The organism is Citrobacter sp. CtB7.12 (assembly GCF_001297795.1).
Classification (GTDB): Bacteria; Pseudomonadota; Gammaproteobacteria; order Enterobacterales; family Enterobacteriaceae; genus Citrobacter_A; species Citrobacter_A amalonaticus.
In genome coordinates this window covers 57,672-100,456 of the sequence record NZ_LIFT01000013.1, presented here as the reverse complement: position 1 = coordinate 100,456, position 42,785 = coordinate 57,672, and the positions used below count along the sequence as shown (strand labels likewise).

Below are 42,785 nucleotides of genomic sequence, written 5' to 3'. Positions count from 1 at the left end.
TTTTCATCAGACAATCTGTGTGGGCACTACAAAGGCAGGTTCTTTAAGGTAAGGAGGTGATCCAACCGCAGGTTCCCCTACGGTTACCTTGTTACGACTTCACCCCAGTCATGAATCACAAAGTGGTAAGCGCCCTCCCGAAGGTTAAGCTACCTACTTCTTTTGCAACCCACTCCCATGGTGTGACGGGCGGTGTGTACAAGGCCCGGGAACGTATTCACCGTGGCATTCTGATCCACGATTACTAGCGATTCCGACTTCATGGAGTCGAGTTGCAGACTCCAATCCGGACTACGACATACTTTATGAGGTCCGCTTGCTCTCGCGAGGTCGCTTCTCTTTGTATATGCCATTGTAGCACGTGTGTAGCCCTGGTCGTAAGGGCCATGATGACTTGACGTCATCCCCACCTTCCTCCAGTTTATCACTGGCAGTCTCCTTTGAGTTCCCGGCCGGACCGCTGGCAACAAAGGATAAGGGTTGCGCTCGTTGCGGGACTTAACCCAACATTTCACAACACGAGCTGACGACAGCCATGCAGCACCTGTCTCACAGTTCCCGAAGGCACCAAGGCATCTCTGCCAAGTTCTGTGGATGTCAAGACCAGGTAAGGTTCTTCGCGTTGCATCGAATTAAACCACATGCTCCACCGCTTGTGCGGGCCCCCGTCAATTCATTTGAGTTTTAACCTTGCGGCCGTACTCCCCAGGCGGTCTATTTAACGCGTTAGCTCCGGAAGCCACGCCTCAAGGGCACAACCTCCAAATAGACATCGTTTACGGCGTGGACTACCAGGGTATCTAATCCTGTTTGCTCCCCACGCTTTCGCACCTGAGCGTCAGTCTTCGTCCAGGGGGCCGCCTTCGCCACCGGTATTCCTCCAGATCTCTACGCATTTCACCGCTACACCTGGAATTCTACCCCCCTCTACGAGACTCAAGCCTGCCAGTTTCGAATGCAGTTCCCAGGTTGAGCCCGGGGATTTCACATCCGACTTGACAGACCGCCTGCGTGCGCTTTACGCCCAGTAATTCCGATTAACGCTTGCACCCTCCGTATTACCGCGGCTGCTGGCACGGAGTTAGCCGGTGCTTCTTCTGCGGGTAACGTCAATGGCTAAGGTTATTAACCTTAACCCCTTCCTCCCCGCTGAAAGTACTTTACAACCCGAAGGCCTTCTTCATACACGCGGCATGGCTGCATCAGGCTTGCGCCCATTGTGCAATATTCCCCACTGCTGCCTCCCGTAGGAGTCTGGACCGTGTCTCAGTTCCAGTGTGGCTGGTCATCCTCTCAGACCAGCTAGGGATCGTCGCCTTGGTGAGCCGTTACCTCACCAACAAGCTAATCCCATCTGGGCACATCCGATGGCAAGAGGCCCGAAGGTCCCCCTCTTTGGTCTTGCGACATTATGCGGTATTAGCTACCGTTTCCAGTAGTTATCCCCCTCCATCGGGCAGTTTCCCAGACATTACTCACCCGTCCGCCACTCGTCAGCAAAGCAGCAAGCTGCTTCCTGTTACCGTTCGACTTGCATGTGTTAGGCCTGCCGCCAGCGTTCAATCTGAGCCATGATCAAACTCTTCAATTTAAGTTTGATGCTCTTAGAATTAAACGTCGTAATGAATTACGTGTTCACTCTTTGAGACTTGGTATTCATTTTTCGTCTTGCGACGTTAAGAATCCATGTCACTCTGAGTGCCCACACAGATTGTCTGATAAATTGTTAAAGAGCAGTGCCGCTTCGCTTTTTCTCAGCGGCGCGGGGTGTGCATAATACGCTTTCCCGCTTCAGAGTCAAGCATTTATTTCGCTTTTCTCTGTCGGTGTTCATCACTGGTTTTCACCGGAGAACCCTGCTGACCCGGCGGCTTGTGTGCCGTTGTTCCGTGTCAGTGGTGGCGCATTATAGGGAGTTATTTCGGGCTGACAAGGGGAAATTTAAAATAATTTTCCGAGTGCGTAATATTTACCCAAAACAGCGTTAAACCGTCAGTTTTTCGAGCGATTCAAAGCCATAGCGCTGCAAAACGGGCAATAATTGCTCAGTTTCTGGCGTCATCGCCATGCAATAGGCAATGTTGGCATCTGCTGATTTCGCATCCGGCGCTTCATGTTCCAGTAGCCAGGCGGTACGTCGTGCAATGGCCGCCCCGGAATCGACCAGTCGCGTTCCTTCAGGCAGAACCTGTAAGAGTTCTTCCTGCAACAGGGGAAAGTGGGTGCAGCCAAGTACCACGGTATCAGGCGGCTCCGGCATCCGCAGCCATGGGCGCAGGATCCGTTGTAGTTCTTCCTGCGGCACGGGCTCGCCGTGCAACTTCGCTTCCGCCAGTTCCACCAGCTCTGCGGACCCCAGCATGGCTATCTGGCACTCATTGGCAAAGCGCGCGATCAGTTCATGCGTATAAGGGCGCTTCACCGTCCCGCGCGTTGCCAGAAGGCCGACAATCCCGTTCGCCGTCAGACGCGCCGCCGGTTTGATCGCCGGTACCACGCCCACAACCGGGAAAGCGAACTTCTCACGCAAGGCAGGAAGAGAGACCGTGCTGGCCGTGTTACAGGCGATAACGGCCAGAGAAAGAGGATAACGCTGCTGTACCGCCGTCACGATCTCAACAACGCGCTCAACGATAAACGCCTCACTCTTCTCCCCATAAGGAAAAGCCACGTTATCGAAAGCATAGATATAGTGGAGATCCGGCAGGAGATGCCGAATCTCATCATAGACCGATAACCCACCGACACCGGAATCAAATACCAGCACGGTGGGGCGTGGATCAGAAGGTGTAGCTGCCAGACAAGGTGTATTCCCGTCCTGCAGTTTGGTAGCCATAAACTGTCTCGTAATCTTTATCGAACAGGTTGGCTATTTTACCACGAACTGTGAGATGTGAGGTGACTGGATATGAAAGTCCGAGGTCCCACACGCTCAGCCCGCCCATTTTCACCTTCCGGGAATTGTCGTAGTCGTAATCGTAACGCTCGCCAATATACTGATAGGTCACATCCCAGCCCAGATCGTAGACCTGCCCGCTGAGCTCGTACTTCACCTGCTGTTTAGCGCGACGATAAAGCGGCTGATCGGTTTCATCATCACGCGGATCAACATACTGCAACGTTAAGCGATGATCGACCGGCCCGGTCGTCAGGTTCCCGGTCCATTCCAGGCCTTTGATGGTCGCGGATTTGACGTTGAAGTAGGTATTGTTGTTGTAGTCGATCAGGTTCTGAATTTTGTAGCGATAGGTCGACAGACGCCAGTCAAGCGGGCCGGTCAGCCCTTCTAATCCGGCTTCCCACTGCTTCGACTCTTCCGGCTTCAGGTTTGGGTTAGAGGCGATCCCAAAACGCTCCGCACCAAACTGTTGCCCCAGTGAAGGCGCAAGGAAGCCCGTGCCATAGGAAAGCGTCACTTTATAGTCATCAACAAACTGCCATCCCGCCGCTGTTTGCCAGGTACCATGCCAGCCGAACTGGTCGTCATGGTCTTCACGGCCCGACGCTTCCAGCGTCACGCTATCAATCTGCTGTTGCCCGGTGAGATAGAGGCCCGTGTTATCACGCTTATAGTTGTCTGTCCCATACTCGCCGAAGGACATCAGCTTTTCTTGTTTCCAGTCGACACCAGCACTGACAGCGCCGTGCCCGACAATAACGTTGTTGCCCCACTGGACGTAGCGCTGTTCCATATCATCAAGGCTATAACCTGTGGCATAGCGCCCATTTAGGCTGCTGTAGTTATAGTCCTTAATTCGCTGGTAGTTAGCGACCAGTTGTGACGAGTAGATTCCAGAATTGAAGCGCAGCCCCGTATCCCACGACTGAGTGTAATTCTGGTGCTCGTCGTTTCCGCCGTCATATCCCCAGTTCCCCTGGTCGTAATCGGCATTACTGGCATAGCCGTAGCCACGAAAGTAACCATCGAATTGATCGTTAAATTTGTGCTCAACGCCACCCCAGAAGAGTTTATTGCGATAACCATCGCGATCGCTGTCGCCGCTATAGCTGGAACGCGGCTGAACGTCGAAGCCTTTGGTGGTCTGATAAGCCCCGGCCGCGGTTACCACGGTATCGCCAAAACGCTGACGATACGTACCGTCATATTGCTGATAACCTTTTGACCCCACGCCAGCATTAATCTGCGAACGTTCCTCACCCGTCATAGTGATGATGTTCACTACGCCGCCAATCGCGCCAGAGCCATAAATCGCTGAGCGCGGGCCACGGATATACTCAATGCGCTGCACCAGCGACACCGGGATCTGGTCAATATCGGAATTATTCGTAATGCCCGGACGGGCGACCGGAATACCATCGACTAACACCAGAACGTGTTTCGCTTCGGTACCCCGCACAAACAGAGAAGAGCTTTGCCCCATGCCGCCATTCTGGGCGACATCCACGCCTGGCAGGCGGCGCATGACATCCAGAACGGTTCGGGACTGCCAGCGTTCGATATCCTCGCGGGTGACAATATCGGTCGGGGCCAGAACGGTATTAACAGGTTGTTGAAAACGGTTTGCTGTCACGACAAGCGTGTCAGGGGTGGCATCCTGTGCCCAACCCGAAAAGGCCGTGACGGAGAGCGCCGTCAGCAGCGATGTTTTTTTAATCATTGTAAAGCATCCACAATATAAGAAGGATGCCGCAGGTCCCACCGATAGTACGCGATGATGAAAACCAGTTGCGACGTTAGCCGGCAGGTCTTCGGGCTTGGAAGGTTATCCACGGATATAAGAGATGAAGACTTCCCACCCAACAGGCAGTGTCTGCTTACGCTCTCATCTCACCTTTCCTTACCGCTGCGCGTCAGCTCCAGATTTACACTGGATTCCCTATTAACTCACAGGACCGGCACACGGATGCTACAGTTTGTAACATCTTACTGTCCAGCGTGTTTGTTAAATATGAGAGATCATCAATGACTGGACATCTGTTGAGCAATCCCTACAATCCCCGCGTACTTTTATTTTTCAGGATACATCATGACCCCCGAACACCTTCCGACAGAACAGTATGACGCGCAGCTCGCCGAAAAAGTGGTGCGCTTGCAGAGTATGATGGCGCCCTTTTCTGACCTTGTCCCGGAAGTGTTTCGTTCGCCGGTCAGTCACTACCGTATGCGTGCTGAATTCCGCATCTGGCACGATGGCGATGACCTCTATCACATCATTTTTGACCAACAGAGCAAAAGCCGAATCCGCGTCGACAGCTTCCCTGCGGCGAGTGAACTGATTAACCAGTTGATGACCGCGATGATCGCAGGCGTGCGCGACAACCGCGTGTTGCGCCATAAACTGTTCCAGATTGATTACCTCACCACCATGAGTAATCAGGCAGTGGTTTCGCTGCTGTATCATAAAAAGCTGGACGACGAATGGCGTGAAGCCGCCGAAGCGCTCCGCGACGCCCTGCGTGCGCAGAACCTGAACGTGCATCTGATTGGCCGCGCGACAAAAACCAAAATCGAGCTGGATCAGGACTACATTGATGAACGTTTGCCAGTTGCGGGCAAAGAAATGATCTATCGCCAGGTTGAGAACAGCTTTACGCAGCCAAATGCGGCCATGAACATTCAGATGCTGGAGTGGGCGCTGGATGTCACTAAAGGCTCGAAAGGCGACCTGCTTGAACTGTACTGCGGTAACGGCAACTTTTCTTTAGCGCTGGCACGCAATTTTGACCGTGTGCTGGCCACCGAAATCGCCAAACCGTCTGTTGCCGCCGCGCAATACAACATTGCGGCGAATCAGATTGATAACGTGCAGATTATCCGCATGGCGGCGGAAGAGTTTACGCAGGCAATGAACGGCGTGCGCGAATTTAACCGCTTGCAGGGTATCGATCTGAAAAGCTATCAGTGCGAAACGATTTTTGTCGATCCGCCCCGCAGCGGCCTGGACAGCGAAACGGAGAAAATGGTACAGGCATATCCGCGCATTCTGTACATCTCCTGTAATCCGGAGACGCTGTGCAAGAACCTGGAAACGTTAAGCCAGACGCATGACGTATCACGTCTGGCGCTGTTTGATCAGTTTCCGTATACGCACCATATGGAGTGTGGGGTGTTGTTGACGGCGAAGTGAGTGTCATAACCGGATGATGACGCAAAGCGTCTCATCCGGCCTCTCCTCTTTATTCCGACACTTCCTGCTTGCGATTACGCATTTTCACGCCGATCCAGAAGACCAGAATGACCGACAGCACCGCCGGGAAGAAGTTGGAACCGATATCCGGATATTCCGCGCGCACCACGGTGCTGTAAAGCAGAACGCCGAGAATAAAGCAGGCGGCAGCCAGACCCGGTAAACCCACAGGCATGGTGCGATTCAAATAACGTTGATGCAGACAGTACACCGTCAGCACCAACGAGATAATCGGAAATACAGAAAACGGCACGATGGAGCTAAACAGCGCCGCGAATGTGCCATTGATTGACAAGCCAGCGACCAGCGCCAGCAGCAGCGTACCTTTATCCTGAACTGACTGTTTCATTACTCTTCCTTCACGTTACCCGGAATGAGGGGCATCTTCTCTTGTTCACGGCGATACCAGTAATACGCACCTTTCGAAATCATGCGCAGTTGCAGTACCAGTCGCTCTTCTAACTGCCGACGCTGTTCCGCGCCCACGTCCAGCGCTTCGGCGCCTGCACTGAAGACAATCGTCACCATCGCTTCGGCTTGCGCTTCAGTAAACGCACGCGGCATATGGTTTTCGATTTCCAGATAGTCCGCAAGTTCCGCGATGAAGTGCTGAATTTCTCGCGCAACGGCAGCACGGAACGCCGCTGAGGTGCCAGAACGTTCACGCAATAATAAACGGAAGGCGTTGGGGTTGTTACCGATGAACTCCATAAATGTGGAGACCGAGGTGCGGATCACACTCCCGCCCTTGGCGATACGCTGACGAGCCTGGCGCATCAACTGACGCAACATCAGACCGCTTTCATCAACCATGGTCAGGCCGAGCTCATCAACATCACGGAAATGACGATAAAAGGAGGTTGGCGCAATGCCCGCTTCACGTGCGACTTCACGCAAACTGAGACTGGCGAAGCTACGCTCCGCGCTCAGTTGACTAAATGCGGCTTCTACCAGCGAACGCCGGGTTTTTTCTTTTTGCTGCGCTCTAACGCCCATCACGATGTCTGAATCCTTCCGTATGCCTTGTCCGGCACTATACCAGAGTTCAAAGTTAATCTGTTTGTTCAGCTTTGTGAATGATTGTTTACGCGCAGTTTGTGCTTCGGCTTCGCAAAAAAGCACAACGATAATTGGGTTATCCCGGCAATGATGTTACTATTCTGTTGCTTTTATGTATAAGAACAGGTAAGCCTTACCATGCCACATTCCTACGATTACGATGCCATAGTTATAGGTTCCGGCCCCGGCGGCGAAGGCGCTGCAATGGGTCTGGTTAAGCAAGGAGCTCGTGTTGCGGTTATCGAGCGTTATCACAACGTTGGCGGCGGTTGCACCCACTGGGGCACCATCCCGTCAAAAGCGCTCCGCCACGCAGTCAGTCGTATTATCGAATTCAATCAGAACCCCCTTTATAGCGATCATTCCCGCCTGCTTCGTTCCTCATTCGCCGATATTCTCAACCATGCCGACAACGTGATTAATCAGCAAACACGGATGCGGCAGGGTTTTTATGAGCGTAACCACTGCGAGATCTTGCAGGGTAACGCCCATTTTGTTGACGAACACACGCTGGCGCTGGAATGTCATGACGGTACGGTTGAAACCCTGACAGCAGAGAAATTTGTCATTGCCTGCGGATCGCGCCCTTATCATCCGGCAGACGTGGATTTCTCGCACCCGCGCATTTATGACAGCGATTCGATCCTCAGTCTGCACCACGAACCGCGCCATGTGATTATTTATGGTGCCGGAGTGATTGGCTGCGAATATGCGTCGATCTTCCGCGGAATGGAGGTCAAAGTTGATCTCATCAACACCCGCGACCGTCTGCTGGCGTTCCTCGATCAAGAGATGTCCGACTCCCTCTCTTACCACTTCTGGAACAGCGGCGTCGTCATTCGCCACAATGAAGAGTATGAGAAAATCGAAGGCTGCGACGATGGCGTGATCATGCACCTGAAGTCCGGTAAGAAACTGAAGGCCGACTGCCTGTTGTATGCCAATGGTCGTACCGGCAACACCGATTCTCTGGCGTTACAGAATATCGGTCTGGAAACCGACAGCCGTGGTCAGCTCAAGGTTAACAGCATGTACCAAACCGCGCTGCCGCACGTTTACGCGGTGGGTGATGTGATCGGTTACCCGAGCCTGGCGTCCGCAGCATACGACCAGGGACGCATTGCCGCCCAGGCGCTGGTGAAAGGGGAAGCGAACGCGCACCTGATCGAAGATATCCCGACCGGCATTTACACCATCCCGGAGATCAGTTCCGTGGGCAAAACCGAACAGCAACTGACGGCGATGAAAGTGCCTTACGAAGTGGGCCGCGCTCAGTTTAAACACCTGGCGCGCGCGCAAATCGTCGGCATGAACGTAGGCACGCTGAAGATTTTGTTCCATCGGGAAACGAAAGAGATTCTGGGGATTCACTGCTTTGGTGAACGCGCAGCCGAGATTATTCACATCGGTCAGGCGGTTATGGAGCAGAAAGGTGGTGGTAACACGATTGAGTACTTCGTTAACACCACCTTTAACTACCCGACGATGGCGGAAGCCTATCGGGTAGCGGCGCTAAATGGTTTAAACCGCCTTTTTTAACGCCTTGTCGAAATGGCCATCCATCGCACCGCGGATGGCCTCTGCCAGTTGCTCATAGCGACTACGCAGCGGTGATCCTGGACGATACACCAGCCCCACCGTACGACGCGGCTCAGGCTTAATGCAGGGCAGATATACCACGCCATCACGTTTGCGTTCTTGCGGAACCGCCAGCGCAGGCAGCAGGGTAATACCGCTTCCTGCCGCTACCATGTTACGCAGCGTTTCCAGACTGGTCGCACGGAAGTGGGTGTCTTCGTCAGCACCGGCTTCAAAGCAGAATCCCATCGCCTGATCGCGCAGACAGTGACCGTCCTCCAGCATCAGCAGTTTTTCGCCTGCCAGATCGGACATCGGCACGCATTCGCGATTCGCCCACGGGTGATCTTCGTAGATCGCCAGCAGCATCGGCTCGTCGAACAACGGCACTTCGATAAAGGCCTCGCTCTCTTTCACCAGCGCCAGGATCACGCAGTCAAGCTTGCCGCTATCCAGTTGCGCCAGCAGCTGATGGGTCTGCGCTTCATGCAGATACATTTCCAGCTTCGGGAAAGTCTGGTGCAGCATCGGGATAATATGCGGCAGCAGGTAAGGACCGACAGTGGGAATCAAACCAATGTGCAGCGGACCTGACATGGTTTCGCCCTGTTGGCTTGCCATCTCCTTGAGCACTTTGACCTCACGCAGCACGGTACGTGCCTGATCCACCAGCAGTAACCCCGCCTGGGTGAACAGCACTTTACGACTCGTACGCTCCAGCAGCATCACGCCCAGCTCATCTTCCAGCTTGCGGATTTGTCCGCTCAGCGTTGGCTGACTAACGTGACAGGAGTCCGCCGCGCGCCGGAAGTGGCGATGTTCGGCTAATGCCACCAGGTATTCAAGATCACGAATATTCATTATTCATCCTCCATCGCCACGATAGTTCATGGCGATAGGTAGCATAGCAACGAACGATTATCCCTATCAAGCTTTCTGTCTGATAATCCATCACAGAAACGGAGCAGTCTCGTTTAACCCTTGAAGCCACTGCCCGTTCAGAGAGTCTCTCTCTACCCAAATAACGAAAGCCAACGTGAACTTTTGCGGACCCCGTGGTCCGCATTTTTTTTGCGTAAAAAAGCCAGGCATCGTGCCTGGCCGGAATGAAGTTAATCAGCGTTATATTGCACTCAATGCATCCGCAACGCGTTTGAATTGCGCAAACCGGCTACGCAGTATGTTGTGCTTTACGACATTCGGCTCAAGTCTGATCACCGACGGCAGAGTGGCGTTAATCGCCTGTGCGAATCCTGCATAATCCCCCACGCCAACGGCCGCACACATCGCCGCCGCCCGGCACCCGGACTGCTCGACATCGACAATTTCAAGCGGCAGATTGCTGGCATCGCAAAACATCTGCATCCAGATGCGCGAGTGCGTTGGCCCGCCGGTAAAACGAATCGCCTGGGTTGCGCCGTTGAGTTGCAGCATCCGGTCCTGATGCAGTAAATGCGAGAACACAATGCCCTGATAGATGGCGTAAACCATGTCTGACGCCTCGTGATGCCCTGCCAGCCCGAAAAAGCCGCCGCTTAATGAGTCGCAATAGTTTGAGCCGTACAGCCACGGGAAAAACAGAATGCTGTCTGGCTTCTGATACCCCTGCTCCACCCACCGGTTAAGCGTATCGTGATCGTTTGCCAACGCCGGGAAAAAATGGTTGATAAACCAGGTCAGATTACTGGCGGAAGTGGGGCTGCCTTCATGCGCAAAATACTGCCCAGGAACACTGAATTTACCCCACACATAGGGATAATCCGCCGGAATAATGCGATCGAATACCCGGGTAGCGATAGACCAGGTGCCCGCTACCGCACTGAGGTGCGAGCTGTCATGCACACCGGAGGTGATGGCTGCGCCAACCACGTCAAAGACCCCGCCGAACACGGGTGTACCTGCCTTCAACCCGCATAACGTAGCGGCATCGGCGGTCACATAGCCAGCGAGATCGGCAGAACCTATCACCCCCGGCGTGCAGTGCACCATCTCCTCAATGCCAAACAGGGCGAACAGCGCGGGATCGAACTCATTACGCTGCTGATTAAACAACTGGCTCCCGGAGATATTGGTCTCTTCACAGGCAAGGTTATCCGTCAGGCAGTAACGAATATAGTCGTGCGCCATCAGGATGTGGCCCGTCCGCGCGTAGTTCTCCGGCTCATGCTGTTTCAGCCAGGCCAGCAGCGCTGCCGGATGAGAAGGCCATAGCTGTTGCAAACTGAGCGGGTACGCCTGGCGATCGACACCCTGCGCCTTCCAGCTTGCCACCTGCGGTTGCGCCCGTGAATCTGAAGAGACGATGCCATTACGGACGGGTTTTCCCGATTTATCGACCAGGTAAAGTCCTTTACCGTGTGCAGAAAAGCCAATCCCGCGGATCTGTTCCGCCGCAATATGGCTCTCGGCCAGTGCGCGCTGAATCACGAGACATGTGGTGGCCCAGAGCGCGTTCATATCGCGCTCACAACACCCCGCCTGTGAGCTCAGCAGCGGCAAGGTTTGGGCCGCAACGATGACTTCTCTACCTTCGGCGGTATAAATCCCCGCTTTGGTGACTGTGCCGCCCAAATCAATGCCGATAAAGTAATGGCTCATCGTTATCTCCTTAACCTGCCATGAGTGGCCGTTCGTCATACCACCCGGCTGCCTGCATCTTGCTCTCTATCCACTGGCGCGCATGGATAATTTCCAACAACGGCTCGGCGGACTTTTCCGTCCACATCTCAATCAGGAAGGTTCCCCGATAGTTAAGGCGGCGTAGCGTTTTGAACAGCTTGATAAAGTCCACACACCCTTCGCCAAAGGGCACATCGCGGAATTGACCGGGCGAATCCGGCGTCACCGGGAATGTGTCTTTGAGATGGATCGCGGCAATACGGTCGATGCCTTTCGCCAGTTCGCTCTCCAGTTCGTTACCCCAGGCAGTTAAGTTGCCGACGTCCGGGTAAACGGTGAACCACGGCGAGTTAATTTTTTCATCCAGCACTTTCCATTTGCTGATGGAATTGATGAAAGGCGTATCCATGATTTCCACGGCACACATCACCTGCGCAGCTGCAGCCTGCTCCGCGGCCCAGGCCATCGCATCTTCGAACCAGGCGATAGTCTCTTCATTCTGTGGCTCATAATAAACGTCATAACCGGCAAGCTGGATGGTCCGTATCCCTAGATCCTGCGCCAGTCGCAGTGCTTTTTGCATGATGGCACGCGCCTGCTGGCGAGTCTGGCTATCGTGGCTGCCGAACGGGAAACGGCGATGGGCGGATAAGCACATCGTTGGAATGCGCACCCCGGTTTTCTGGATCGCGCTGATGATTTCCATACGCTCTGCCAGTGACCAGTCGAGACGTGCCAGCCGCTCTTCGCTCTCATCCACCGACATTTCGACAAAATCAAAACCGCAGGATTTTGCCAGTGCCAGTTTTTCTACCCAACTGGTGTTTCCGGGTAGCGCCTTTTCATAAATACCTAACGGGTGGCTACGCATTATCTTCCCTCACGAGTGGCCAGTTGTTGTAACGCTTTTCGGCTGTGATTCATGGCGCGCTGTGCCTGCCATTTTTGCTTAAAGAATTTAAACGCCAGCGCTGCTATCAGCGTGATACCCCAGACCGCCAGATTGAAATGCAGGCTGAGGCCTAACAGGCTCAGGCCGGTGGCGATCACCTGCAGCACCAGCAAGGCGCAAAAGACGTGGCTGACTTTGCCTGAGCCGCCGAAGGGATCGGTGCCGCCCAGCACAATCGCCAGTACCGTCAGCAGCAGATAAGAATCGCCATAGCCCATACGGGCGGAGTTAAAACGGGCCAGCATAATCAACCCGGCCAGCACACACAGCAGACTGGAAATCGCATAAATCGCCATTAACACACGGTGGGTGCGAATGCCGCTAAACCAGGTCGCATTGATGTTGCTGCCGCACATATAGATGATTTTCCCGGTACGGGTTTTGCCGAGGAATAGCGCCAGGCCCAGGGTAGCGACGATAAAAATCACCATCGGCACCGGAATGCCAAAGATCACTTCCGACCCGATACTGCGCACCACCGGTGGCATACCGCTTAGCGCCGCGCCTTTAGTCAGGTAAACGCCGATGCCGCTGATAATGGTCATGCTGCCCAGCGTCACCAGAATCGGGTGCGCGCCAACGCGGGAAATAATGGTCCCGGTGAGTGCGCCGATCACCATGGCGATCGCCATCGCACCCAGCAGCGCCAGAAACAGCCACCACAGTTGCATACCGGTGGACGCGTCAGCCGGCACATACTGGATCAGCAGCCAGGCCATAAACAGGCTGGTCAGATTCGCGGTACCGATAATCGCCAGATTCAGACCGCCGCTCAGCATCGGGACAAACATCGCGAAGGTCAGTAGCCCCAGTTCCGGTAGCTGAAAGGCGATACTCAGAAAAGTGTTGTCGGTAAAAAAATGCCCTGGCATCGCCAGACTGAACGCCGCCACGGCGAAGAAACAGATCGCCAGCAACCCTGAGCTGGTGCTATCAAGCGGTAAAAATGCCTGCTTTTTCATTTCAAGCCCCCTGTCAGACGAATCCAACGTCCGTTTCTTTACGTTTTTTGTAATGGGTGACGCAGATAGCCGAGACAATCACCACGCCGATGACGATATTCACGAAGTAGCTGGAGACGCCGATCAGGTTAAGACCGTTTTTGAGGATGCCGATCAGAAAGACCCCCATTAGCGTGCCGATCACCGAACCGCGCCCGCCGGACAAACTGGCTCCGCCCAGCACGGCGGCAGCCAACACATCGAGTTCGCCGCCCACCAGCGCGTTAGGCACCACTTCACTCATGCGGTAGGCCTGTAGCATTCCGCCAATGGCGGCGGCGGCGCCAAGATACCCGTAGGCAAACAGATAAATCAGCGATACCCGGATACCGATACGTCGTGCCGACTCGGTACTGCCGCCCACCGCATACAGCTGGCGGCCAATATGGGTTTTATTCATCAGCATCCAGGTGAAACAGGCCATCGCCAACATCACCACCAGCGGCAGTCCGACCTGGTAGGTTTCTCCTTCAAAACCAAAACTAAACAGCGATCGCTGGGTGATCCACCAGTCCGGCAGGTCATAGATGCTGTGGCCGTTGGTCAGCCACATCAGCATGCCGAACAACAGCGACTGCATACTGATGGTGATGATGATGGAAACCACATTGAGGTAATAAATCAGGATCGCGTTGATCAGGCCAAATATCACACCCAGCGCGATAGCAAACCCCAGGCACAGCAGCGGGCTGGTCATGGTGCCGCTGAGCAACAGGGACGCCACCACGTACTGAACCACCGACGCCACGGCGGCGAAGGAAATATCAATCCCCCCGGTAACCAGCACCACAAACAAGCCGAGGGCGAATATCCCCGTCACCGCGTAGCTTTCGGTGAGATCGAGCAGGTTCTGGATTGACAGGAACTCATTACTCATCAGCGAAAAAAACGCCAGCATCAGGACGATGACCCAGCCCAGCCAGCCTTCCACCGACCGTGGAAACCGGAGCGACAATACATTAGCCATTAATCACCTCCGCCAGCTGCTGCTCGGTATAGTCCGCAGGCAACAGCTCGTTAATAATTTTCCCGCGCTGCATATGGAAAATACGATCGCAGTTGTAATACGCCTCTGGCGCTTCATCGGTAATCAGCAGCACGGAAATACCGACGCCGGAAAGGCGGTGGATAAGCTGATAAATACTGTCTTTCGCGCCAATATCGACGCCGACGGTCGGCGCATCGAGGATCAAGACTTTGGGGCGGGTTAAAATCCATTTTGCCAACACCACTTTTTGTTGGTTGCCGCCGGACAGCGTCGAGAGCGGGTTATCGGGATTGGCGACTTTAATATCCAGATCCTGGATCCACTCCTGAACGAGGGTAGCCTGCCGTTTTTCGTCAATAACATGCCACGGCGTTTTTAACCGGTTAAGGATCGAAAGCACCATATTGTCGCTGACCGACTGCGGGAGCACCGCGCCCAGCGTCAGGCGGTCTTCAGAGACATAGGCAATGCCCAGTTTCACGGCCTGCGTATTGTCTTTGATGATGACTTTTTTCCCTTCCAGATAAATCTCTCCGCTATCCGGATGGGTAATGCCAAAAAGACTTAACGCCAGCTCTGTTCGCCCTGAGCCTAACAATCCGCACAGTCCCAGCACTTCACCCTGGTGAAGCTTCAGTGAAATATCCTCGAACTGCCCTTTCCGACTGAGCTTATTCAGTTCCAGCACCACTTTTCCTTCCACGCTGTTCGGCAGCTTTTTCTGATGGACAATCGTTCTGCCGGTCATCAGTTCGGTAATACGCGACGGGGTTAGTAAATTCGCCGCCCAGGTGCCAATGATTTCGCCATCGCGGATCACAGTAATACGGTCGGAAATCTCTTTCACTTCATCCAGACGATGGCTGACAAACACCACGGTGATATTTTTATCGCGCAGATAATTGACCGTGCGCAGTAGTTGGTTAACTTCAGTACGCGTCAGCGACGCCGTAGGCTCATCCATAATCACCAGCCGGGCATCGGCCACCAGCGCGCGGCAAATCGCCACCTGCTGGCGCTGGGCAATCGGTAAATGCTGAACCTGCGCGTCCGGATCGAGGGAGAAATGTAATTCGTGGATAATTTTTAGCGCCAGCGCTTTCAGACGGGCTTTGCGGTGCCAGCCAAAATAGCCCTTGAGATTTTCTTCAAAGGCGATATTTTCCGCGACCGTGAGGTTCGGGAATAACGACAGATCCTGATAAATAACCTGAATGCCTAACTCACGGGCTTTATCCGGCGAGAGTCTGGACCAGGATTTATCATCAATAATAATTTCGCTACCGGCATCCGGGATATACACACCGCACAAGGTTTTTATCAGCGTGCTTTTACCACAGCCGTTCGCTCCGGCCAGACAGTGGACTTCGCCTTTATTTAACGTGAGATCAATATTCTTTAATGCCCGATGACCGCCAAAACTTTTGCTTAGCGACTTAAACGTCACCAACGGTTCACCGGCATTTCGTTCTGCAATATGCGGCATCATGCTGTTCCTGAAAACGACCAAAGGATTTCCGGGCCGGTTGGCGGCCCGGTGATGCGACCAGAAATTACAAACCTAACTTCACTAAACGCCGGGTATTTTCAACATCAAGCTTTTCGGGGTTATCGCTCAGGATGGTGTTGTTCTGGACTTTGATTTCGCCCATATCGCCGATTTTGACGCCGTCTTTAATCGGTTCGCCGTTCATCATCGCCGTGGCGACCTGAACGAAAACTTTACCGGCGATCATCGGGTTAGAAATGTAGCCGCCGTCAATCGCGCCTTTCTCCAGCAATTTAATGCCCTGACCCGGAGTGAAGGTGCCGAACACGCAAATCGCATCGTTTTTCTTACGCTTATCAATCGCGCGGCCTGCGCCAATCGGGCCCTGAGAACCGAACGACATAATGCCTTTGAGATCTTTGTATTTGGACATCAGGTCATTCGCAGTGCGCATGGAATCGTCCACCGATTCCGCCACGCCAAAGCGATCTTCCACCAGGGTCATTTTCGGGTAGTGTTCTTTTTGATAAGCAATCGCGGCATTGGCCCAGTCATTCACCAGCGGTACCGTCAGGCTGCCGACAAACATGGCGTATTTGCCTTCTTCACCCATGCACTTCGCCATATCTTTCATATGATTGGCGCCCATGGTTTGGGTGTTCAGCAGCTCAAAATCCCAGTCAGCATTAGCCTGATCCGGTGATTCATGGGTAATCACTTTGATACCGGCTTCCTGGGCACGTTTAAGTACCGGCTCCAGCACTTTCGCGTCGTTCGGCACCACGCCAATCACATCGACTTTCTTAGCGATTAAATCTTCAATGGCCCGCACCTGCTCGGCCGGGTCTGCCGTCGTTGGGCCAACCTGCCAGGCATTAACGCCGAGCACCTTGCCCTCTTCTTTAATCCCTTGTTCCATCACGTTGAACCAGGGAATCCCGCCGACTTTCACAACCACGCCCATGGTAAAAGGCTTGTTGGCTTTTTGCGGCGCAGTGGATTGTTCAGCCCACGCGGCGGTTGATGACAATGCAACAGTAATCAGGCAGGGTAAGAGTAATTTTTTCATCGTAATTTCCTTAAGAAATAGCTTCAGACGCCAGGAATACCCAATAAAAATTGGCCTGACTTTTTATTTATTTCGACTTTCCTCTGGCATTGGCAGAATAACCAGACAGGTGTCATGATTATTCAGATAACGGCTAACACATACTACTTATCGACTTCCACCACATTTAGCTGTGGGTATTGCGCACGATAACGTTGATCAATACAGCTATTAGTTACCATAATATCGATTTCATCCAGCATACATATTTTACTGAAGGCGTATTGTTCAAATTTACTGGAATCCACCAGAAGGATCTTTTGCCCGGAAACCTGTAACATAACCTGCTTTAATCTGGCATTTATTTCACTGCCATCACGTATGCCATTTTCCAGATTTACTCCCTGACAGGAAAAGAAAAAACTATTAATTTGAAAATTTCGAATAGCACTCTCGGCAACGGGTCCATGGAAATCATCGTGGCGTTCAGAATACTCACCACCAATACCGATAATGCGCACTTTATCCCGACAGGCCAGCGCCTGGATAATGCGTAGCGAATTGGTCACCACGGTAATATCAATGTCCGGAATTTGCCGGGCCAGAAACCAGCAGGTACTGCTGTTGTCCATCAGAATGCAATCGCCGGAATGAATAAACTGTAACGCTGCCTTGGCGATTTTAGTTTTGATATCAGGATGTTCCTCGGTACGCTTGCGAAATGATTCGGCGCGGTCCACGCTGCTCGCCTGCCATGCCGTCCCCTCTATCGCCGCTGCCGTCGCCTCTGGCGCATCCAGAGAAACCGCGCCGCCAAAGCTGCGGGTCAATCGTTTGTTACGTTCTAATACTCTCAGATCCCGGCGAATGGTTTCCGGTGATACCTGACATAATTGCGACAGCTCCGTTACCCGCACCGCCCCTTGTTTTTGCACATGGGCACAAATCATTTTGTAACGTTCTGCCTGCAGCATAATAGGGATCCGCTAAGTATCATTTTACATGGTCTTATAATTAACGTTTCCACCCGGAATTAAAGTGATTAATTTCAAGAAATATTCCATTGAAAAAGCCCGCGAACAATTGAACGATACTCATCACAATAAACAATGAAATAACAGCAATCAGTCAACATGTAAGGTGATAAAACTCACAAAATACGCTTGTTTTGCACGCCTGCCGTAACCTGAAAACACTCAAACAAACATAAATGGTCATCTTAGGATTGACCAAATATGCCCGAATGTGACCGAGTATGACTTTTTCTTGCCATGACGCGCCTGACTACGTTTTACATCCTATTTATTCGGCGTAATTTAAATAAAAACGCGGCACATATTTTATGTTATCCATCGTTAAGTCATTAATGCTGTTAAATAACATGCTTCCTATATTCTGGAGTCAACAATGAATACGTTAAAACAACACGTTCTCGAGGCGAATTTATCCCTGCCTGCGCATAAACTGGTAACGTTTACCTGGGGTAACGTCAGCGGCATCGATCGTGAAAAAGGTATTATGGTCATCAAACCTTCCGGAGTGGAATATAACCATATGGGTCTGGAAGATATGGTGGTGGTGGATGTACAAAGCGGCAACGTTATTGAGGGAAATAAAAAGCCATCATCAGATACCGACACGCATTTAGCGCTCTATCGTGCTTTCCCGACGATTGGCGGCATCGTACATACGCATTCCCGACACGCCACTATCTGGTCGCAAGCCGGAAAAGACTTAATGGCTTTAGGCACCACGCATGCGGATTATTTTTACGGAACCATTCCTTGCACGCGCCCGATGCATGACGACGAAATTAATGGCCGCTATGAATATGAAACTGGCAGCGTGATTATCGAAACCTTTGCGCAGCGCGGGCTCTCACCGGAACAGATCCCGGCGGTACTGGTCAACAGCCATGGGCCTTTCGCCTGGGGTTCTGATCCTGCTAACGCCGTGCATAACGCCGTGGTACTGGAAGAAATCGCTTATATGAATTTGTTTACTCAGCAGTTACAGCCTCAAATTCCCGCCATGCAACCCACGCTGCTGGATAAACATTTCCTAAGAAAACACGGCGCGAATGCTTATTACGGACAGTAATCTTCGCGTGATGGCATAAAAAAGCCTGGCATCTCGCCAGGCCAGATAAGCCAGAATACCCGTTATGCCAGACGCGCCTTCGCGTAGCTGATCGCTTGTGCGATCTGCTGCGGAGACACCCCGCCCTTCGCGGCACGTTTGTCCAGACACGACTGCAGAGAGAGGATCGGGTATACGTCATCGCCGATGACGCTACTGAATTTCTGCAGATCGGCGAGCGGCAGGTCTTCCAGCGGTTTCCCCTGACGAATCGCCTCAACAACCGTTTCACCGACGATGTGGTGCGCTTCACGGAACGGCACGCCTTTCGCGACCAGATAATCCGCCAGTTCGGTAGCATTAGCGTACCCCTGCTGCGCCGCTTCCTGGCAACGCGGACGTTTCACCTGAATGCCGTCCAGCACCAGCGCAGCCATATGCAGGCAGTCCAGCCAGGTGTCGAGCGCGTCGAACAAGCCTTCTTTGTCTTCCTGCATATCTTTGTTGTAGGCCAGTGGAAGTCCTTTCAGCGTCATCATCATGCCCGTCAATGCGCCCTGCACACGGCCACATTTACCGCGAATCAACTCCAGCGCGTCCGGGTTTTTCTTCTGCGGCATCAATGAAGAACCGGAGGTCACGCGATCGGAAAGCTCAACAAAGCCCGCTTCACCGGTGTTAAAGAAAATCAGATCTTCGGCAAAACGCGACAGGTGCACCATACCGATAGAGGCGTCGGACAGCAGTTCCAGCACGTGGTCACGATCCGATACGCTGTCCAGGCTGTTACGCGTGGCCGATGCAAATCCCAGCCAGCCCGCCAGCTGTTCACGATCGATTTCATAGGCGGTCCCGGCCAGCGCGCCACAGCCTAATGGGCTAACGTCCAGACGCTTTAACGCGTCCTGCAGACGGCTTTCATCACGCGCCAGCATTTCGACATACGCCAGGCACCAGTGCGCAAACGTCACCGGCTGCGCACGTTGCAGGTGGGTATACCCCGGCATCACCGCATCCTGGTTATTTTCCGCCGTCTCGACCAGTGCGCTCTGCAACTGACGATTGGCGGTAAGCAGTTCGGTCACCGTCACTTTGCACCACAGTTTCAAATCGGTAGCAACCTGATCATTACGGCTACGCCCGGTATGCAGCTTTTTACCTAACTGACCGACTTTGTCGATCAGTTTGCCTTCCACCCAGCTGTGAATATCTTCGGCATCACTTTCGAGGATCTGTTGCGGATTAGCGCGAACCTCTTCCAGCAGTACGTTCAACGCCTCTTCGAGCAGAAGTTGTTCGTCAGCGGTCAACACGCCAACGGTAACCAACGCTTTGGACCAGGCCACAGAGCCAACAATATCCTGCTCCGCCAGGCGGTAATCAAAGCGCAACGAATCGTTGAACTGTTTGAACCGCTGATCTGCTGCCTGAGTAAAACGCCCACCCCAAAGTGCCATAACGAATTTCCTTAATTTGATATTTTTGCCCGGTGGCGCTGCGCTTACCGGGCCTACAAAACCCATGCAGGCCGGATAAGGCGAAGCCGCCATCCGGCACATTAATAGTTAAGCCAGAATACGTGTACCGATCGGCGTACCGTTGAACAGCGCAGGGAGTTGCTCGGCATGACGCCAGGAGGCGATATCCACCGGACGACCCAGCGTGCGTGCAGCATCCAGCGCGGCATTGACCTTCACAATCATGCCATCGGTAATAATACCCTGGTCGATCAGCTGTTCCGCTTTCGCGGCGGTCATTTCAGCAATGCGCTGACCTTTACCGTCGAGAATACCACTCACGTCGGAAAGCAGGATCAGATCCGCGCCCAGCGTCGCCGCCAGCGCTGTCGCCGCCTGGTCCGCGTTCACGTTCATCAACTGCCCTTCTTCCGTCACCCCAATCGAGCTGACGACTGGCAGAAAACCATTTTCCAGCAGCGTGTTAATCAGCGTAGGTGAACCCGGCTGCGCCAGTCCAACATGGCCAAGCTCTTCGTCGAGCTGGGTCACTTTTACGCTATCGCCATCGCCAAGATACAGGCCTACGGAGGCGATGTGGTGTTTCTTCGCCCAGGCCAGCAGCGTTTTGTTCGCCGTTCCCGCCAGCGCACCGGTGATGATGTCGATCTGGTCAGCAGGCGTCACACGCAGGCCGTTTTTCTTTTTCACCGGCAGGTTGAGCCCTTTCATCAACTCATCAACGACACAACCGCCGCCATGGACAATGACCAGCGGACGCTGATGCGACTCGCGATAGTTCACCAGCGCAGTAAAAAGACGCTCCAGCGCCTCTTCGCTATCCAGTAATACGCCACCCAGCTTGATAATTAATGGACTCATCATTGCACCCTTAAATAAGAGACTGCGTTTCAGCAAAGCCGAAACGGATATTGGCACACTGCACTGCCTGTGCGGCGGCGCCTTTCAACAAATTATCTTCGGTTGCCACCACGATCACATGTTCACCCTGCACGGCAAAACCGATATCGCAGAACGGCAGCCCAACGACATTCTTCAGCGCCGGAACGCCTTTGTCATACAGACGCACCAGCGGTTTATCCGCATACGCCTGCTGTAATACCTGCGCGACCTGCGCAGCGGTCACGCCCGGCTGCAGTCGACAAGTGATCGTTTCCAGGATCCCGCGCGGGAAATTGCCCAGATGCGGGGTGAAAATCACGTCCGTTCCCAGATGGGTGGCGATCTCCGGCTGATGACGATGGGTAAACACGCCATACGGTTGCAGGCTCACTTCGCAGAAGCTGTTAGACAATGCCGCTTTACGTCCCGCTCCGCTCACCCCGCTGGTCGCGTTGATCACCGGCCATTGCGTCAAATCCAGCAGTCCGGCATCAATCAGGGGTTTCAAAGAAAGTTGCGCCGCCGTGGGATAACACCCCGGCACCGCAATCAGATTCGCCTCTTTCAGTTTGTCGGCGCTCCACTCCGCCAGACCGTAGACCGCCTGCTCAAGCAGGTTGGGATACTGATGGGTGAAGCCATAGTATTTTTCATAGAAGCCGGCATCGTTCACGCGGAAGGCACCGGAAAGGTCGAAGACCACGCAACCGGCAGCCAGAAATTGCGGCGCCAGGTCATGGCTGACTTCGTGGGCGGTGGCTAAAAACACCACATCCACACCATCGGTAAACTCGCTGATATCGGACATCGGCTGCAACGGCAGATCGACGATGCCTTTAAGCTGTGGATGCAAATCAGAAATTAACTTTCCCGCATCATTGCTTTGCGCTGAGACGGTCAAAGCGGTTATGGTCATATGAGGGTGGCGATTCACGTAGCTTACAAGCTCTGCGCCCGCATAACCGCTAGCGCCTACAATCAGCGTATTCAACATCAGGTTCCTTTATGCTCAACGTTAATGTATTTTTATGCACATTTATTGCATGAATATTGATACTATCACGACCTAAGGTGTGTCAACAATGAAAATGAACTTACCGCCATTTATCGAGATCTACCGCGCGCTGATTGCCACGCCGTCCATCAGCGCTACCGAAGAAGCACTGGATCAGAGCAATGAGTCTTTAATCAATCTGCTGGCGGGTTGGTTCAGCGATCTCGGTTTCAACGTTGAGATTCAACCGGTCCCGGGAACCCGCAATAAATTCAATCTGCTGGCCAGCACCGGACAAGGAGCAGGCGGCTTACTGCTCACGGGTCATACCGACACCGTACCGTTTGACGATGGGCGCTGGACGCGCGATCCCTTCACCCTTACCGAGCATGACAATAAGCTCTACGGTCTGGGTACCGCAGATATGAAGGGCTTCTTCGCATTTATTCTCGACGCGCTTCGCGACGTTGATGTGACACAACTGAAAAAACCGCTCTACATCCTGGCGACGGCAGATGAAGAGACCAGTATGGCGGGGGCGCGTTACTTCTCGGAAAACGCGTCGATTCGTCCTGATTGCGCGATCATCGGTGAGCCCACGTCGCTACAGCCGATTCGCGCTCACAAAGGTCATATCTCGACGGCGGTACGGGTGATGGGCCAGTCCGGTCACTCCAGCGATCCGGCACGCGGCGTGAACGCCATCGAACTGATGCACGACGCGATTGGTCGCATTATGCAACTGCGCGATACTCTGAAAGCGCGTTATCACTACGACGCGTTCACCGTACCATATCCCACCCTGAACCTGGGTAGTCTGCACGGTGGCGATGCGTCGAACCGAATTTGTGCCTGCTGTGAATTGCATATGGATATCCGCCCGCTGCCGGGCATGACGCTGGGCGATCTGGATGGTTTGCTGACGGAAGCCCTGGCACCAGTGAGCGAACGCTGGCCGGGTCGTCTGACCGTTGCCGAACTCCATCCGCCGATCCCTGGTTACGAGTGTCCGCCGGACCATCAGCTTGTCGAGGTAGTGGAGAAACTGCTGGGCGAAAAAACCGATGTCGTGAACTACTGCACCGAAGCGCCGTTTATTCAGACCCTGTGCCCAACGCTGGTGTTGGGACCGGGTTCAATCAATCAGGCGCACCAGCCTGACGAATATCTCGAGACGCGTTTTATTAAGCCCACCCGTGAGTTAATCACCCAGGTCGTGCACCACTTCTGCTGGCACTGATCGAACTACCCGCTTTCCCGGCCTACCTCCGATGGTAGGCCGGATATGCGCAGCGCCATCCGGCAATGCATTTTCACATTCCGATAAGCATTTCTTATCTGGCTGGATGTGAATTAAATTTCGTAAATTACCCGCATTTATTCGTTTGCTGAACCGATTTCGCCGCAATTGACGCCACGGGTTTTACGTGGCTTTATAAAAGACGACTACTAAACAAAGTCCGAAAGATTTCGTGTCACAGCAAGGCGGCAAACAAGCCCATTCCAGGGCGCTTACATAAGTAAGTGACCTGGGTGGACGAGCGCAGCCAACGCCGCTGTGGCGTGAAAGATACAGGACTCATAGATTAAAGATGGGGTGTCTGGGTAAATATGAACGAACAATATTCCGCGTTGCGTAGTAATGTCAGTATGCTCGGCAAAGTGCTGGGAGAAACCATCAAGGATGCGCTGGGAGAGAACATTCTTGATCGCGTAGAAACAATCCGAAAGCTGTCTAAATCCTCACGCGCTGGCAATGAAGCAAATCGCCAGGAGTTGCTCACCACGTTACAGAATTTGTCGAATGACGAGTTGCTGCCGGTCGCACGCGCGTTTAGCCAGTTCCTGAACCTGGCCAACACCGCCGAGCAATATCACAGCAGTTCGCCAAAAGGCGAAGGCGCCAGCAACCCGGAAGTGATTGCCCGCACCCTGCGTAAACTGAAAAACCAGCCAGAGCTGAACGACGCCATCATCAAAAAAGCGGTAGAGTCGTTGTCTCTTGAGCTGGTGCTGACCGCACATCCGACGGAAATTACCCGTCGCACACTGATCCACAAAATGGGCGAAATCAACGCCTGTCTGAAGCAGCTCGATAACAAAGATATCGTTGAATACGAACGCCACCAGCTGATGCGCCGTCTGCGTCAGTTGATTGCACAGTCCTGGCACACCGATGAAATTCGTAAGCTGCGCCCAAGCCCGGTTGATGAAGCCAAATGGGGCTTCGCGGTGGTCGAGAACAGCCTGTGGCAGGGCGTACCGAACTATTTACGCGAGCTGAACGAACAGCTGGAAGATAATCTGGGCTACCAGTTACCCGTTGATTTCGTTCCGGTCCGTTTCACCTCATGGATGGGCGGCGACCGTGACGGCAACCCGAATGTAACCGCAGATATCACCCGCCACGTTCTGCTGCTGAGCCGCTGGAAAGCAACCGACCTGTTCCTGAAAGATATTCAGGTTCTGGTTTCCGAGCTGTCGATGGTCGATGCCACGCCGGAACTGTTAGCGATGGTCGGTGAAGAAGGCGCTTCGGAGCCTTACCGCTATCTGATGAAAAACCTGCGCTCGCGCCTGATGGCAACCCAGGCCTGGCTGGAAGCGCGTCTGAAAGGCGAGAAGCTGCCGAAACCGGCAGGTCTGCTGACGCAAAACGAACAGCTATGGGAACCGCTGTACGCCTGCTACCGGTCACTGCAAGCCTGCGGCATGGGCATTATCGCCAACGGTGAACTGCTCGACACTCTGCGTCGTGTGAAATGTTTTGGCGTCCCGCTGGTGCGTATTGATATCCGCCAGGAAAGCACCCGCCACACCGAAGCGCTGGGTGAACTGACCCGTTACCTCGGCATTGGTGATTACGAAAGCTGGTCAGAAGCGGACAAACAGGCCTTCCTGATCCGTGAGCTGAACTCCAAACGCCCGCTGCTACCGCGCAACTGGGAGCCGAGTAATGACACTCGTGAAGTGCTCGACACCTGTAAAGTCATCGCCGAAGCGCCGAAAGGGTCGATTGCTGCCTACGTCATCTCAATGGCAAAAACGCCATCTGACGTGCTGGCCGTGCATCTGCTATTGAAAGAAGCCGGAATTGGCTTTGCCATGCCGGTGGCCCCGCTGTTCGAGACCCTTGACGACCTGAACAATGCCGACGACGTCATGACCCAACTGCTGAACATCGACTGGTATCGCGGTCTGATTCAGGGCAAGCAGATGGTGATGATTGGTTATTCCGACTCGGCAAAAGATGCCGGCGTAATGGCCGCCTCCTGGGCGCAATATCAGGCGCAGGATGCGTTGATCAAAACTTGCGAGAAAGCCGGTATCGAACTGACGCTGTTCCATGGTCGCGGTGGTTCTATCGGTCGCGGGGGCGCACCGGCCCATGCCGCCCTGCTTTCACAACCACCGGGCAGCCTGAAAGGCGGTCTGCGCGTGACCGAACAGGGCGAGATGATCCGTTTCAAATACGGTCTGCCGGAAGTCACCGTCAGCAGCCTGTCGCTATACACCAGCGCCATTCTGGAAGCGAACCTGCTGCCGCCGCCAGAGCCGAAAGACGCCTGGCGTCATATCATGGACGAACTTTCAGTCATCTCCTGTGACGTGTACCGTGGCTACGTGCGTGAAAACAAAGACTTTGTCCCGTACTTCCGCTCCGCAACGCCGGAACAGGAACTGGGCAAACTGCCGCTCGGTTCGCGTCCAGCGAAACGTCGCCCGACCGGTGGTGTGGAATCTCTGCGCGCTATTCCGTGGATTTTCGCCTGGACGCAGAACCGCCTGATGTTGCCAGCCTGGCTCGGTGCCGGCACCGCGCTGCAAAAAGTGGTGGAAGATGGTAAGCAGAGCGAACTGGAAGCGATGTGCCGCGACTGGCCGTTCTTCTCCACCCGTCTCGGCATGCTGGAAATGGTGTTCTCGAAAGCGGATCTGTGGCTGGCGGAATATTACGATCAGCGCCTGGTCGCGAAAGCGCTGTGGCCGCTGGGCAAGGAGCTGCGCGAACTGCTGGAAGAAGACATCAAAGTGGTGCTGGCGATTGCCAACGATTCACATCTGATGGCCGATCTCCCGTGGATTGCCGAGTCTATCCAGTTACGGAATATCTACACCGACCCGCTGAACGTTCTGCAGGCCGAGCTGTTACACCGCTCGCGACTGACGGAACAACAGGGCAAAGAGCCCGATCCTCGCGTTGAACAAGCGCTGATGGTCACCATTGCCGGCGTGGCGGCAGGTATGCGTAATACCGGCTAATTTTCCCCCTCCCCCCCTCTCGTGCTATTGCGCGCGAGGGGGTTGAAATAGTTCTGTCATAACCTCCGCACATTCACTATATTTCTGTCTGTTTTTTCCACCGTGAGATTTTTCAGAGCAACGTGTGCCTTTGCACCGGTGCTTCAGATTCTCTTAAGGTTTAGTCGCTACGTTTGGCACCACGTTTAAAGACAGGCTGACAATATGCAATCCACAACCCTCCAGTCTACGCCATCATTTAGCTGGAAAGCCCTTGGCTGGGCGCTTCTCTATTTTTGGTTTTTCTCCTCTTTATTACAGGCCATTATTTTAATTACGGGTTTCAGCGGTACCAACGGACTGCGTGACTCGTTGCTTTACAGCTCCCTTTGGCTGATCCCAATTTTCCTGTTCCCGAGTCGGACCCGCATTATTGCTGCGGTGGTGGGGATCGTGTTATGGGCGACGTCGCTGGCCACGCTCTGCTATTACGTCATCTACGGGCAAGAGTTTTCGCAAAGCGTCTTGTTCGTGATGTTTGAGACTAACGCCAACGAAGCCAGCGAATACCTGAGCCAATACTTCAGCCTGAAGATTATCGCCATTGCGCTGGCCTATACCGTCGTCGCCGTATTTCTCTGGACACGACTGCGCCCCGTCTATATTCCCGGACGTTGGCGTTGGCTCGTCTCTTTTGCGCTGCTGTATGGGCTGATCCTGAACCCGTTTGTGGTTCGTTCTGCGTTTGGCAACTCGCCGTATGAAAAAACGCTAAGCGGCCTCTCCTCACGTATGGAACCAGCGGCGCCATGGCAGTTTGTCATTGGTTACTACCAGTATCAGCGCCAGTTGACCTCACTTAACAACCTGTTAAGTCAGAACCACGCTCTGCCTCCGCTGAGCAATTTTAAAGACAATTCCGGCGACGCGCCGCGCACGCTGGTGCTGGTGATTGGCGAATCCACCCAACGTGGCCGCATGAGTCTGTACGGTTATCCGCGTGAAACCACGCCGGAACTGGACGCATTGCATCAGTCGGATCCGAATCTGACCGTGTTTAACAACGTCGTGACCTCACGCCCTTACACGATCGAAATCTTGCAACAGGCGCTGACCTTCGCGAACGAGAAGAACCCGGACCTGTATCTGACGAAACCGTCGCTGATGAACATGATGAAACAGGCGGGGTATAAGACCTACTGGATCACAAACCAGCAGACGATGACCGCCCGTAACACCATGCTGACGGTTTTCTCGAAGCAGACCGACGAGCAGTTCTATATGAACCAGCAGCGTACGCAAAGCGCGCGCGAATATGACACTAACGTGCTGACGCCATTTAAGAAAATCATGGCTGATCCGGCACCGAAAAAGTTCATCATCGTGCATTTGCTGGGCACGCACATTAAGTACAAATTCCGTTACCCGGAAGACCAGGGCAAGTTCGACGGTAGTACCGATCATGTCCCGCCAGGTCTGAGCGCAGAAGAGCTGGAATCGTATAACGATTACGACAACGCCAACCTGTATAACGACAAAGTCGTCGCGAGCCTGATTAAGGATTATAAAGCGACCGATCCGAACGGCTTCCTGCTCTATTTCTCCGACCATGGCGAAGAGGTGTATGACACCCCGCCGCATAAAACGCAGGGTCGTAACGAGGACAACCCGACGCGTCACATGTATACCGTGCCGTTCTTGTTGTGGACGTCCGAGAAATGGCAGGCCGCGCATCCGCGTGATTTATCACAAGATGTGAATCGTAAGTACAGCAGTTCGGAACTGATCCACACCTGGTCCGACTTAGCCGGGCTGACCTACGACGGTTTCGATCCGACGCGCTCCATCACCAGCCCGCAGTTCAAAGAAACCACGCGCTGGATTGGTAACCCGTACAAGAAAAATGCGCTGATTGATTACGACACTCTGCCGTATGGCGATCAGGTCGGAAATCAGTAAGTCATTCAGCAGGCCACGCTTTTTAGGGTGGCCTTTTTTCGCCCTGGCAGTTACTGTTTCCTTGTCTGAGCAACGCAAGGGATCATCATGTATCAAGACGTCAGCCATCTTCTATCCCGCCTGATTCATGGCCCCGCGCCGCTGCGCCAGATTTTCTTTGCCAGTACGCTTACCCCCATCCCGGCGCTGGCGTATCAGGTCGATTTTCCCCGTCTGGAAATCGTGCTGGAAGGTGAACTGACCGACGCCAGCCTCACCGACACGCTCACCCCATACGATGTGCTCTATGTGCCAGCAGGTGGCTGGAATCTTCCGCAGTGGCAGGTGCCGGTCATTACGCTCAGTATCCTGTTCGGCAAACAACAGCTCGGATTCAGCGTGGTGCAATGGGACGGGGAAACATACCAGAATCTGGTCAAACAGCACGTGGCGCGCCGTGGCCCGCGTATCGGTTCCTTTCTGTTGCAGACGCTCAATGAAATGCAAATGCAGCCGCAGGAGCAGCAAACGGCGCGGTTGATTGTCGCCAGTCTGCTCAGCCACTGTCGCGACCTGCTCGGCAGCCAGATTCAAACCGCCTCCCGCAGCCAGGCGCTGTTTGAGGCTATCCGAGACTACATTGACGAGCGCTACGCCTCACCGCTCACCCGGGAATCGGTGGCGCAGGCGTTCTATATTTCGCCGAACTATCTCTCGCATCTGTTTCAAAAAACGGGGGCGGTTGGCTTTAACGAATACCTGAACCATACGCGACTGGAACACGCAAAGACCTTGTTGAAAGGCTACGACTTAAAAGTGAAAGAAGTCGCGCACACCTGCGGATTTGTGGACAGTAACTACTTTTGCCGCCTGTTTCGTAAAAACACCGAACGCTCGCCGTCAGAATATCGTCGTCAGTATCACAGCCAGCTAACGGAAAAGCAGGTCAGTCCAGAATAAGATGGGTATATTGCGGAGCGGAAAGCAACTTACGCACCGCGCTCATGACACGCTGCGGTTCGCGCAGAAAGGCGTTAATGCCGGACTGGACATAACGGCATTGAGTGAAACGTTCCGCCCCCGCCAGTTCGATATCGGTAATCAGCAGCACGGCATCCGCCCGACGGATATCCTCTTCGGTTAAGCGATTTTCCGTACCAAGCGCCCCCTGCGTTTCAATCTTAATGGTCCATTTTTCCTGCTGGCATAACTTCTCCAGCCGTTCAGCCGCCATGTAGGTATGGGCCACACCGCTTACGCAGGCCGTCACCGCGACCAGAAATCGTCCTGTTGACACGGACATATTACCCTCCTGTTGTGACCTGAAAGCCCGCGTTCTCCGCCATCTCACGCATTTGGGCAATAATCTGTTCCGCTGGCGCAGGGACGTCCTTCATCCCCCACTGCTGCCCGAGCAACCGATATTTCGGTTCTCCATAGAGATGAAACGGTAGCAGGTGCAATTGCTTTATACCAAGCGATAACAGCAACGTCAGCGCGCGCTGCATATTCTCATGTGTGAGCGTGTAACCGGGGATCAGCGGCAAACGGGGGATCACGTTAACGCCCTCCGCCACCAGCATCCGCAAATTAGCCACGACGCGTGGCATATTCATCGCCACAATCTCACGGGCCCGTTCAGGCTCCATGATCTTTAAATCGAACAGCACTTCATCACACGCTTTCGCCAGCGGAAGCAGCCGACGGGCGGGGGCATCGCCTGCCGTTTCAATTGCACAATGCACACCCCAGCGCCGCAGACGCTGTAAGAATCGCGTAGCGAAAGCCGCCTGCATCAACACCTCTCCGCCCGACAGCGTCACCCCGCCGCCAGAAGTGCGAAAGAAAACGTCATCTTTCATCACCTCGCGTTCCAGCTCATCCAGGGTGACATCACGGCCAATACGCTCAAACGCCCCGGAAGGACACTCGTCGGCATCACGCAGACACGGCGTACAGTGCAGGCATTTGCTTTCCCGTCGCACCGTTTCAATTCGTGGCGAGATCGATTCCGGATTGGCGCACCACGGGCAGGTGTGCGGGCAGCCTTTAAAAAAGACCACCGTGCGGATCCCCTGACCGTCATTCAGCGAATACCGTTGAATATTGAAGATGCGTGCGACCTCCTCGTCGCACGACTCCACAACCTCACAACTGATGCGCGGTGCGGCGAATGATGTCATCCTGAATCTCCTTCGACAGCTCGACAAAGAAGGCGCTATACCCTGCCACGCGTACCACCAGCCCGGCGAAATCCTGGGGTCGCAGCTGCGCTTCCCGCAGCGTTTCGGCATTCACCACGTTAAACTGAATATGCTGCAATTTGAGCTGGGTAAAGGCGCGCAAGAAATCGCACAGTTTGCGTAATCCTGCCTCTCCTTCCAGCGTGGCGGGCGTGAACTTCACGTTCAGCAACGTCCCGTTGGACAACAGCGTGTTATCCAGCTTACTGACCGATTTCAGCACCGCCGTCGGTCCCTGCATATCCTGTCCAAGCATCGGCGAAAGGCCGCCATCCGCCAGTTGCTCTCCGGAAAAACGCCCGTCCGGTGTCGCCCCTACCACCGCCCCCAACGGCACGTGTGCGGACACGGTATAAGAACCCGGCGTAAACTGCCCGCCACGCGGATTCTGATACTTCTCCACCTCTTTGCAGTAATAACGCAGCAGTTCGGCGCTGATGTTGTCCACCTCATCAATGTCATTACCGTATTTATGGAAGCGGTTGATCAACCTGGCGCGGATCTTTTCCCCTTCCGGCGTGGCAAAGTTAGCCTTTAACACCGCAAGAAGTTCGTCAAAACGGAGGCGCTGCTGCTCAAACACCAGTCCATTCAGCGCATGCAGAGAATCGCTGAGGTTGGCGATGCCAATACCCTGCACACCCGAGAAATTATAGCGCGCGCCGCCGTCGGTGATGTCACATCCCTTCTCCAGACAATCACTGATAAACGAGGAGAGCAACGGCACTGGCGCCCAGTCGCGATGACCGATGTCGCAAATATTACTGCCTTCAACCATCAGCGTGATGTAGTGGCTGATTTTGGCGCGAATATGTGCCAGCAGACCGTCCCAGGTCAGCTCACCATTACCTTCATTCTCGTACAGGCTAATTTCCATGACCTTCAACAGATTGAACATAGCGATATCATGCAGACCATAGGTTCTGCCCGGAATCGACAACTCCACGCACCCTACCACGGCGTAATCACGCGCATCATCCAGCGAGACGCCCCGGTTGAGGAATGCCGGGATCACCACTTCATCATTAAAGATCTGTGGAATACCGGTACCCAGGCGGATAGTCTCGGCAGTCTTCATCAGAAACGGCGTATCAATCAGCGTGTTGGTGCGAACGCCCAGATTCGGCTGGGGTAACTGCACACTCTGATAGGCATCGAGACAGAGGAATGAAAGCACGTTTACCGCACTGCGGCCATTCTCCGTCAGGCCACCAAGTAGCGCGGTATAGCCGGTCGGGAAGCCAGCGAAATAACGTGCGCTGCTGGTCGAACGCAGGAGCACAATGTCGTTGCATTTCACCCACAGCGATTCCAGCAGTTCTTTCAGGAATGCGGGATCATCTCCCTGCGCCAGCGACGCCTGATAAAACGGCAGCATGTACTGATCGAAACGCCCCAGCGACAGCGAACTAGCGTTGGACTCGTACTGCAAAATGATGTTCATGTACCAGAACAACTGGCACGCCTGCCAGAAGGTGTGCGGCTTATGCTGCACGTTATGCCGCGAGTTGGCAGCGATAGTCAGCAACTCCTGGCGACGAGTGACGTCAGGGCAGCGTTCAGCCATCTCTTCCGCCAGTACGGCATAACGCAGAATGTGGCGCTGCGACGCTTCCAGCAGCAGCAGTGCCGCCTGATAAAAGGCGTTATGCGGCGCCTGCTCGCAGTGCGCGCGCATCTCCATCACCAGTTCACCCAGCCCGTGATTCAGCAGGCGCGGATAATCAATGATGATATGCCCCTGTCCCTTATCCGTCTGGTTGATGCTAAAAATCTGGGTACTGACGGCGGCCTTAACCTCATCCGTCATCTGACCGTTGATGAAATCCTTCATCGACCGTTTTTCCCAGTAAGGGAACAGCACATCACGATAGAGGCGTTTATCGTCTTCGCTGATGTCGAAACGGTCCTGGGGACGAGTCGGGAACTGATCCAACTCGTTGAGCAGCCAGTACGGGTCCATCTCCGGCGACATGATGCCCGCACGCGGTTTAACGGTACGGTTGCCGGCAATCAGTTCCTCATCACGAATCGAAATCTCGACATGCTCGAGGATATACGCGGTCGCTTTAGCCCGACGTAAAATGACCGGCTCCCCTTCCGTCTGTTGATGACTGGCGGTATACAGCATTGCACGCTCAAGCGAAATTTCCCTGCTGTTCTGAAAGAGTGCCGCTTTTAAGCGGTGGATGCGGTGGGTCATGAGGAACTCCTGTGGGCATGAATGCCTGATGGCGCTACGCTTATCAGGCCTACAAATTCGTAGGCCGGATAAGGCAGCGCCGCCATCCGGAACACAAAAAACTTATGCGGTTTGCGCCAGATGCGCGCCAATCTTGTTCATAATCGCGTCGGCGCGTTTTACCGCATCGCTGATGTTGACACGGACGATAGTCTTACCAGCAAAACGCTCCTCAAATTTAATCCCGATATCCTTGGTCAGAATGACGATATCAGCCTGTGCCACATCAGCGGGTGTCAGTTCATTTTCCAGACCAATGGAGCCCTGCGTCTCCACTTTCACTTCCCAGCCTTTCGCTTTGGCTGCACTTTCCAGCGCTTCAGCGGCCATATAGGTATGTGCAACACCTGAAGGACATGCGGTTACTGCAATAATTTTCGTCATGACGCCACTCCTCACTTAATTAATTTCAAAATCTAAATCCAGATCGTCTTCTTTCTCGTCGGTCTGAGAGACATTCTTGCGCGCCAGGCTTTTCAGCACGTTCACACAGATAGCCGTCACCACCGCACCTACCGCCACCGCGGCGACATAACCCAACTTACCTTCAACCACCGGCAGAACAATCAGTCCACCCCAGCCTGCGTAACACTGAGCGCCGAACAATGCCGCCGTGGCCGCACCACAGGCCGAACCCAGCATGATGGAAGGAATGACGCGCAGCGGGTCAGCGGCAGCGAAAGGAATCGCCCCTTCGGTAACGCCCACACATCCCATCACCAGCGCCGCTTTACCGGCTTCGCGCTCTTCAGAAGAGAAATTTTTACGCCCCACCAGCGTCGCCAGTCCTAAGCCCAGCGGCGGCACGCAGATCCCGACCGCCGCAATGGCCACGACGGTGTAAACCCCCTGCGCTACACAAATCAGCATGAAGGCGTAGGCCACTTTGTTGATCGGGCCGCCCATGTCAAAGGCCAGCATCAGCCCCATAATCACGGCTAACATCACGATGCTGCCCTGCTGCATGCCTTGCAGCCACTGGGTCAGACTGGCGGTCAGCGCGCCAACGGGTTCGCCCAGTCCCCACATCATGATGCCCGCCGTAATAAAGGTCCCGATGACAGGAATCACGAAGATGGGCATGACAGAACGCAATACCTTATGGACCGGAATTTTTTTCAGGTAATACACCACAATGCCGCCGATAATCCCGGCAATCAGCGCCCCGAAGAACCCGGCGCCGAAGCTGTTGCCTACCCAGGCACCAATCGCGCATGGTGCCAGCGCGGAGCGTTCCGCAATGGAATAACCAATGTACGCCGCAAGGAAAGGCACCATCAGGGTCAGCCCGGCCACGCCGATATCAAACAGCTTTTTGAGATTCGGATCGGTCGCGGCATCAGGCACCGCCCCTTTCCCATACAGCATGACGGAGACTGCCAGTAAGATGCCGCCCGCAACCACAAAGGGGATCATATGCGACACCCCCGTCATCAGATGCTGACGGGTATTTTTCAGGATGTGTACCAACTCATTCATAAGTCGCTCCCGGGCAGGTGTTTGCCCATATCCATAACGTTGTTGTGGCAAACAATAGGCAATCCGCAAGGTCGCAGACAGTGGATAAAAAGGCCATTTACTGGATTTTTGTAATGTCAGTACAAAAATGCGATCCGCTTCATAAGTTGAAGGATAAGAGAATTCACGGATACCGGGAGGACTTGTGAACTGTCTCCCACTTTTCGCCTTACATTACATTTGTCCAGTTTTTGGCAGAATTGTCACATGGCAGCGAACAAGCAAGGCCTTTTATGCTGTAGGCAGAAAACCGTTATGGGAGAAAGGCAATGGCCCTGATTGTGGAATTTACCTGTGAGCTGCCCAATGGCGTCCATGCGCGCCCGGCAAGCCATGTTGAGACCCTGTGTAACACCTTTACTTCACACATTGAGTGGCACAACCTGCGAACCGATCGTAAGGGCAACGCCAAGAGCGCACTGGCGTTGATTGGCACGGATACGCTGGCTGGCGACCCCTGCCAGTTGCTCATTACAGGAGCAGATGAATCCGATGCCCATCAGCGCCTGAGCCTGTGGCTGCGCGACGAGTTCCCCCACTGCGATGCCCCGCTGGCAGAAGCCAGTAACAGCGAATTAGAACCACTACCGGCTTCACTGACTCACCTGAACCCGCAGCTTTTCCGCGCCCGTAGCGTTTGCAGTGGTAGCGCGGGCGGTATCCTGACGCTTCTCTCTTCGCTGGATCTCAACGCGCTCGGCGAACTCCCTGTGGCAGGCGATGTGGAAAGCGAGCAGTCGGCGCTGGATCGCGGCTTAACGCTGCTGGTAAAAAACATTGCGTTTCGTTTGCTCGACAGCGACGGCGCCACCAGTGCGATTCTGGAAGCCCACCGTTCGCTGGCGGGCGATACCTCCTTACGTCAGCATTTGCTGGCAGGCGTTTCTCGCGGCTTAAGCTGCGCGCAGGCGATTGTCGACAGCGCCAACCATTTCTGCGATGAGTTTGCCCGTTCCAGCAGTCGCTATTTGCAGGAACGCGCGCTGGACATTCGCGACGTCTGTTTCCAGTTGCTGCAACACATCTACGGCGAAAAGCGCTTTCCGGCACCGGGAAAGCTGACCCAACCCACCATCTGTATGGCGGATGAGTTGACGCCCAGCCAGTTCCTGGAACTGGACAAAACGTTCCTCAAAGGACTGCTTTTGAAAAGCGGCGGCACCACTTCGCACACGGTGATTCTTGCTCGTTCATTCAACATCCCCACTCTGGTCGGTGTCGCGATTGACGCTTTAACCCCGTGGCTGCAGCAAGAAGTTTATATCGATGGCAATGCAGGAGCGGTGGTGGTCGCGCCTGATGAACCGGTCAGCCGCTACTATCAGCAGGAAGCCCGTGTACACGAGGCGCTGCGCGAGCAACAGCGCGTCTGGCTGACCCAGGAAGCGCGCACGGTCGACGGCATTCGTATGGAAGTTGCCGCTAACATTGCTCACTCCGTGGAAGCGCAGGCGGCATTTGGCAACGGCGCGGAGGCGGTTGGCCTGTTCCGCACCGAAATGCTGTATATGGATCGGCTCAGCGCTCCGGACGAGAACGAGCTGTACAACATTTTTTGCCAGGCGCTGGAATCCACACAGGGGCGCAGCATTATTGTGCGTACGATGGATATCGGCGGCGATAAGCCCGTTGATTATCTGAATATTCCTGCTGAAGCCAACCCGTTCCTCGGCTATCGCGCCGTGCGTATCTATGAAGAGTACGCCGCGCTGTTTACCACTCAGCTCCGGTCGATCCTGCGCGCATCGGCGCACGGAAGCCTGAAAATTATGATCCCGATGATCTCCTCAATGGAAGAGATCCTGTGGGTGAAAGAGAAACTGGCGGAAGCCAAACAGCAGCTTCGCAATGAACAGATCCCATTTGATGAGAAGATCCCGCTCGGCATTATGCTGGAAGTCCCGTCAGTGATGTTCATCATCGACCAGTGCTGTGAAGAGATTGATTTCTTTAGTATTGGCAGCAATGACCTGACGCAATACCTGTTGGCCGTTGACCGCGATAACGCCAAAGTGACCCGCCACTACAACAGCCTGAACCCGGCCTTTCTGCGCGCGCTGGATTTCGCGGTGCAGGCGGTGCACCGTCAGGGGAAATGGATCGGCCTGTGTGGCGAGCTCGGGGCAAAAGGTTCCGTTCTGCCATTGCTGGTCGGGTTGGGGCTGGATGAAATCAGCATGAGCGCCCCCGCCATTCCTGCCGCTAAAGCGCGAATGGCGCAACTCGACAGTCGCGCCTGCCGACAATTGCTGAATCAGGCGATGGCCTGTCGCACGTCGCTGGAAGTGGAGCATCTGCTGGCGCAGTTCCGCATGTCACAGCAGGATGCCCCACTGGTCACCGCCCAGTGCATCACCCTCGACAGTGACTGGCGCAGCAAAGAAGAGGTGATCAAAGGAATGACCGACAATCTGCTGCTCGCCAGCCGCTGCCGCTACCCCCGCAAACTGGAAGCCGATCTGTGGGCTCGTGAGGCAGTATTCTCTACCGGGCTGGGCTTCAGCTTCGCCATTCCGCACAGCAAATCTGAACACATTGAGCAGTCCACTATCAGCGTGGCACGCCTGAAAGCGCCTGTCCGCTGGGGAGATGACGAGGCGCAGTTCATCATCATGCTAACGCTCAACAAACACGCGGCGGGGGACCAGCACATGCGTATTTTCTCACGCCTGGCCCGTCGCATTATGCACGAAGAATTTCGCAATGCGCTGGTGAATGCCGCGTCTGCCGACGCGATTGCCAGCCTGCTGCAACATGAGCTTGAACTTTAAGAGGAAGCAAAATGGAACTGTATCTGGATAGCGCCAATGTGGCGGAAGTCGAACGTCTGGCCCGCATCTTCCCTATCGCCGGGGTGACGACCAACCCGAGTATTATCGCGGCAAGCAAAGAATCCATCTGGGATGTTCTGCCGCGTCTGCAAAAGGTGATTGGCGAAAACGGCGTTCTGTTTGCCCAGACCATGAGTCGCGATGCGCAGGGAATGGTGAACGAAGCTAAACGTCTGAACAATGCCGTTCCGGGAATTGTGGTGAAAATCCCGGTAACCTCTGAAGGACTGGTCGCCATCAAGCAGTTGAAAAAAGAGGGCATAGTCACCCTGGGAACCGCCGTGTACAGCGCCTCTCAGGGACTACTTGCCGCGCTGGCGGGGGCAAAATATGTCGCGCCTTACGTCAACCGCGTAGATGCCCAGGGCGGAGACGGTATTCGCACCGTTCAGGAATTACAGACGCTACTGGAACGTCATGCCCCGAAAAGCAAAGTGCTGGCCGCCAGTTTCAAGACCCCGCGCCAGGCGCTGGACTGTCTGCTGGTGGGCTGTGAAGCAATCACCCTTCCTTTAGATGTAGCGCAACAAATGCTCGATACCCCTGCGGTAGAGTCAGCTGTTGAGAAGTTTGAGCAAGACTGGAAAAACGCATTCGGTAACATCAACCTGTGAGGGAAATAAGGTATGGATCGCATTATTCAATCCCCTGGTAAGTACATCCAGGGTGCAGATGTCATCACTCGTCTTGGCGAATACCTCAAGCCGTTGGCTGAACGTTGGCTGGTTGTTGGCGACAAATTTGTTCTCGGTTTCGCTCAGGGCGAACTGGAAAAAAGCTTTAAAAACGCAGGACTGGCGCTGGAAGTCGCGCCGTTTGGCGGTGAATGCTCGCAAAACGAGATCGACCGTTTGCGCAGCGTGGCGGAAAATGCGCAGTGTAGCGCGGTGCTCGGCATCGGCGGCGGTAAAACGCTGGATACCGCCAAAGCCCTTGCCCACTTTATGAACCTGCCTGTGGCGATCGCCCCGACCATCGCCTCAACCGATGCGCCCTGCAGCGCACTTTCCGTTATCTACACCGATGCTGGTGAATTTGACCGTTATCTGCTGCTACCGCACAACCCGCATATGGTTATCGTCGACACCAAAATCGTTGCCGGCGCCCCGGCGCGTCTGTTAGCCGCAGGGATTGGTGATGCGCTGGCCACGTGGTTTGAAGCACGCGCGTGTTCACGCAGCGGCGCGATCACCATGGCGGGCGGCAAATGCACTCAGGCGGCGCTGGCGCTGGCTGAACTGTGCTACAACACGCTGCTCGAAGAGGGTGAAAAAGCAATGCTCGCCGCCGAGCAGCATGTCGTGACCCCGGCGCTTGAGCGCGTGATTGAGGCCAACACCTATCTGAGCGGCGTCGGCTTTGAAAGCGGCGGTCTGGCTGCCGCGCACGCGGTTCACAACGGTCTGACGGCGATCCCGGATGCGCATCACTATTATCACGGTGAAAAAGTGGCCTTCGGTACGCTGACGCAGCTGATTCTGGAAAACGCGCCGGTTGAAGAGATTGAGACCGTTGCCGCACTGTGCCATTCCGTCGGTCTGCCGATTACGCTGGCGCAACTGGATATCAAACAGGATATCCCGGCGAAGATGCGTATTGTGGCAGAAGCCTCCTGCGCGAAAGGCGAAACCATTCACAACATGCCTGGCGGCGCTACGCCGGATCAGGTTTATGCCGCACTGTTGGTTGCCGACCAGTACGGTCAGCGCTATCTGCAAGAGTGGGAATAACACGCTCTACACTCCCGGCCTCGCCGGGAGTGTTTCTTATCTCATCAGGCCTGTTCGACCACCTGCACCTCACGCTTTTTCCGGCTGACAATTGCCAGCGCCATAACGATCAGCACAATTCCCCCACCCTCAACGGGACCGGGGTTTTCACCAAGCAGCCACCAGGAAAACAGCACGCTACAGACCGGCACCGCCAGGGTGCTTAAGCTGGCGATACTGGCAGGCAAATTCTTCAGGACAAACAGCCACAAACTCCAGGCCAGCGCCGTCGCCAGAATCGCGCTATATCCCAGCGCCCAGAGGACCACCGGCTGCCAGTCAACTTCCCGCTGCGGCACCAGCCAGGCCACCGCACTCATCACCAGCGCGGCATACAACATCTGCCAGGCCGTTAACGACAGCAAATCGACGCGTGGATGGCGGGTATAAAGACGTTTAGCGACAATGGCGCTCGCTCCCCAGCTGACTCCGGAGAGAATCGCCAGCAGAGCGCTCTTCAACGTTGATAAATTCAGTTGCCACGGTTGCAGCACCAGCAGTAACCCTATTGCGGCAATGGCAATTGCGGCGTATTGCAGGCGTCGCAGTCGCTCCCCCAGAAACAGCGCCGCCAGAATAACGACCCAAAACGGCATGGTATAGGTCAGGATAGCGACTTTCCCCGCCCCGCCGCTGACCAGCGCCCACTGACCGAAGCCAATCATCCCGCAGGTCTGCAACAGCGCAATCGCCAGCGTAAACCGAAACGGCGTCGGGTGCAGGCCACGGCCGCGCAAAAGGAGGACGAGGAATAATATTAAGGCTCCGAAGATACAGCGTAATGCAGTGAAGTCGAACGCGCCGATATAGCTCGTGACCTGCTTCATAAAAATCCAGCTATAGCTCCAGATAAGGGTAAGCAAGATAAGTCCACCGATTGCCAGTGGATTGCCCTTTCCTGAGACAGACATGATAGATCCAGTAGATTAACGTTTCCTGCGGACACTATACCCCTACAAATACACTTCAGCGACTGCAAGCCGTCGCTGAAGTGGGGTCAGATTACATCAGGGGTGGGCTTACTGCAGGTCGAAACGGTCCAGGTTCATCACTTTCACCCATGCCGCAACAAAGTCCTTCACGAACTTCACGTGCGCATCGCTACCGGCATACACTTCCGCCAGAGCACGCAGCACCGCATGAGAGCCAAAAACCAGGTCCGCACGAGAAGCGGTGTATTTCACTTCACCTGTCTGACGATCGCGACCTTCAAACTGTTCGTTTGACTCATCAACCGGTTTCCATTCGTGACGCATATCCAGCAGGTTGACGAAAAAGTCATTGCTGAGTACACCCGGACGATCGGTAAAGACACCATGTTTACTGCCGTCGTAGTTCGCGCCAAGCACGCGCAGACCACCCACCAGCACGGTCATTTCTGGTGCGGTCAGAGTCAACTGCTGCGCTTTATCGATCAGCAGAGACTCTGTTGTTGCCACGCCAGGTTCACCGCGATAGTTACGGAACCCATCAGCGATCGGTTTGAGGAGCTCAAACATCTCAATATCTGTCTGATCCTGACGCGCATCCACACGACCAGGCGTAAACGGCACATGAATGCTGACACCTGCAGCGCTGGCGGCTTTTTCAACCCCCACGACACCGGCAAGAACAATGATATCGGCCAGCGACGCTTTAGCGGAATCACGCTGGATTTTCTCCAGAACCGGCAGCGCACGCGTAGCAATCGCATTGACATCCCAGCCGCGCTGCGGCGCTAATGCCAGACGCGCACCGTTCGCCCCGCCACGTTTATCCCCCCCGCGGAAGGTCGACGCAGACGCCCACGCAACGGACACCAGTTCACCGACAGAGAGACCGGAATCCGCAATGGCAGACTTCAGGCTCAAGATATCTTCTTCCGTTGGATTGAAGGTGGGTTGCGGCAGCGGGTCCTGCCAAATCAGATCTTCTTTTGGCACTTCCGGTCCGATGTAACGCGCTTTCGGCCCCATATCACGGTGGGTCAGTTTGAACCACGCACGGGCGAAGGCTTCGTTAAACGCCTGCGGATCGTTCAGGAAACGGCGGGAAATTTTTTCGAATTCCGGATCAAAACGCAGCGTCAGGTCGGTGACCAGCATCGTCGGCTTACGTTTTTTCGACGGGTCGAACGGATCAGGAATGATTTCTGGCGCATCGACTGCTTCAAACTGGATGGCGCCAGCCGGACTGCGCGTCTGTACCCACTCATATTTGAACAGGTTCTCGAAGAAGTAGTTGCTCCACTGGGTTGGGGTTTGCGTCCAGACCACTTCCAGTCCGGATGTAATCGCATCCGCGCCCACACCGCTACCAAAATCACTTTTCCAGCCTAAACCCTGGTTTTCGATCGGTGCCACTTCCGGGTCCGGGCCGACGTGCGTCGCCGGGCCTGCGCCGTGGGTTTTCCCTAATGTGTGACCGCCGGCAATCAACGCAACGGTCTCTTCGTCGTTCATCCCCATGTTGCCAAAGGTTGCACGAATCGCTGAAGCCGCCGAAAGCGGTTCACCGCTGGCGTTAGGACCTTCCGGGTTAACATAGATCAGCCCCATCTCGGTGGCGGCTAAAGGACGTTTAGCCAGTTCTTCCGGGTCACGGTGGGCAAGCCACGTTTTCTCATCGCCCCAGTTTACATCCAGATCCGGTTCCCAGACGTCCTCACGACCCGCACCGAAACCAAAGGTACGGAAGCCGGAGTTTTCCAGCGCAACGTTACCCGCCAGAATAAACAGGTCGGCCCAGGAAATTTTTTGTCCGTATTTTTGCTTGATTGGCCACAGCAGACGACGCGCCTTGTCCAGACTCACGTTATCCGGCCAGGAGTTCAGGGGAGCAAAACGCTGCTGTCCGCGACCTGCGCCGCCGCGTCCGTCAACGGAACGATAGGTACCAGCCCCGTGCCAGGCCATGCGGATAAACAGACCGGCATACGTTCCCCAGTCAGCAGGCCACCACGGTTGAGATTCGGTGAGAAGCGCTCTGAGATCGCCTTTCAGCGCGGAATAATCTAATTTGCTGAATTCTTTGCGGTAATCGAAATCTTCACCCAGCGGGTTTGAGCGATTGGAATGTTGGTTTAACAAGTCGACGCGGAGCTGGTTAGGCCACCAGTCACGGCTGGTTGTTCCTGCTCCAGCGCTCTGGTCATGGCCGCCCTGATGAAAAGGACATTTTCCGGCGGACGTCGGGTTATGGATATCGTCTGGCGTGCTCATCTATATGCTCCCTTTACAGTGTTTACATTACGATATACACCTACAGAGATAAGATATAGTCGAAAAAATCCACAGATTCGATAGCCGATACCTTTTATATTTTTAGTTACAGAGATGTAGATCAAAATGAGGTGTAATAAAGCCCTCCGGGGAGGGCCGAGGCATTTAGATACCGGGTCTGACACCCAGGGTGTGGCAAATGGCATAACTCATTTCAGCGCGGTTAAGTGTATAGAAATGAAAGTCTTTTACGCCTTCCCGGCTTAAAATTTTCACCATGTCCATGGCGATATTTGCTCCCACCAGCTTACGGGTTTCCGCATCGTCATCGAGGCCATTAAACATCTGTGACATCCACGCCGGAATGCGCACATTGGTCATATCGGCAAACTTCTTCGCCTGCTTAAAGTTCGAGACCGGCAGAATGCCAGGAATGATTTCCACGTCGATACCCGCAGAGACGCAGCGGTCACGAAAGCGCAGGTA

General features: G+C 54.4%; 33 protein-coding genes, 1 rRNA gene and 1 riboswitch (1 of these 35 only partly in view). Of the genes, 10 read left to right on the top strand and 24 right to left on the bottom strand.

Annotation, left to right across the window (positions count from 1 at the left end; genetic code table 11):
* Nucleotides 1–49: 49 nt before the first annotated feature.
* The 3 genes from AOY24_RS16360 to btuB all read right to left on the bottom strand — a co-directional run bounded on the left by AOY24_RS16360 (nt 50) and on the right by btuB (nt 4,619).
* A 16S ribosomal RNA gene (locus AOY24_RS16360) occupies nt 50–1,591 on the bottom strand.
* Nucleotides 1,592–1,984: 393 nt separating this feature from the next.
* Nucleotides 1,985–2,836, bottom strand: a complete 852-nt coding sequence (gene murI / locus AOY24_RS16355) for a glutamate racemase (RefSeq protein WP_054176987.1) — start codon at nt 2,834–2,836, stop codon at nt 1,985–1,987.
* The gene (gene btuB / locus AOY24_RS16350; RefSeq protein WP_042998963.1) at nt 2,781–4,619 is read right to left on the bottom strand and encodes a TonB-dependent vitamin B12 receptor BtuB; all 1,839 of its coding nucleotides are present in this window, start codon (nt 4,617–4,619) and stop codon (nt 2,781–2,783) included. The genes murI and btuB overlap by 56 nt, the downstream gene beginning before the upstream one ends.
* Nucleotides 4,620–4,683: 64 nt before the next feature.
* Nucleotides 4,684–4,874: riboswitch (cobalamin riboswitch) on the bottom strand.
* A gap of 114 nt (nt 4,875–4,988) precedes the next feature.
* Between btuB and trmA the strand changes: the two genes are divergently transcribed.
* Nucleotides 4,989–6,089 (top strand): tRNA (uridine(54)-C5)-methyltransferase TrmA, encoded by a 1,101-nt coding sequence (gene trmA, locus AOY24_RS16345; protein ID WP_044265235.1) that lies wholly within the window; start codon nt 4,989–4,991, stop codon nt 6,087–6,089.
* Nucleotides 6,090–6,138: 49 nt separating this feature from the next.
* Here the strand turns inward: trmA and AOY24_RS16340 are convergent, their stop codons facing one another.
* Nucleotides 6,139–6,498, bottom strand: coding sequence for a YijD family membrane protein (locus AOY24_RS16340; protein ID WP_042998961.1), 360 nt, complete (start codon nt 6,496–6,498; stop codon nt 6,139–6,141).
* Entirely contained in the window at nt 6,498–7,148 is a 651-nt protein-coding gene (gene fabR / locus AOY24_RS16335) for an HTH-type transcriptional repressor FabR (protein ID WP_043001797.1), read from the bottom strand. The genes AOY24_RS16340 and fabR overlap by 1 nt, the downstream gene beginning before the upstream one ends.
* 198 nt (nt 7,149–7,346) lie before the next feature.
* Here fabR and sthA point away from each other — a divergent pair, with 198 nt between their 5' ends.
* Nucleotides 7,347–8,747, top strand: a complete 1,401-nt coding sequence (gene sthA, locus AOY24_RS16330; RefSeq protein ID WP_054176986.1) for a Si-specific NAD(P)(+) transhydrogenase — start codon at nt 7,347–7,349, stop codon at nt 8,745–8,747.
* Here the strand turns inward: sthA and oxyR are convergent.
* From oxyR to AOY24_RS16290, 8 genes are all read right to left on the bottom strand, one after another.
* The gene (gene oxyR, locus AOY24_RS16325; RefSeq protein WP_042998960.1) at nt 8,730–9,647 is read right to left on the bottom strand and encodes a DNA-binding transcriptional regulator OxyR; all 918 of its coding nucleotides are present in this window, start codon (nt 9,645–9,647) and stop codon (nt 8,730–8,732) included. The two genes, sthA and oxyR, sit on opposite strands and share 18 nt — an antisense overlap.
* A gap of 261 nt (nt 9,648–9,908) precedes the next feature.
* Nucleotides 9,909–11,384, bottom strand: coding sequence for an FGGY-family carbohydrate kinase (locus AOY24_RS16320; RefSeq protein WP_054176985.1), 1,476 nt, complete (start codon nt 11,382–11,384; stop codon nt 9,909–9,911).
* Nucleotides 11,385–11,394: 10 nt separating this feature from the next.
* A complete protein-coding gene (locus AOY24_RS16315) occupies nt 11,395–12,276 on the bottom strand; it encodes an L-ribulose-5-phosphate 3-epimerase (RefSeq protein WP_042998958.1) in 882 nt (293 codons plus the stop codon).
* A complete protein-coding gene (locus AOY24_RS16310; protein ID WP_054176984.1) occupies nt 12,276–13,319 on the bottom strand; it encodes an ABC transporter permease in 1,044 nt (347 codons plus the stop codon). The genes AOY24_RS16315 and AOY24_RS16310 overlap by 1 nt, the downstream gene beginning before the upstream one ends.
* Before the next feature lie 13 nt (nt 13,320–13,332).
* Complete coding sequence (locus tag AOY24_RS16305; RefSeq protein ID WP_042998956.1) at nt 13,333–14,325, bottom strand: ABC transporter permease; 993 nt, start codon at nt 14,323–14,325, stop codon at nt 13,333–13,335.
* Nucleotides 14,318–15,835: a sugar ABC transporter ATP-binding protein gene (locus AOY24_RS16300; RefSeq protein WP_054176983.1), complete on the bottom strand. Its 1,518-nt coding sequence runs from the start codon at nt 15,833–15,835 to the stop codon at nt 14,318–14,320. Before AOY24_RS16300 ends, AOY24_RS16305 begins: the two co-directional genes overlap by 8 nt.
* 64 nt (nt 15,836–15,899) lie before the next feature.
* Nucleotides 15,900–16,904 carry a substrate-binding domain-containing protein gene (locus AOY24_RS16295; protein WP_054176982.1) on the bottom strand — a complete coding sequence of 335 codons (1,005 nt, stop codon included), beginning with the start codon at nt 16,902–16,904 and terminating at the stop codon, nt 15,900–15,902.
* Nucleotides 16,905–17,047: 143 nt separating this feature from the next.
* A complete protein-coding gene (locus tag AOY24_RS16290; protein ID WP_042998952.1) occupies nt 17,048–17,857 on the bottom strand; it encodes a DeoR/GlpR family DNA-binding transcription regulator in 810 nt (269 codons plus the stop codon).
* A 433-nt stretch (nt 17,858–18,290) separates the two neighbouring features.
* Between AOY24_RS16290 and araD the strand changes: the two genes are divergently transcribed.
* Nucleotides 18,291–18,983 carry an L-ribulose-5-phosphate 4-epimerase gene (gene araD, locus AOY24_RS16285; RefSeq protein WP_042998951.1) on the top strand — a complete coding sequence of 231 codons (693 nt, stop codon included), beginning with the start codon at nt 18,291–18,293 and terminating at the stop codon, nt 18,981–18,983.
* A gap of 62 nt (nt 18,984–19,045) precedes the next feature.
* On the opposite strand, the gene argH is transcribed toward araD, so the two are convergent.
* From argH to argC, 3 genes are all read right to left on the bottom strand, one after another.
* Nucleotides 19,046–20,419, bottom strand: a complete 1,374-nt coding sequence (gene argH, locus AOY24_RS16280; RefSeq protein ID WP_054176981.1) for an argininosuccinate lyase — start codon at nt 20,417–20,419, stop codon at nt 19,046–19,048.
* 108 nt (nt 20,420–20,527) lie between these two features.
* On the bottom strand, nt 20,528–21,304 hold the full coding sequence (argB, locus tag AOY24_RS16275) for an acetylglutamate kinase (RefSeq protein WP_086512777.1): 777 nt from the start codon (nt 21,302–21,304) through the stop codon (nt 20,528–20,530).
* A gap of 7 nt (nt 21,305–21,311) precedes the next feature.
* Nucleotides 21,312–22,316 (bottom strand): N-acetyl-gamma-glutamyl-phosphate reductase, encoded by a 1,005-nt coding sequence (gene argC, locus AOY24_RS16270; protein WP_054176980.1) that lies wholly within the window; start codon nt 22,314–22,316, stop codon nt 21,312–21,314.
* Nucleotides 22,317–22,404: 88 nt separating this feature from the next.
* On the opposite strand from argC, the gene argE reads away from it, so the two are divergent.
* From argE to AOY24_RS16250, 4 genes are all read left to right on the top strand, one after another.
* Nucleotides 22,405–23,556, top strand: a complete 1,152-nt coding sequence (argE, locus tag AOY24_RS16265; protein ID WP_044257496.1) for an acetylornithine deacetylase — start codon at nt 22,405–22,407, stop codon at nt 23,554–23,556.
* A 371-nt stretch (nt 23,557–23,927) separates the two neighbouring features.
* Nucleotides 23,928–26,579, top strand: a complete 2,652-nt coding sequence (gene ppc, locus AOY24_RS16260) for a phosphoenolpyruvate carboxylase (protein ID WP_042998946.1) — start codon at nt 23,928–23,930, stop codon at nt 26,577–26,579.
* Between the two features lie 204 nt (nt 26,580–26,783).
* Nucleotides 26,784–28,517 (top strand): phosphoethanolamine transferase CptA, encoded by a 1,734-nt coding sequence (locus tag AOY24_RS16255; protein WP_054176979.1) that lies wholly within the window; start codon nt 26,784–26,786, stop codon nt 28,515–28,517.
* An 87-nt stretch (nt 28,518–28,604) separates the two neighbouring features.
* The gene (locus AOY24_RS16250; protein ID WP_042998944.1) at nt 28,605–29,456 is read left to right on the top strand and encodes an AraC family transcriptional regulator; all 852 of its coding nucleotides are present in this window, start codon (nt 28,605–28,607) and stop codon (nt 29,454–29,456) included.
* Here AOY24_RS16250 and AOY24_RS16245 read toward each other — a convergent pair.
* From AOY24_RS16245 to AOY24_RS16225, 5 genes are all read right to left on the bottom strand, one after another.
* Complete coding sequence (locus AOY24_RS16245) at nt 29,443–29,799, bottom strand: PTS fructose-like transporter subunit IIB (protein ID WP_042998943.1); 357 nt, start codon at nt 29,797–29,799, stop codon at nt 29,443–29,445. The genes AOY24_RS16250 and AOY24_RS16245 overlap by 14 nt on opposite strands.
* Before the next feature lies 1 nt (nt 29,800).
* Entirely contained in the window at nt 29,801–30,679 is an 879-nt protein-coding gene (locus AOY24_RS16240) for a [formate-C-acetyltransferase]-activating enzyme (RefSeq protein ID WP_054176978.1), read from the bottom strand.
* Complete coding sequence (locus AOY24_RS16235) at nt 30,645–32,942, bottom strand: formate C-acetyltransferase (protein ID WP_054176977.1); 2,298 nt, start codon at nt 32,940–32,942, stop codon at nt 30,645–30,647. The genes AOY24_RS16240 and AOY24_RS16235 overlap by 35 nt, the downstream gene beginning before the upstream one ends.
* A gap of 102 nt (nt 32,943–33,044) precedes the next feature.
* Nucleotides 33,045–33,365 (bottom strand): PTS fructose-like transporter subunit IIB, encoded by a 321-nt coding sequence (locus AOY24_RS16230; RefSeq protein ID WP_044257490.1) that lies wholly within the window; start codon nt 33,363–33,365, stop codon nt 33,045–33,047.
* A gap of 15 nt (nt 33,366–33,380) precedes the next feature.
* Nucleotides 33,381–34,460, bottom strand: a complete 1,080-nt coding sequence (locus AOY24_RS16225) for a PTS fructose transporter subunit EIIC (protein ID WP_044257488.1) — start codon at nt 34,458–34,460, stop codon at nt 33,381–33,383.
* A 308-nt stretch (nt 34,461–34,768) separates the two neighbouring features.
* Between AOY24_RS16225 and ptsP the strand changes: the two genes are divergently transcribed.
* From ptsP to AOY24_RS16210, 3 genes are read left to right on the top strand one after another with little or no spacing between them, the layout of a single operon-like run.
* The gene (ptsP, locus tag AOY24_RS16220) at nt 34,769–37,270 is read left to right on the top strand and encodes a phosphoenolpyruvate--protein phosphotransferase (protein ID WP_054176976.1); all 2,502 of its coding nucleotides are present in this window, start codon (nt 34,769–34,771) and stop codon (nt 37,268–37,270) included.
* An 11-nt stretch (nt 37,271–37,281) separates the two neighbouring features.
* A complete protein-coding gene (gene fsa / locus AOY24_RS16215) occupies nt 37,282–37,944 on the top strand; it encodes a fructose-6-phosphate aldolase (RefSeq protein ID WP_042998940.1) in 663 nt (220 codons plus the stop codon).
* A gap of 12 nt (nt 37,945–37,956) precedes the next feature.
* A complete protein-coding gene (locus tag AOY24_RS16210; protein ID WP_054176975.1) occupies nt 37,957–39,060 on the top strand; it encodes a glycerol dehydrogenase in 1,104 nt (367 codons plus the stop codon).
* Between the two features lie 44 nt (nt 39,061–39,104).
* Here the strand turns inward: AOY24_RS16210 and AOY24_RS16205 are convergent, their stop codons facing one another.
* The 3 genes from AOY24_RS16205 to metF form a co-directional block, all read right to left on the bottom strand.
* Nucleotides 39,105–40,010: a DMT family transporter gene (locus tag AOY24_RS16205; RefSeq protein WP_054176974.1), complete on the bottom strand. Its 906-nt coding sequence runs from the start codon at nt 40,008–40,010 to the stop codon at nt 39,105–39,107.
* Nucleotides 40,011–40,118: 108 nt separating this feature from the next.
* Complete coding sequence (gene katG, locus AOY24_RS16200) at nt 40,119–42,299, bottom strand: catalase/peroxidase HPI (RefSeq protein WP_042998937.1); 2,181 nt, start codon at nt 42,297–42,299, stop codon at nt 40,119–40,121.
* A gap of 165 nt (nt 42,300–42,464) precedes the next feature.
* Nucleotides 42,465–42,785, bottom strand: the 3' portion of a protein-coding gene (gene metF, locus AOY24_RS16195; protein ID WP_042998936.1) for a methylenetetrahydrofolate reductase. It continues 570 nt past the right edge of the window; the window shows 321 of its 891 coding nt (coding positions 571–891); its start codon lies beyond the right edge, outside the window — the gene reads right to left on this strand; the stop codon is at nt 42,465–42,467.

Bases quoted from the DNA above. Each gene is read 5' to 3' on its own strand.
- sthA (WP_054176986.1), top strand. From the start codon at position 7,347: ATGCCACATTCCTACGATTACGATGCCATAGTTATAGGTTCCGGCCCC.
- AOY24_RS16290 (WP_042998952.1), bottom strand. From the start codon at position 17,857: ATGCTGCAGGCAGAACGTTACAAAATGATTTGTGCCCATGTGCAAAAA.
- argH (WP_054176981.1), bottom strand. From the start codon at position 20,419: ATGGCACTTTGGGGTGGGCGTTTTACTCAGGCAGCAGATCAGCGGTTC.
- argE (WP_044257496.1), top strand. From the start codon at position 22,405: ATGAAAATGAACTTACCGCCATTTATCGAGATCTACCGCGCGCTGATT.
- AOY24_RS16305 (WP_042998956.1), bottom strand. From the start codon at position 14,325: ATGGCTAATGTATTGTCGCTCCGGTTTCCACGGTCGGTGGAAGGCTGG.
- argC (WP_054176980.1), bottom strand. From the start codon at position 22,316: ATGTTGAATACGCTGATTGTAGGCGCTAGCGGTTATGCGGGCGCAGAG.
- oxyR (WP_042998960.1), bottom strand. From the start codon at position 9,647: ATGAATATTCGTGATCTTGAATACCTGGTGGCATTAGCCGAACATCGC.
- AOY24_RS16300 (WP_054176983.1), bottom strand. From the start codon at position 15,835: ATGATGCCGCATATTGCAGAACGAAATGCCGGTGAACCGTTGGTGACG.
- AOY24_RS16340 (WP_042998961.1), bottom strand. From the start codon at position 6,498: ATGAAACAGTCAGTTCAGGATAAAGGTACGCTGCTGCTGGCGCTGGTC.
- ptsP (WP_054176976.1), top strand. From the start codon at position 34,769: ATGGCCCTGATTGTGGAATTTACCTGTGAGCTGCCCAATGGCGTCCAT.
- AOY24_RS16250 (WP_042998944.1), top strand. From the start codon at position 28,605: ATGTATCAAGACGTCAGCCATCTTCTATCCCGCCTGATTCATGGCCCC.
- AOY24_RS16205 (WP_054176974.1), bottom strand. From the start codon at position 40,010: ATGTCTGTCTCAGGAAAGGGCAATCCACTGGCAATCGGTGGACTTATC.
- AOY24_RS16240 (WP_054176978.1), bottom strand. From the start codon at position 30,679: ATGACATCATTCGCCGCACCGCGCATCAGTTGTGAGGTTGTGGAGTCG.
- AOY24_RS16230 (WP_044257490.1), bottom strand. From the start codon at position 33,365: ATGACGAAAATTATTGCAGTAACCGCATGTCCTTCAGGTGTTGCACAT.
- murI (WP_054176987.1), bottom strand. From the start codon at position 2,836: ATGGCTACCAAACTGCAGGACGGGAATACACCTTGTCTGGCAGCTACA.
- AOY24_RS16225 (WP_044257488.1), bottom strand. From the start codon at position 34,460: ATGAATGAGTTGGTACACATCCTGAAAAATACCCGTCAGCATCTGATG.
- ppc (WP_042998946.1), top strand. From the start codon at position 23,928: ATGAACGAACAATATTCCGCGTTGCGTAGTAATGTCAGTATGCTCGGC.
- btuB (WP_042998963.1), bottom strand. From the start codon at position 4,619: ATGATTAAAAAAACATCGCTGCTGACGGCGCTCTCCGTCACGGCCTTT.
- AOY24_RS16245 (WP_042998943.1), bottom strand. From the start codon at position 29,799: ATGTCCGTGTCAACAGGACGATTTCTGGTCGCGGTGACGGCCTGCGTA.
- trmA (WP_044265235.1), top strand. From the start codon at position 4,989: ATGACCCCCGAACACCTTCCGACAGAACAGTATGACGCGCAGCTCGCC.
- AOY24_RS16235 (WP_054176977.1), bottom strand. From the start codon at position 32,942: ATGACCCACCGCATCCACCGCTTAAAAGCGGCACTCTTTCAGAACAGC.
- fsa (WP_042998940.1), top strand. From the start codon at position 37,282: ATGGAACTGTATCTGGATAGCGCCAATGTGGCGGAAGTCGAACGTCTG.
- AOY24_RS16315 (WP_042998958.1), bottom strand. From the start codon at position 12,276: ATGCGTAGCCACCCGTTAGGTATTTATGAAAAGGCGCTACCCGGAAAC.
- AOY24_RS16320 (WP_054176985.1), bottom strand. From the start codon at position 11,384: ATGAGCCATTACTTTATCGGCATTGATTTGGGCGGCACAGTCACCAAA.
- AOY24_RS16295 (WP_054176982.1), bottom strand. From the start codon at position 16,904: ATGAAAAAATTACTCTTACCCTGCCTGATTACTGTTGCATTGTCATCA.
- AOY24_RS16310 (WP_054176984.1), bottom strand. From the start codon at position 13,319: ATGAAAAAGCAGGCATTTTTACCGCTTGATAGCACCAGCTCAGGGTTG.
- araD (WP_042998951.1), top strand. From the start codon at position 18,291: ATGAATACGTTAAAACAACACGTTCTCGAGGCGAATTTATCCCTGCCT.
- katG (WP_042998937.1), bottom strand. From the start codon at position 42,299: ATGAGCACGCCAGACGATATCCATAACCCGACGTCCGCCGGAAAATGT.
- AOY24_RS16255 (WP_054176979.1), top strand. From the start codon at position 26,784: ATGCAATCCACAACCCTCCAGTCTACGCCATCATTTAGCTGGAAAGCC.
- argB (WP_086512777.1), bottom strand. From the start codon at position 21,304: ATGATGAGTCCATTAATTATCAAGCTGGGTGGCGTATTACTGGATAGC.
- AOY24_RS16210 (WP_054176975.1), top strand. From the start codon at position 37,957: ATGGATCGCATTATTCAATCCCCTGGTAAGTACATCCAGGGTGCAGAT.